The organism is Neobacillus sp. BF23-41, assembly GCF_041106275.1.
This window is the reverse complement of the sequence record NZ_JBGBPR010000006.1, coordinates 1-57671: the sequence shown is the minus strand read 5'-3', so window position 1 is coordinate 57671 and position 57671 is coordinate 1. Positions and strand designations below refer to the sequence as shown.

Genomic DNA, 57671 nt, shown 5'->3' with positions numbered 1-57671 from the left:
GATGCCTTTGGAGCCGGGATTGGTGCAGCGATGCTTGGTTTCTCTCCCTTTTATTTAGCATTTACTGTCGCGATTATGAGCTCGTTATTTGTTCTATTAGGGATAAAAAGTGGAACTTTTTTTCATAAGTTTGATTGGATCCAAAAGTTCACGTTTTTGCCAGGGATTTTATTAATCATAATTGGAATATGGAAGTTATGAATCTAGAAAGGAAAAGACCATGTCATTAGTTATCGGTTTAACAGGCGGAATCGCCAGTGGAAAAAGCACAGTCTCTAACTTTTTCAAAGAAATGGATATCACTGTAGTCGATGCAGATATAGAATCACGCCTAGCGGTAATGAAAGGTGAATCCGCTTATTTTAAGATTATTGAAGAGTTTGGCCGTGATATTTTATTGGAAGATGGTGAAATTGACAGGCAAAAGCTTGGCACAATTATTTTCCATCACGCTGAAAAACGGCAAATTTTAAACGAAATCGTCCACCCCGAGGTTAGAAAAAGAATGAGGGACCAAGTCGATCAGGCAATAAAAAACAGTGAAGAAGTGGTTGTTCTTGATATTCCTTTATTATTTGAAAGTAAACTTACGTATATGGTGGATAAAACGTTACTTGTTTATGTTGACGATGAAACACAATTAAAAAGATTAATCGAGAGAAATAATCTATCAGTTGAGGATGCCGAAGCAAGGATTCGTTCTCAGATGCCCCTGTCTGAAAAAATAAGGCTCGCGGATGCTGTAATTGATAACAATGGTTCGATCGCAGATACAAAAAAACAACTTCTTGAAATTTTAGTCCAGTTTGGCATCGATATAAATAATCTTAAGTAATGGGAGAGAAGGGCAACCTTCTCTTTTTTTCTGTTTCTAAGTTGCCTGAATTATAAAACATTTTAAAAATCCGCAGTTTATTCATCACAATTAAACCTAAATATGTTATACTAATTACAACAATACAAGTATTAAGTATGACATTAATACGAAAAGGGGATGTAAAATGAAGACGAGAGTTGCAATAAACGGTTTTGGGAGAATTGGCAGGATGGTTTTTAGAAAAGCGATCCTTGAAAATAAGCTTGAGGTTGTTGCCATAAATGCAAGCTATCCAGCGGAGACATTAGCACATTTACTTAAATACGATACAAATCATGGACCATTTCAGGGAGAAGTTATCCCTTTAGATGATGAGTTAATCGTCAATGGCAAAAGAATTAAACTATTAAGCAGTCGTAATCCAGAGGAGCTTCCCTGGAGAGAGTTTGGTATTGATATTGTTATAGAGGCGACAGGAAAGTTTAATGCTCGTGAAGCGGCGGCACTGCACTTAGAAGCAGGAGCCAGGAAAGTGATCTTAACTGCACCAGGGAAAAATGAGGATGTAACAATTGTAATGGGTGTTAATGAAGAAATGCTTGATATCAAGCATCATGACATTATCTCTAATGCATCATGTACCACCAACTGCCTTGCACCTGTTGCAAAGGTGTTAGATGAAAAGTTTGGCATTGAATGCGGATTAATGACAACGATTCATGCCTATACAAATGATCAAAAAAATATCGATAACCCTCACAAAGATTTACGAAGGGCTCGTGCATGTGGACAATCTATCATTCCAACAACAACAGGAGCGGCCAAGGCGATTTCACTTGTGTTACCACACTTAAAAGGTAAATTACATGGGATGTCACTTCGTGTGCCAACACCAAACGTGTCACTTGTTGACTTAGTAGTTGATCTTAATCAAGATGTGACCCTTGATGATGTCAATAACGCATTTATTGAAGCGGCAAATGGCCCATTAAAAGGCATTTTGGATTTGACGATGGAACCATTAGTATCCGTTGACTTTAATACCAATGAACATTCTGCCATCATTGATGGTCTTTCTACAATGGTGATGGGAACAAGAAAAGTAAAGGTTTTAGCATGGTATGATAATGAGTGGGGGTATTCTTCACGTGTCGTGGATCTCACCATGTATGTTGCAGAGGAAATAGCAAAATCATCACAAATAAAGGTCGGATAAAATGCTGTCGATAGACAGCATTTTTTTTGCCTTGCTTGAGCCATCTGGGTGTTTTTTGCATAAAATAGCTTTGATTTAGTGTGTTTTTATCGAATGAAAAATGGAACATGCCCATTAACCTTGTTACAAAATAAACATATAAAGTTTTTTATATTGATAGGTTGCAAAAAAAATATAAACAAAGTATACTAGTCATCGTGAACTTCTTGAAATCAGGTAGCTATTAATTACTTAAAGGGTTAGGACCTCTCTGGACTAACTTTCCCCCGTGGTAGTTACTCGGATACCGTCAATAACAGGATTTCAAGGAAGAACATAAAAGGTTAGAGGGGGAAAAATGAATATGGAAACAATGGGACGTCACGTAATCTCTGAGCTTTGGGGATGCGACTTTGAAAAATTAAATGATATGAATTTTATTGAAACAACTTTTGTTGAAGCAGCTCTTAGATCAGGTGCGGAAATCCGTGAAGTAGCATTTCATAAATTTGCCCCACAAGGTGTAAGTGGTGTGGTTATTATCTCTGAATCACATCTTACCATTCACAGCTTCCCTGAACATGGATATGCCAGCATAGATGTATACACTTGCGGCGATTTGAATCCTAATGTTGCGGCCGATTATATTGCTGAGGCATTAAATGCACAAACACGTGAAAATATTGAAATTCCGCGTGGCATGGGTCCAGTTCATGTAAAACAGGCAAAAGTTTTATAGTCACTATAAAAACAATTAACGTAGAGGTGTATTTATACATACACCTCTTTTTATATTTTCTATACTAATGTTGTACAATAAGAACAAAGCTACATCATGGGAGGAATAGTATGGCTATGTTAGGTAACCTATTTATTCGTTTTAAAAAGCAAATTGAGACTTCAGATCAGATTAAGGATGATTCCTTAAAAACGCATTATTATAAGGCGATGTTTAATCAATTATTTGCATCTGTTGAAAAGTTATTCCATGAAGATGCTGATTGCCGGGTCACCACGGTTTCTAAAGAACATGGAGAAATTGCTGTTGAAATCAGTAAACCAATCCCCTGCTTTCTAATTGTTACAATTGTGGGAGTAAAGCCAATGGAAACAGCGGTAGACTTTAATATTTCATCTGAAAAATTTTCCTTACTCGGCACCTATCCCGATTTAAAAAAGCGGATTAATTATTATTACGAGCGAATTAATCAATTACATACCTTTATAGGAATAAAAAACTCCTAGTACTACTACTTGTATAAAGATAGTCTTTTTTATAAGATGAAAGTAAGCGTTTTTGTTCGGGAGTAAAGTGTAGATTTGGAGTTGATTACAATGAAATGCCCATCTTGTCAAAATTATGGTACACGCGTCCTCGACTCTCGCCCAGTTGATGAAGGTCGAGCAACACGGAGGAGACGCGAATGTGAAGAATGTGGGTATCGTTTTACTACGTTTGAGAAGATTGAAGAGATCCCGCTGATTGTAGTCAAGAAAGAAGGTACCCGAGAAGAGTTTAGCCGTGATAAAATATTACGTGGCTTGATTAAGGCATGTGAGAAGCGGCCGGTGGCCTTAAAGGAATTAGAAGATATAACGCATGGTGTTGAAAAGGATCTGAGGAGTCAGGGTATTTCTGAAATAAAAAGTGAAGCAATCGGTGAAATGGTCATGGACAGGCTGGCACATGTGGACGAAGTCGCCTATGTACGGTTTGCATCCGTTTACCGTCAGTTTAAAGATATTAATGTTTTTATTGAAGAATTAAAAGAATTAATCAAAAAAGAAAAATCTTAAGAGCTAAAGAGTTTTTGGTCTTTGGCTCTTTTTGCTTAGAAAAGCGGAAGCTAGACAGTTTTTAATGGTAACAAGAAAGGTTGGAGTGATATGGCGCAGCATTGGCAGGAAATTCTCCCTATCGACCGTTATATAGTTGCGGCTGATGGGCTGTTGCATGAGTATGACCGTAAAGTGCTGACGTTTTTATATCAGCCCTTGATTGGGTCAACTTGCTTTAGTTTGTATATGACGCTCTGGGCGGAGTTAGAGGAAAATCGGCTCTGGTCTGAGTCTTCCACTCATCATTTATTGATGAATCTCTTAGAGATGAACTTAAAGGATATTTACGAAGCCAGATTGAAGCTTGAAGGCATTGGTTTATTAAAGACGCGTGTCAAAACAGATGAAGGGGGACGGTCCTTCATCTATGAACTGCATCCACCTTTAAGTCCTGAGCAATTCTTTTTAGATGGGATGTTAAATATTTATCTTTATCGAAAAATTGGAAAAAACCATTTCTCTCGTCTGAAGCGCTTTTTTAGTGATCAACAAAAGCCAAGGGAAGACGAGTATGTAGATGTTACAAGAGCCTTTCAGGACGTGTTTGCATCAGGAGCCCCTGGCAGTATGCAATATATTCAAGCCCTTTCCGAAGAATTACAAGAGGAAGAAAATCAACAGTTTATTGGTCGAAATGAGCCGAGTCCGATCCAAATTGGTGTGGACACGTTTGATTTTGATTTGTTAACAGCAGGGCTGAATGAATCACTTGTTCCCAAAAAATCGCTAACACCAAAAGTAAAAACTGTAATTAGTAATCTTGCATTTCTGTACCAAATTGATGCAATCGAAATGAAAAATTTCATCTTGGGTGCTATTAACGAGCATGAAGAAATTGATATTGAGGACTTGAGAAAGGGGGCTCGTGATTGGTATCAATTTGTCAATTACGATCAACTTCCGAGTCTTATTAACCGAACACAACCAATCGTTCATCAAACTCAAATAACCGAACCTAAAACACAGGAAGAAAAATTAATTCGCTCTTATGAGACGACCCCGCCACTCATCGTTTTTAAAGAAATCTCGGGCGGTGTTGAACCTTCGAATGCCAATTTGAAAACCTTAGAAGAGATCATGATTAAATATAAACTTCCCCCAGGTGTGGTAAATGTCCTAATTGAAGTGGTTATGAGAAAAACGGACATGAAATTTACAAAGGGTTTTGTCGAGTCAATCGCTAGTCATTGGGCAAGGAAACAAGTGAAAACGGTGAAAGAAGCGATGGAGCTCGCGAAGAATGAGGAACATAAGGTAACAGAAAGCAAAAAAACTACAAGATCGTCTAATAAAAAACCAATTCGGACAGAGTTAATTCCTGACTGGTTTGATGAAAGTACGAAAGATGCAGACAAAGATCCCGCGCAAGGAAACAACAGTGAAGTTGAAGCGAAAAAGCGTGCGATTGAAGAAAAGTTAAAAGCGTTTCGCAAATAGGGGGTGACCAAAATTGGAAAAAATCAATCGAACATTGAAAAGATTAGCTTCTAATGAAAGCTTTCAAAAACGATATGAACAACAACGCAGGCAAGTTCTTGAAAATCCGGATATTCAAGCCTTTTTAGCACAACATCAAAATGAGATTGATCAATCCATGATTGATAAAAGCATGAGTAAACTGTACGAGTATACGAACCAAAGCAAGGAATGCCACAAATGTGAAAGTCTGGATAGCTGCATCAATTTCATGAAGGGATATCACCCAGAATTGGTATTATCTCGAAACTCCATTGATGTTGTTTATAAACGCTGTCCTCGAAAAATCATGGCAGATGAAAAAAAGAAAAATGAAAAACTAATCAAAAGTCTATATGTGCCAAGAGACATACTTGAGGCCACCTTTGAAGACTTTGAAGGAGACTCAGGCAGGCTGGATGCCGGAGATAAGGCTGCAACCTTTTTAATGAATTATGAGGCAGGTAAAAAACCAAAGGGCCTCTTTCTTTACGGGAAATTCGGTGTCGGGAAGTCCTATCTATTAGGGGCAATCGCCAATGAATTGGCAAAAAAACAGATTTCTTCGATGATTGTCTATGTCCCTGAACTATTAAGGGAAATGAAAAGTTCGATTGCAGATTCAACTTTGAATGAGAAAATTGAAGCATTAAAAAGAGAACCGATTCTAATGCTTGATGATATTGGTGCAGAAGCTGTCTCGAGTTGGACAAGAGATGAAGTTTTAGGGCCAATTTTACAGTTCCGTATGCTTGAAAGTCTGCCGACATTTTTCACCTCAAACTTTAATTTTGGGGAGCTGGAGCATCATCTAACCTACAGCCAGCGGGGCGAAGAAGAGAAAATGAAAGCCCGACGAATCATGGAGAGAATCCGCTCCCTGAGTGTGCCAGTGATGGTCGATGGTCCAAATAGACGGGAATAAAACGTGTTTTCCGGATTGCTGAAACAGGTCAGCAGTCTTTTTTTTGTATTTTTTTCTGTAAATAACAAAAGCAACTGTCAGCTAACTTCTATTTTAGCCAAGTCCCCCATATATATTAACAAAGATTGGCTTAAAGGGGGGATTTGGTTGGCGGAAATCATCTTCCAAAGCAAGCTGGATGCTCAAAAGTTTTATTACCACTTGCTGGAGTACTTACCAAATAATTATGATAAAGAAACTATTCTTCTAATAGAAGATCAACATATAGTAAAATTTTTAGGTAGCTTCTTATCCATTGAAATTTCTACTATGGTTAAAAATGCATTTTACGAATTTATTACGAACATAAAACGTGACGATTGGTTCAGGGAAATATTAAAAAACCGTTATTTTTATGAGGATCTAGAAGTACAACAACAAATAATGGAAATTATCTATTCCATTATTGAAGGTCAAAGAGAAGATCTGATTGTCTTTTTGAAGGATTCAAATGAAGAGCCTAATATTAAAGCTGCCATCGAGTATATCTTTCAGGATGATATTTCTTTTTCGTTTGACTCCTTTCATAAATTTCGTTTGCGGCCATACCTCCAGTTACTGGAAGGTTATGTTGAGATTGCCATTGATGAATATAAAATGGAGCAGGAGTATCAAATGTTTGTGCAAATGCTCAGGGACTTTTTACTGAACAGGGAACCAAAAATGGACGTTCTTCATTTATTGTTTGACGAGGAAATTACTTTTTATAACGACCAGTTTGTAGAGATGAAAAGAGCTGAATTAATTAGATTGATTGACCGAAAGTTACTTGTTAATCATCCCGTTTATGTCGATTCTGCTTCCATTGCACCACTTTTATCGCTTGCGCCTACAACTATTTTTCTGTACACAAAAGACCCAGAAGAACCCTTGGTTCGAACAATCAAAAACATCTTTGAAGAAAGAGTAACTGTGAAATCGTTTGCGTCCATCCGTGAAGTTAAAAAATGGGCGGCAGATAATAATTCTTCGGAACACCATGCTTGAGGTACAGGAATTTTTGTAATAATTTGTTTTTGTAGGTTGATGTCCCTTGATTTTTAGGGAATTAGTCATTATAATAACGTACATAGAATATTCATAGCAAAAGTAATGATAAGGATAACAGTATTTTTTACGGTTTCTAGAGAGGGAGGACAGGGCTGAAAGCCTCCTAACACGAAAATAATACTTACCACCTTTAAACTTCAGCAGTGAACACTTCATGTTTCCGTGAAGTCAGTAATTGTTGACGGCCACAGCCGTTAACTGACCAAAGTCATTTTCAATGTGTGTCATTCGAAAATGAAAAATTGGGTGGAACCACGTGTTTATCAAAACTCGTCCCTATTCCAGGGACGGGTTTTTTTATTTTTCAATAAAACTAGGGAAAATGTCTAGCTGCAGCGCCTAGGGGCTCTATGGTCTACTGCCAATCCGTCGAGAAGGTTAAAGAACAACCTTCCCGCCGGCTTGTCATATGCTTGGCTACAGAAAGCTACCGCTTTCTGTACGCATTAAGGGAGACTAAGTCGCTGGCGGCACTTCGCTTGCCAGTGACAAATCTCCCTATATCGCCCCTGACCAAGGCGCTTCCGCTTTTCTAATTACAAAGGAGGAATTACCATGTCAGACGTTGTTAAGATTTCGTTTCCAGATGGGGCAGTAAAGGAGTTCCCACGTGGAACAACAACGGAAGATATCGCCGCTTCCATCAGCCCCGGCCTAAAGAAAAAAGCGATTGCCGGTAAATGGAACGGTCAACTATATGATCTTCGCCGTCCAATTAATGAAGACGGTTCAATAGAAATCGTCGTCCCTGATTCCGTAGACGCATTAGAGATTTTACGGCACAGTACAGCACACTTAATGGCACAGGCTGTTAAAAGGCTTTATCCTGGGGTGAATTTAGGAGTAGGTCCTGTTATTGAAGGTGGTTTTTATTATGATATGGACCTTGAGGAATCATTAACTCCAGAAGATCTGCCAAGGATTGAAAAGGAAATGGCGAAAATCGTCAATGAAAATATTGAAATTGTTCGCAAGGAAGTAAGTCGTGCGGATGCTGTTCAGCTATTTAAAGAAGCGGGTGACCCTTACAAGCTGGAACTAATCGAGGCGATTCCTGATGAGGAAACAGTGACAATCTATGAGCAAGGTGACTTTTTTGACCTTTGCCGCGGTGTCCATGTTCCATCGACAGGAAAAATCAAAGAATTTAAATTGTTAAGCATTGCGGGTGCCTATTGGCGCGGTGACAGCAAAAATAAAATGTTACAGCGTATTTACGGAACTGCCTTCTTTAAGAAAGAGGATTTAGCTGAGCATCTTCGTTTGCTTGAAGAAGCGAAAGAACGTGACCACCGTAAAATTGGTAAAGAGTTAAACCTTTTCACTAGTAACCAATTGGTAGGACAGGGATTACCGTTATGGCTTCCGAAAGGCGCAACAATTCGTCGTGTGGTTGAACGTTATATTGTTGATAAAGAACAGCGTCTGGGTTATGACCATGTGTACACTCCGGTCATGGGCAGTGTTGATTTATATAAGACTTCAGGTCACTGGGATCATTACCAGGAAGATATGTTCCCAATCATGGAAATGGACAATGAACAATTGGTTCTTCGTCCAATGAACTGTCCACATCATATGATGGTGTACAAGAACAGCATTCACAGCTATCGTGAACTTCCAATCCGAATTGCCGAACTTGGAACAATGCATCGCTATGAAATGTCTGGTGCCCTTTCAGGACTACAGCGGGTTCGTGGAATGACTTTAAATGATGCACATATTTTTGTTCGTCCTGACCAAATTAAAGATGAATTCAAACGGGTTGTTAACCTAATCTTAGCGGTCTATAAAGACTTTGATATTAATGACTATTCCTTCCGTTTATCTTACCGTGACCCGCAAGATACTGAAAAGTATTTTGACGATGACGCGATGTGGGAAAAAGCACAATCGATGCTGAAGGATGCCATGGATGATCTTGGTCTTAACTACTATGAGGCAGAAGGAGAAGCTGCATTCTACGGTCCTAAGCTTGACGTTCAAGTTAAGACAGCTCTAGGGAAAGAAGAAACACTTTCCACTGTTCAATTAGACTTCTTATTACCGGAACGTTTTGATTTAACATATGTTGGCGAGGACGGCAAGCAGCATCGTCCAGTCGTTATCCACCGTGGAGTTGTGTCAACAATGGAACGATTTGTTGCCTTCTTAATTGAAGAATACAAAGGCGCTTTCCCTACTTGGCTGGCTCCAGTACAGGTACAGGTTATTCCAGTATCTCCTGGTGCGCATTATGATTATGCTAAGCAAGTACAGGAGCAACTTCAAAATGAAGGCTTACGTGTCGAATTGGATGGCCGTGATGAAAAAATCGGCTATAAAATTCGCGAAGCTCAAATGCAAAAAATACCATATATGCTGGTTGTTGGTGATAAAGAAGTCGAAGACCAAGCTGTCAATGTCCGTAAATATGGTGAACAAAACTCAGAAACAAAGCCATTTTCAGAGTTTTTAGCAGCAATCGTTGCTGAAGTGAAAAGAGGATAATTTTTATTCGGAAGAGGGAGCAATCTCTCTTTCTTTTTTTAAAATAAAAAAATATATTGAATAATTTTCAGTTTCTTGCTAAAATAAATTTCGTTGTCAAAGGAAATAGTTTGTTTGACATTACGTCTTTGCTTATGTTATATTAACTAAGGTGAAAAATTGAATACTTGTTTTTGGGAAAAGAAGAAGCACCCGCTTCTCACCTGATTGACGCAATTGGCAGTTGGCAGGTTTTACGTGAACTTTTTAGTTTTATTACTTATGTTCTGTAAAGTGTGGGTGCATTCATCCGCACTTTTTTGTTTGTTCACTTTATAGCACTGCTAAAAAGCTTTAATACCTGTTGATTCAATAGGGTGTCAGACGTTTAGGTTGAAAAGGGTTCCTTGTGATTTTCTTGACCAAAACGTTGTATTCGTGATAAAACCTTGGAGGTGGCTAATTATTAGCAAAGACATGTTGTTAAATGAGGGCATTCGCGCTCGCGAAATCCGCCTAATTGATCAAAATGGCGAACAGTTAGGGATTAAAACCAAAACTGAAGCCTTAGAGATTGCCGGAAGAGTGAATCTTGATTTGGTACTAGTAGCACCAAATGCAAAGCCTCCAGTCGGCAGAATTATGGACTATGGCAAGTTTAAATTCGAGCAGCAAAAGAAAGAAAAAGAAGCTCGGAAGAATCAAAAAATCATTACTACTAAAGAAGTTCGTCTCAGCCCAACGATTGATGAGCATGACTTTAATACAAAGTTACGTAATGCGATTAAGTTCTTGGAAAAAGGCGACAAGGTAAAAGCTTCAATCCGTTTCAAGGGCCGGGCGATTACACATAAAGAAATTGGTCAACGTGTGTTAGACCGTTTTTCAGAAGCGTGCAAGGAAGTTGCAACGATCGAATCCCATCCTAAAATGGATGGCCGGAGCATGTTCCTGGTTTTAGCACCTAAAATCGACAAGTAATAAGGAGGATATCCCAAATGCCAAAAATGAAAACTCACCGTGGCGCTGCAAAGCGTTTCAAGAAAACTGGTTCAGGTCAACTTAAACGTGACCACGCTTATACAAGCCACTTATTTGCTAACAAATCTACAAAAGCAAAGCGTAAGCTTCGCAAAGCATCCCTTGTTTCTAAAGGTGATTTCAAACGCATTCGTCAAATGTTAACTTACATGAAGTAAAAATTTAGTGATCGATTTATATATTGGAGGGAAATTACATGCCACGTGTAAAAGGCGGTACAGTTACGCGCAAGCGTCGTAAAAAAGTTCTTAAATTAGCAAAAGGTTATTACGGTTCAAAACATACATTATACAAAGTTGCTAACCAACAGGTTATGAAATCATTAATGTATGCTTTCCGCGATCGTCGTCAGAAAAAACGCGACTTCCGCAAATTATGGATTACTCGTATCAATGCAGCAGCTCGTATCAACGGTCTTTCTTACAGCCGTTTAATGCATGGCTTAAAGCTTGCTGGTATCGAAGTAAACCGCAAGATGCTTGCTGAATTAGCAGTAAGCGATGCAAACGCATTTGCTGAATTAGCAAACGTTGCAAAACAAAACATTAACAAGTAATTAGAAAAGCTAAAAGCGCCCTTAGGCGCTGGAGCTAGACATATGTAAAGGCCATTCTCTTTGATGAGGATGGCTTTTTCTATAAGGGGGTATTGGATATGAAAATATGGTTATTGGCCTATCTAATCATGAATATCGCAGGACTCGTGATTATGTGGGAGGATAAGAAGCGGGCAAAAAAACATGAGTACCGAATCCGAGAGAGGACCTTGTGGCTAGTGGCATTATTTGGTGGTGCTGTCGGTACGACGGCAGGGATGCAGCTTTACCGCCATAAAACGAAGCATCCATCGTTTAAAATTGGTTTTCCTGTCCTAGCAGTAATCGAACTCGTTCTTCTCATAAAGTTTCTGCTATAAAAAGAGCATGAATGGCGGCTAATCCTGCAAAAATTCCTTCACCGGACTTTTCCAATGGATTTCAGCATTCGGATAACACTCAAGGATTTTTTTATCCATATAAAAAAAGTCATCCTTAACTAGCCCTTTTAGCGAGACTGCATTTTCAGGCCAGATGATGATCGAGACGACATCAAAGGTGTTGTCGGCAGGACCCATGTATTTCTCACCAGCAAATATAGCACCTTTATAAGTAAGTAAGAAATTCTTTCTGACATCCTGATCATCAATTAATAAAAAACGTTTATGTTTACGAGCAGCTTCTAGTTTTCGTTTCGATGTAAAAAGGGATTTTAACACATAGCTAAATAAGAAAAATAGGAAAAACAACAATACGAAGCGCAGCAACCATATCATGGCTAAGCCTCCTGTATCTTTTTCCTAATTATACGAAACAGCCCGAAAAAAGTTTCAATCATTTCTCAGTTTGATATAATTTTTCCATAAGGAGTGATGGAACTATGCAACTAGAAAAATTGTTTCACATGCAAAAAGCATTAGATACTCATATTGAAGAAAAGCACAACTTGCAGGACCAAGATTTATTTGATAGAAAGGTACTGGCCTTACTTGTTGAAATTGGTGAGTTGGCAAATGAAACACGCAGCTTTAAGTTTTGGAGTGTTAAGCCGTCTTCAGCAAAAGAAGTCATTTTAGAGGAATTTGTTGATGGGGTTCATTTTATTTTATCGCTCGGTATTGAATGTGGCTTTGATGCGGTGAAAATTGATTTGAATGTTCAGGAGTCATCTGTGAATGTGACAGAACAATTTTTAAGCGTCTATGACAGGATTAGTATTTTTCAAAGCAGCAAATGTTTGGATGATTACATAAAGTTATTTAAATCTTACTTGCAATTAGCTTTGCTGCTTGGATTTACGAATCAAGATATTGAAAGAGCATATTTCCAAAAAAACGAAGTAAATTATCAAAGACAGCAAAATAACTATTAGCAGAAAAATTGCGGGTTTATTGTTATTTTCTGTATAATAAAGGTCGAACAAACATAAAAGGGGGCTAATAAATGGTAAAACTAGATGAAACCTTGACGATGTTAAAAGAGTTAACCGATGCCAAAGGGATTCCCGGCAATGAGCGTGAAGTTCGCGAAGTTATGGAAAAATACATAGCTCCATTCGCTGATGAAATCACAACCGATGGACTTGGCAGTTTGATTGCACAAAAGGTAGGTAAAGAGGGCGGCCCGAAAATCATGGTGGCGGGTCACTTGGATGAAGTTGGGTTTATGATTACTCAAATTGATGACAAAGGTTTCCTTCGTTTTCAAACGGTTGGCGGCTGGTGGGGGCAGGTAATGCTTGCACAGCGCGTGACGATTGTTACGCGAAAAGGAGATGTAACCGGAATTATCGGTTCTAAGCCTCCGCATATTTTATCAGCGGAAGCTCGCAAAAAACCGGTTGAAATTAAAGATATGTTTATTGATATTGGTGCATCTAGCCGCGAGGAAGCCGCTGAATGGGGCGTTCGTCCAGGCGATATGGTTGTACCATATTTTGAATTTACAGTGATGAACAATGAAAAAATGCTATTAGCCAAGGCTTGGGATAACCGGATTGGCTGTGCAATTGCCATTGATGTCCTGAAACAATTAAAGGGTGTAGATCATCCGAACGTTGTTTATGGGGTAGGTAATGTTCAAGAAGAGGTAGGTTTGCGTGGTGCCAAGACAGCCACTGCAAAAATCAAACCGGATATCGGCTTTGCTGTTGATGTCGGTATTGCTGGGGATACACCTGGGATTTCGGAAAGAGAAGCAATGAGTAAGATGGGGAAGGGACCACAAGTTGTTATCTATGATGCCTCACTAGTAGCGCATAAAGGTTTACGTGATTTAGTGACCGATACAGCCGATGAATTGAACATCCCCTATCAATTCGAGTCCATTCCTGGCGGTGGTACGGATGCAGGGTCAATCCACTTGACACATCATGGAGTGCCGGCACTTCCGATTACGATTGCGACGCGCTATATTCATTCACATGCGGCTATGCTCCATCGTGATGATTACGAAAACGCAGTGAAGTTGATTGTCGAAGTTATTAAGCGCTTAGACCGAGAGACTGTTGATAAAATTACGTTTGAATAACTTTTTGTGGGGTCCCCGGTTGAACTTTGCCGGGGATTTTTTTAAATAAAAAACTGCCGATGGGTAATCGGCAGCTTCAACAAATGATTACTTTAACCCACTCTCAAGGGTTGTAAGCATTTCTTTTTTCTCATCTTCGGATGAATTTTTCCAAATGATTTCAAATAAAACACCAAGACCTGGGAGCATTTTTTCTTCCCCATTTTGAATGGCATCAACAATGGTATCTTCTAATTGATCTTGTGTATTTCCCGAAACATTGTGAACAATGGCATTACGTAAATTTAAATTCATGTATATGCACTCCTTTTTATCCTGTATTTCTTAAATAGTTTTTCTACTTTTGGTTTTATTATGTATTTTTGTTAGGCTATAATTAAAAAATCATCGTTATTGTAAAAGGAGAGCGGGTTTTGAAATATATTGAATCGATAAATAACCCTAAAGTAAAACAGTGGAAAAAGCTTTTAACCAAAAAAGAACGGGATAAGTCAGGAACATTTTTAGTTGAAGGCTTTCATTTAGTGGAGGAAGCGCTAAAACAAGGTGAGCAAATTGTAGAAATCATTGTTTCTGAAAAAGTAGATTTACCTTCCCGCTTCGATACTGGTTCGACGACAGTAATACAAGTCACCGAAGAGATATCGAATGCATTAACAGATACAGAGGCACCACAAGGAGTTTATGGTGTTTGCCAAATAGCAAATGCTGAAGTGGTAGATGCCAAAACCTTCCTATTTATCGATGCCGTTCAGGACCCAGGAAATCTCGGAACAATGATCCGCACAGCAGATGCAGCAGGGATCGACACCGTTGTGGTAGGACGGGGAAGTGTGGATATTTACAACTCAAAGGTCCTTAGGTCGGCACAAGGAAGCCATTTTCACCTTCCGATAATAACAGGCGACCTTCATGAATGGATGGACAAACTTCAGGAAAAAAATATTCCTGTATACGGTACAGCACTTGAAGGGGCATCTGCATATACTGACATTTCCACGGGAGATTCTTTTGCTCTGATTGTCGGAAACGAAGGGAACGGCGTCGGGAAAGACATACTATCAAGCACCACAGCCAACCTGTATATCCCGATTTACGGCAAAAGTGAATCGTTAAATGTTGCTGTAGCAACAGGGATTCTGCTTTATTATTTGAAAAAATAGGCGGAAACTAGTTTGACCTTTACAGGGAAATTATTATATAATAATGAACAATATTGAATATTAAAGAACGATGACGGAGAAAAGTACCTTATTTAGTGACCATTTAGGGAGAAAGTGCCGCGACTGAAAGCACTTTTATGGGAGAGATAAGTGAAGTTCACCTCCTGAGTTGGCATCGGGACCATTTTCGCGAACGAAAGTGTAAAGATGCACCGGCAGATGCCGTTATCCGAATGAAGCGAACACAATGTTTTTTTACATAACGTGTTTACAAGGGTGGTACCGCGAACTATAAACCTCGTCCCTTTCCAGGGATGGGGTTTTTTTGTTTTTTCATTGGTGCCTGACACCGATTAACCGATTAATATTAAGGAGGAATTGACATGCAAGAACGTTTAAAGGAATTGCAGGAAGAGGCTATTCAAAAAATTGAACAGTCGGTAAGCTTAAAAGAATTAAATGACATTCGTGTTGCCTACCTAGGAAAAAAGGGGCCAATTACGGAAGTACTACGCGGAATGGGAAAGCTTTCTGCTGAGGAGCGCCCAGTTATGGGAGCATTAGCGAACGAAGTCCGTGAAGCGATTGCTGTAAAAATTGAAGCCAAACAAACGGGGTTAGAAGAGGCGGCTGTTTTAGAAAAATTAGCTTCTGAAAGCATCGATGTTACCCTTCCGGGACGACCAGTTAAGGTTGGAAACCACCATCCACTGACAGGAATCATCGAAGAAATTGAAGATTTATTCATTGGCATGGGGTATCAGGTAGCTGAAGGTCCTGAAGTAGAGCAGGATTATTATAACTTCGAAGCGCTTAATTTACCGAAGGGGCACCCGGCCCGCGACATGCAGGACTCTTTCTATATCACAGAAGATATCCTGCTTCGTACCCATACCTCACCAGTTCAAGCGCGGACGATGGAAAAGCACCATGGTAAGGGCCCAATCAAAATTATCTGCCCAGGAAAGGTGTACCGTCGTGATAATGATGATGCGACACACTCCCATCAATTTATGCAAATCGAAGGCCTTGTGGTCGGTGAGAACATCCGCATGAGTGACCTGAAAGGAACATTAGAAGTTTTTGCGAAAAGAATGTTCGGCGAAGATCGTGAAATCCGCCTGCGTCCAAGCTTTTTCCCATTTACTGAACCTTCAGTAGAAATGGATATTTCTTGTAAAATTTGCGGCGGTCATGGCTGCAGTGTTTGTAAGAGAACAGGCTGGATCGAAATTCTCGGTGCCGGTATGGTCCATCCTAACGTTCTTGAAATGGCTGGATATGACTCTAAAAAATACACTGGCTTTGCTTTCGGTATGGGACCAGAGCGGATTGCGATGTTAAAGTACGGTGTGGATGATATCAGACATTTCTATACAAATGATGTTCGTTTCTTAAAACAATTTTCAAAACACGAGTGAAACTGAATGCTTCAACCCGATGAAGCTGGATTATAAAAGGAGGATGACGACATGTTCGTTTCATATAAATGGCTCCAGGATTATATTGATTTAACTGGAGTAACTGCAACTGAATTAGCAGAAAAAATTACAAAAAGCGGTATTGAGGTCGAAGGAGTAGAAATCCTTAACGACGGCATCCAAGGCGTAGTCGTTGGTCATGTCCTTGAACGCGAGCAGCACCCAAATGCTGATAAGTTAAGTAAGTGTCTTGTTGATGTCGGCGGGGAACAACCGGTCCAAATTATTTGCGGTGCTCCGAATGTGGCCCAAGGTCAAAAGGTTGCAGTAGCCACAGTTGGCGCAGTTCTTCCAGGTAATTTTAAAATTAAACGGGCGAAACTACGCGGCGAAGAATCGAACGGAATGATTTGTTCGCTTACTGAGTTAGGGATGGAAGGAAAAGTTGTACCGAAAGAATATTCTGAGGGAATCTTTGTTTTTCCAGCGGATGCTGAAGTGGGCGTTGATGCACTTGCGGTGTTAAATCGTGACGATGAGATCCTTGAGCTGAGCTTGACTCCAAACCGCGCTGATTGCTTAAGCATGCTAGGAGTTGCCTATGAAGTGGCGGCGATCCTTGGGAGAGAGGTTAAACTTCCGGGAACGAACCTTCATTCTGCAACTGAAAAAGCATCTGATTATGTAAAAATTGTCGTTGAGGCAAAAGAAGATAACCCATTATATGTGGCAAAAATCATTAAAAATGTAAAAATTGGTCCATCACCGCTATGGATGCAAACGCGCTTAATGTCAGCTGGAATTCGTCCACACAATAATGTGGTTGATATTACTAACTATATTCTTCTTGAATACGGTCAGCCGCTTCATGCGTTTGATTATGACCGCTTAGGTTCAAAAGAAATCCTTGTCCGCCGTGCAGCAGATGGGGAGAAATTTGTCACGCTCGATGATGCAGAACGCACACTTACAGCTGATCATTTAGTCATTACAAATGGAACTGAACCTGTTGCCCTTGCAGGTGTTATGGGGGGAGCAAATTCAGAAGTAATTTCAGACACAACGACTGTTTTACTTGAATCAGCTTACTTTAACGGGGCTACGATCAGAAAAGCTTCGAAAGATCATGGTTTAAGAAGTGAAGCGAGCGCTCGATTTGAGAAAGGTGTCGACCCGAATCGTGTTCGTGCTGCTGGAGAGCGTGCCGCCTATCTAATGGCAAAATACGCAGGCGGTGAAGTATTAGATGGTGCTGCTGAAGCTGACACATTAACAGTTGAGCCGGCAATTGTTTCGATTACTTTAGAAAAAATTAATCGTGTTCTTGGCACAGACCTTGTGATGAAGGACGTGAAGGAAATCTTTAATCGTCTTCAATTCGGTGTAAGTATCGAAGAAGATACCATCACCGTAACGGCACCAACACGCCGCGGCGATATTAAAATAGAAGAAGATTTACTGGAAGAAGTAGCTCGCCTTTTTGGTTATGATAATATTCCAAAAACGTTGCCGATTGGATCAACTACACCAGGTGGTTTGTCTGAGTATCAGAAAAAACGCCGTGTGGTTCGTCAATATCTTGAGGGTGCCGGCTTGTACCAAGCTGTAACTTATTCCCTAACTAGCGAGGAGAAAGCAGCACAATTTGCGCTTGAAAAGCGGGATACGATTCGTCTTTCGATGCCAATGAGTGAAGAGCGCAGCATTCTTCGTTTGAGCATCATGCCACAGCTATTGGAAGTATTAAAATATAACAGTGCTCGCCAAAACGATAGTTTGGGTGTATATGAAACAGGTGCGGTGTTCTTAGCAAATGGCACAGACACGCTTCCAACAGAAAAAGAACATTTAGCAGCAGCGGTTACTGGGCTTTGGTCCAGCCATTCTTGGCAAGGGGAGAAGAAGGCTGTTGACTTCTTCGTTGTTAAAGGCGTTTTAGAAGGGTTGTTTGCTAAACTTGGTCTACTTGAACAGGTTCAATTTGTTCAAGCACAGATAGATGGTATGCACCCTGGACGTACAGCGGAAATTCACCTAAACGGTGAGAAAATCGGCTTTATCGGCCAAGTCCACCCAACGGTTCAAAAAGACCTGGATTTGAAAGATACCTATGTATTTGAACTTTCACTAAAAGCAGTACTTGAAGCTGATACTCCGGCATTACAATACGAAGCCATCCCGCGCTTCCCGTCAATCACAAGAGACATTGCCCTTGTGGTAAACAAAGAAACGGTGTCAGGCACCCTAAAGGAAATTATTTTAACAACTGGTGCACCGCTTCTGAAAGAGGTTAACGTGTTTGATTTATATGAGGGAGACAAGATGGAAGAGGGCATGAAATCGATCGCGTTCTCTTTGAAATATGTTGATCCAGTGCGTACGTTGACTGATGAAGAGGTAACAAAGGTTCATGAGAAAGTGCTTAATGCCTTGAAAGAAAAGGCAGGAGCTGTTTTAAGAGGCTAAATCAAAAGAAGCCAGCCCGAATGTGTAGATTTTCGGGCTGGCTTTTTTTGAATGTTTGAGGCGGTAATTTCGTTTCGCTGATAAAATAGCATTTATCGCTGATATATTAAATTTATCGCTGATAAATGGTGCGTTATCGCTGATATATTGGCTAGCTTCGCTGATATAATTAAAAATTCCTATTATGGTAGTAAATTTGTGCTTTTTAAAAGGAGTAAATATCATCTTTTTAAGAAAAAATCGCTAAAAATCACAAAAAGAGGTTGCACCAAATGGCAACCTCCTTCAAATTCCGCATTAAATTATATTTTCTCATAAATGGAGTCATAGTTTTTCGCTAAGACCATGTCCAAATCGGTCAATCCTCCTGCGTTCCATGAGGTTAGTCTTAGTGTCACTAATTTATAATCGATCGCAATGAATGGGTGATGATTTTTTTCTTCCGAGAGCTGGGCAATGACATTCACGAACGCCACGCCTTGTAAAAACTCACGGAAGCGGTACTTTTTCACGATGAATTTTCCGTCCAGTTTCCAGCCTGATAATCCCGCAACAGCGGTAGTAATCTCCGCTTCACTTAGTCGATTTGCCACCACTATCCCTCCAAACACCGTTTCTATTATATCGATTTGCCACCCTAAAACCCTCCAAAAACCGTTTCTATAATATCTATTCTATTCGCAACAACACCAAAAAACATGTCAATTTCGTTTTTTATTAACAAGTGCCATCGCTTTGTCAGTATTAGCGAAGTGGAGCTTAACAAAAGATGGGAGGATGTCACGGCCTTTGCTCATTATCAGCTTTGCTGCTGCTACATCCACCTGTGCCCCGGCACCTTTTGGAATCTTAAAGCCGGCCGCCTCGCTAAGTTTATCGATATATTGGATAAAGGCATAGCGGGCGAGAATACTTGCAGCAGCGACAGCCAAATGAATCCCTTCAGCCTTCGTACTAAAATAAACATTCTCTTTGGCAATCGCTTTTTGGCTTTTTAAATGCTGAAAATAGGTACTGCCTTGAACAAATTGGTCGATGAGAATCGCTTCAGGTTTTTCAGGTGAAATTTTGTCTAACACATTTAAGATCGCTTGATTATGTAAAATCGCCTTCATCTTCCCTTGCGACATGCCTGACTGCTGGACTTGATTATATTTCTCGTTTTTTAACGTCATCAAACTAAATGGAATAATATCTTTAATGACCTTTGCGATCGCAATAATTTTTTCATCGTTTAAATCCTTGGAGTCGCGCACGCCTAATTCTTTTAATAAAGGGATATTTTCCTTTTTCACGTAAGTTGCCACGACAGTTATCGGCCCGAAGAAGTCTCCCGTACCGACTTCATCTGAACCAATAGCGGACATTTGCCCGATGCCGGTTGGAAGGTCACCTTTCGCAACAGATTTCGAATGGGAAGAGCTCGGCTTCTTCGAGGACGCGCTTGCACTGCCCCATCTACCTGCCTCTTTTTCACTATCATTTCCCTGAAATAAAACTTTACCTGATTTATAGGCTGTGATCATACAAGCAGACGTTTTCGCAGCAAACACACTTCCAGGGATGTTTTTATCTAATAAATTTTTTCCGTAAAAGTTTCTCATTTCCATTATCTTATTCATTTCTAAATTCAATACAACATTACCCATACTACAAACACCACATTTCTAAATAATATAAAATATGCTTTAACTTTTCCACAGATAACGGTTCATGTTATGATATAGAGTAGGATTCTCTGAATGGAGGCAGGACGTTGTCGAATAATCAAAAAAATAGAACAACCGTAGATATACACGGTCAAGCTTACGTTATTATGGGCACGGAAAGTCCAAGCCACATTAGGCATGTGGCTTCATTAGTTGACAATAAAATGCGCGAAATCAGTTCTAAGAATCCAAATTTAGACGCAAGTAAACTCGCCGTTTTAACAGCCGTAAATGCAGTCAATGATTATCTCAAAATGAAAGACCAATTAGATCGGCTTCAATCAGAACTACTAAAAGAAAAGGACTAAAAAATATGTTGGATTTAGCAATTATCATCTTTTTAATTATTGGATTCTTTGTAGGCCTAAAAAGAGGCTTAATTCTGCAGCTTGTTCATTTAATAGGTTTTATTATTGCATATGTAGTAGCAAATTCATACTACGAACAGTTAGCACCCAAGTTAACATTATGGATACCTTATCCAAACTTTGGAAATATTGCTACATTAAAACTTCTAACTGATAGCAGTAATATGGAGGCAGCTTTTTACCGAGCGATCGCCTTTGTTATTATCTTTATTGCTGTAAAAGTGTTATTGCAAATTATTGGTTCAATGCTTGACTTTATTGCCCATTTGCCTGTACTTAGGCAGTTAAATGTTTGGGCAGGAGGCCTTTTTGGTTTCATTGAAGTATATTTAGTTATTTTTATTTTATTATATATTTCAGCCCTGGTACCAATTGAATTTTTACAAAATGCTTTGGATCATTCGATTATGGCAAAAGCAATTGTGAATCACACTCCTATCCTTTCACAGCAAATAAAGAGCATGTGGATTGAATATACAGCTGCTTTAACTTCTCTGTAGCAGAGAAGTTTTTCTATTCATGCCTTAAAGTAGGATAAAATGAAAATGCTAAATAGTAGGTAGGTGGATAATTAAATGGAAGTTAATAAAAAAGAAATCATTCGTTTGCTAGAAACGATAGCGGTCTATATGGAGTTAAAGGGGGAAAACCCTTTCAAGGTTTCAGCCTTTCGGAAAGCGGCTAACGCATTGGAAACCGACGAACGCGACGTAACAGAGATTGAAGACTTTACCGCCATATCTGGAATCGGTAAAGGCACGGCCGCTGTCATTGATGAATACATAAAGGATGGTACTTCTTCGGTATTAAAGGAGTTGAAGGAGGAAGTCCCAACAGGACTAATCCCGTTATTGCAGCTTCCGGGGCTTGGCGGAAAGAAAATTGCTAAACTATACAAAGAATTAAAGGTCGTTGATGTTTCCAGTTTAAAAGAAGCTTGTGAAGCAGGGCAAGTACAAGCGCTCGCTGGTTTTGGTAAAAAAACAGAAGAAAAAATCCTAAGTGCGATTGCTAATGTCGGCTCTAGACCGGATCGATTGCCATTAGCATACATGCTTCCGATTGCGGAGCAAATTGAAGCAACCTTAACCGAATTACCAGATATTCATCGGTTTTCACGTGCCGGAAGTTTGCGCCGGATGAGAGAGACGATCAAAGACCTTGATTTTATTATCGCCACTAATGAACCAGAACGAGTGCGCGGGCATCTATTGGAATTGCCAAATATAAAAGAAGTGATTGGTGCGGGCGATACCAAGGTTTCGGTGGTTTTTGGATATGATTATGATATTTCCGTTGATTTCCGTCTGGTTAAGCCGGAAGAATTTACAACCACCTTGCACCATTTTACCGGATCAAAAGAACATAATGTCCGGATGCGACAATTGGCGAAAGAACGCGGTGAAAAAATCAGTGAGTATGGCGTGGAAAACGTGGAGACGGGAGAAATTCGTAAGTTCTCATCTGAAGAAGAATTTTTCAAACATTTTGATCTTCCGTTCATTCCTCCGGAAATTAGAGAGGACGGTAGGGAAGTAGAAACGTTCTCTGCTACTGAGGAATTAATTGAGCTCGAAGATATTAAGGGTGATCTTCATATGCATTCCACCTGGAGTGACGGTGCCCATTCAATCGAACAAATGGCTCAAGTCTGCCGGGCTAGAGGTTATCAATATATGGCGATTACTGACCATTCACAGTATTTAAAGGTGGCTAATGGTCTAACTCGTGAAAGACTTTTAAAACAAAGAGAAGAAATTAAAAAATTAAATGAAAAGTACGACGATTTTCTTATTCTAGCCGGTGTGGAGATGGATATTCTTCCAGATGGAACGCTCGACTATGACGATGAATTCCTAGCTGAAATGGATTTCGTTATTGCCTCCATACATTCTGCTTTTACCCAATCAAAGGAAAAAATTATGGAGCGGCTTAAAAACGCGTTGACAAATGCTGATGTGGATTTAATTGCCCATCCAACCGGGAGAAAAATCGGCCGCCGCGAAGGGTACGATGTCGATATTGATTTACTTATCCAACTCGCCAAAGAAACCAATACGGCGCTAGAATTAAACGCCAATCCTAACCGTCTTGACCTTGCGGCTGAATATTTACGGAGAGCACAGGATGCAGGTGTGAAAATCCTCATCAATACCGATGCTCATAAAATGGATACATTAAAGCATATGGAAATCGGTGTTTCTGCAGCCAAAAAGGGCTGGATCAAAAAATCATCCGTAATAAATGCACTAGATAAAAATGACCTGCTAGAATTTTTGCATAATCGAGGATAAGGAGGTTATCTCCATGCAAGAAAAAGCTTTAAAGGTATTAGAATTTACTAAAGTAAAAGAGCAGCTTTTAGAACATGCTGCTTCGTCACTTGGTAGAAAAAAAATAAAGGACTTAGTCCCATCCACTGATTTTGATGAAGTGGTCAAACTTCAAGCAGAAACAGATGAGGCGGCAACCGTGTTTCGTGTAAAAGGAAATGTTCCACTCTCAGGTGTCCATGATATTCTTGCACACATCAAACGTTCCGTAATTGGCGGTGTGTTAAGTCCGCATGAACTGGTCCAAATTGCTAGCACCATCCATGCCAGTCGGCAAATGAAACGATTTATTGAGGATTTCGCTGACGAAAGAACAGAAATTCCGATTTTGTCTGAACAAGCAGAGCGGATTATTCCGCTCACCAATCTCGAGCAATCGATCAAACAAGCGATTGATGAAAGCGGCGAGGTGTTAGACAGCGCAAGTGACCTGCTGCGTTCATTAAGGCATCAACTTAGGTCCAACGAGTCACGTGTTCGAGAAAAACTTGAAAGTATGATTCGGTCATCAAATGCCAGCAAAATGCTTTCCGATGCCATAGTCACCATTCGTAATGACCGCTTTGTTATTCCTGTTAAACAGGAGTATCGCGGTCACTACGGCGGTATTATTCATGACCAAAGTGCATCCGGACAAACACTGTTTATCGAGCCTCAGGTCATTGTCCAGTTAAATAATCAACTGCAGGATATTCGTGTCAAGGAACAGCTGGAAATCGATCGAATTCTAACAGCACTATCTGCTGAAGCAGCCGAGCATGAGAGCGAACTCAAAGTGATCGTGGAAGTCCTGGCTAATTTGGACTTTATTTTTGCAAAAGCAAGATATGGGAAACGAATAAAAGCATCGATGCCGATTATGAATAATGAGGGGAGAATTGCTTTATATAAGGCAAGACACCCGCTCATTCCGATCGATGAAGTGGTTGCTAACGATATTATGCTTGGGAAAGACTTTACAACTATTGTGATTACTGGCCCGAATACGGGCGGAAAAACAGTTACCTTAAAAACACTGGGATTATGTACTTTAATGGCTCAGGCAGGATTGCAGGTTCCGGCCTATGACGGATCTGAACTTGCCGTCTTTGATGCTGTGTATGCTGATATTGGCGATGAACAGTCGATAGAACAAAGTTTAAGTACGTTTTCCTCCCATATGGTCAATATCGTAGAAATCTTAAATAGGGTTGATTTTAATAGCCTTGTATTATTTGACGAGCTAGGTGCAGGAACGGATCCACAGGAAGGCGCTGCCTTAGCTATTTCGATTTTAGATGAGGTCCATAACCGCGGGGCAAGGGTGATTGCTACGACCCACTATCCGGAGTTAAAGGCATATGGTTATAATCGTGAGGGTGTGTTGAATGCGAGTGTCGAGTTTAATGTTGAGACATTAAGCCCAACATATAAACTACTGCTAGGAGTACCAGGGCGGAGTAATGCCTTTGAAATCTCGAAACGGCTGGGCTTAAATGACCGGGTCATTCTGGCTGCCCGTTCCCATGTGAGTGAAGATACGAACCAAATTGATAAGATGATAGCATCATTGGAAGACAGTAAACGGCTGGCAGAAAAAGAGCAGGAGGAAGCCCGCGATTATTTAAAATCTGCTGAAAAGCTTCATCAAGACCTGCAAAACCAACTGATGGAGTTTTACGAGAAAAAAGACTCTATGCTCGAAAAGGCAGCAGAAAAAGCTGGGGAAATCGTGGAAGAGGCGAAAAGTGAGGCCGACAAGGTAATCCGCGACCTGCGTAAAATGAGAACAGAAAAGCACGCAGAAATTAAGGAGCATGAATTAATTGATGCAAAGCGGCGTCTAGAAGGAGCAGCACCGGAAGTACCAAAATCAGCCAAGCTCGCAAATAAGAAAGTGAAAAAGCATACGTATATGCCTGGTGACGAGGTGAAAGTGCTTACCTTTGGTCAAAAAGGCACGCTGGTTGACAGAGTTTCTTCAAATGAATGGCAGGTTCAAATCGGAATTCTCAAAATGAAAGTAAAAGAAAAAGACATCGAATATATGAGTACCCCGAAACAAGTAGAAACCAAGCCGATGGCGATTGTAAAAGGTCGGGATTCATTTGTTAAACTGGAGTTAGATCTACGCGGGGAAAGGTATGAAGATGCTCTCCTTAAGGTGGAAAAATATATTGATGATGCTCTGCTATCCAGTTATCCGCGTGTATCGATTATCCACGGGAAAGGGACTGGTGCATTAAGACAGGGAGTTCAGGAATACTTAAGAAACCATCGTCAAGTTAAAAAAATTCGGTTTGGGGAAGCCGGCGAAGGCGGATCAGGCGTAACCATCGTTGAGTTTAAATAATGTCCGGGGAGTTTTGGCAATGGACCAGTTTTGGGAGAATGAATATATCCAAATAGCTGCTTATTATAGCGTCGTGATATTATGCTTGGTTGTCTTTTTAGCTATTTTTGAAATGGTAACCAAATATAAAAATTGGGAAGAAATCAAAAAAGGTAATGTGGCTGTGGCGATGGCAACCGGAGGGAAAATTTTGGGCGTTGCCAATATCTTTCGCTATACGATTGAGCAGAATAATTCGCTGCTTTCAATGGTTGGTTGGGGGATCTATGGCTTTATACTATTAGTAGTCGGTTATTTTATCTTTGAATTTTTAACGCCAAAATTCAAAATTGACGAAGAAATCCAAAAGGATAACCGCGCAGTTGGTTTTATTTCGATGGTTATTTCAATTGGCTTATCGATTGTAATCGGTGCAGGAATTACATAAGGGGAGAATAAAAAAAGTGGAGACCTTAGCTAAAGTACTTCTTGGATTATGCGGCTTGTTTTTGCTAATCGGCTTGATCTATATGTTGTTTTTTGCTTAACTCAAAATCATCGCTGAGACATATCAGCGGTGATTTTTTTATTCTTACACCGCGAAACGGACGCCTCCGCTTTTCTTACAACTTCAATTGTTAATTGTAATATACTGTACTATAATAAAAGAGAAGTGTGAATTTTTATAATTATCCATATAGAAAAGGGGGATATTATGTATGAATCAAAACCGTGGCTGGCCCTGTACCCAAAAGAAATTCCCGCCACACTGGAATACACCTCAGAGCCAGTACAGCAATACTTAGTGAATTCTGCTCGAAAATTTCCAGAAAAAGTGGCCATTCATTTTATGGGAAAAGAAATTACCTACATGAAGCTTTATGAAGAAGTAATGATTTTTGCTGGCTATCTGCAGGGTAACCTAGGAATTTCCAAAGGGGACCGGGTTGCTATTATGCTTCCAAACACTCCTCAGGCTGTAATTAGTTATTTTGCGATATTAATGGCAGGCGGAATTGTCGTTCAAACAAACCCATTATATACGGAACGTGAACTTGAATACCAGATGAAAGATTCTGGCGCAAAGGCCATTATCACACTCGACATCCTCTACCCACGCGTATCTAAAGTGATGCCGCAAACAGAATTACAGCATGTAATTGTAACCGCCATCAAGAGCTACTTACCATTCCCTAAAAACCTAATTTATCCCTACATCCAGAAAAAACAATATGGAATTGTCGTTAATGTTCAACACAAAGGAAGTACGCATTTACTTTCGGAAATATTAAAAATGAAGCCTCAAAAAGTGAGGAATTATGATTTCAACCCTGAGGAAGATGTAGCACTCCTTCAATATACAGGAGGGACGACAGGATTTCCAAAAGGAGTTATGTTAACACATAAAAATTTAATTGCCAATACAAAGATGTGCCAGGCATGGCTTTACAAATCCAAGCCAGGTGAGGAATCAGTTCTCGGGATCATCCCGTTTTTCCACGTCTATGGAATGACAACTGTTCTTATTTTTTCAGTGATGCAGGCAAATAAAATGATATTATTACCTAAATTCGATGTAGAGACCACATTAAAAACCATTCAAAAACAGCGCCCGACTCTGTTTCCAGGTGCACCGACGATTTATATTGGAATATTGAATTACCCTGATCTAAGAAAATATGATTTATCATCAATTCATTCTTGTATAAGTGGTTCAGCTGCGTTGCCAATTGAAGTACAAGAGCAGTTTGAGGCCGTAACAGGAGGGAAACTTGTTGAAGGTTATGGTTTAACGGAAGCATCTCCTGTAACACATGCGAACTTTTTATGGGATGTACCAAGGATGAAGGGAAGTATTGGTGTGCCTTGGCCTGATACTGAGGTAAAGATCGTATCGATCGAAACCGGTGAACCTGTCCCAGTAAAGGAAATAGGCGAATTTGCCATAAAAGGTCCGCAAATCATGAAAGGGTATTGGAATCGTCCAGAAGATACTAAGGAAGTCTTGCATGATGGTTGGCTTTATACAGGTGACCTTGGTTATATGGATGAACAAGGATACTTTTATGTGGTGGACCGCAAAAAGGACATGATTATTGCAGGAGGTTACAATATATATCCTAGAGAGATAGAGGAAGTATTATATGAACATCCAGATGTTCTTGAAGCAGTGGTAGCAGGTATTCCTGACCAGTACCGCGGAGAAACGGTAAAAGCATATATTGTCTTAAAAGAAGGTTCATCGGTTACCGCAGATGAAATGAACCAATTTTCAAGAAAATATCTTGCTGCATATAAAGCCCCGAGATTATATGAATTTAGAAAAGAATTGCCTAAAACAGCTGTAGGGAAAATATTAAGAAGGATGCTTGTGGAAGAAGAAAAACAAAAAATAGAAGAAGAAACCCAAAAACATGCATAATTGCTTCCTCTTTTTTTTGACAGTTTAAGCCTGTCCCTATGTTGGGAATATGAAAAAGGTATATAGTATATCTTGACAGATATACGAATAATAACTATTATGAAAATATGAATGATTATTCATTCATATTTTCTTTTATTTAGTTAAGATTAACATTATAAACTGTGACAGAATTTTCTTCAAAGGAGGGATATAGTTGAAAAAAAATAAACCAAAATACATGCAGATTATTGATGCTGCTGTGATTGTGATTGCAGAAAATGGCTATCACCAAGCCCAGGTTTCAAAAATTGCCAAACAGGCAGGAGTGGCTGATGGAACCATTTATCTTTATTTTAAAAACAAGGAAGACATCCTTATCTCTCTCTTTGAAGAAAAAATGGGAAGTTTTATTGAAAAAATAGATACAATGATAGCAGGAAAAGGGACGGCGGCGGAGAAATTATTAATGATGATAGAAGCTCACTTTAGTATGCTTTCTGACGACCATCACATGGCGATCGTAACGCAATTGGAGTTACGGCAATCCAATAAGGAATTGCGACTCCGAATTAATGATGTTCTAAAAGGTTATCTAAAGGTAATCGAAAAGATTGTTATTGAAGGTAAAGAAACAGGAGAGTTTTCAATCGACCTCGATATTCGTCTGGCCCGGCAAATGATATTCGGTACAATTGATGAAACCGTTACATCGTGGGTGATGAATGAGGAAAAGTATGATTTGCTTGCACTAGCGTCTCCAGTCCATCGCCTCTTGATCAATGGCTGCGGAAGCCGGTAGAATTAAAAAATAGGGGGAGTTAGTTTGGAATACTTAAAATGGTCTTATCAAGACAGTATTGCCACGATCACGATTGCGCGTCCACCGGCAAATGCCCTTTCTTCAGGTCTGTTAAGGGAATTGTCGACAGTGCTAGATGAAATCGAACCAAACCGTGAAATTAGAGTCCTTGTCATTCACGGGGAAGGGCGGTTCTTCTCGGCTGGGGCCGATATTAAAGAATTTACAACGGTTTCTTCATCTGAAGGTTTTTCAAATCTTGGTAAGTTTGGACAGGATTTATTTGACCGGATGGAGAAATTTCCGAAACCGATTATTGCGGCAATCCATGGTGCGGCGCTTGGCGGTGGTCTCGAACTTGCCATGGCTTGTCACATTCGCCTTGTCAGTGAAACCTCAAAACTAGGTCTTCCGGAGCTGCAACTCGGCTTAATTCCTGGATTTGCCGGTTCGCAGCGTCTGCCGAAATATGTAGGTGTGGCAAGAGCTGCTGAAATGCTGTTCACATCCGAGCCCATTACAGGTATTGAGGCCGTAAAATATGGCTTAGCGAATCATGCCTATGTAGAGGCAGAAGTATTAGAGCAGGCGTATAAGCTCGCTGGAAAAATTGCTAAGAAAAGTCCAGGCTCTATTAAAGCAGCCATCGAATTATTAAATTATGCAAAAACAGAAGAGTTCTATGAAGGTTCGAAAAGAGAATCTGAGTTATTTGGTCAAGTTTTTGTCTCTAGCGATGGTAAAGAAGGCATTCAAGCTTTTATTGAAAAAAGGGAACCACAATTTAAGGGTGAATAAACTTATCTTTGTAGTATAATTGAAAAGGAAGCCCTTTTTTTTCTAGGAAATTTTCTTAATCTTTCAAACTGAGCGAATGCTCGAAATTATATTAGGAGGGAAACCATGAATATTTATGTATTACTGAAAAGAACCTTTGATACTGAAGAAAAAATTACGATTAGCGGCGGAAAAATCAATGAGGACGGTGCTGAATTTATTATCAATCCTTATGACGAATATGCGATTGAAGAAGCCATCCAAGTTCGCGATGCTAAGGGCGGAGAAGTAACTGTCATTACTGTTGGAACGGAAGAGTCTGAAAAGCAATTACGTACAGCACTTGCGATGGGCGCTGACAAAGCGGTCCTTATTAATACAGAAGATGATGTGGAAAATGGAGATCAATTTACTACAGCAAAAATCCTTGCTGAATATTTAAAGGATAAAGATGCTGATTTAATCATTGGCGGAAATGTGGCGATTGACGGTGGTACAGGTCAGGTCGGACCACGTGTCGCGGAACTACTTAACATCCCTTACGTAACAACGATCACAAAGTTAGAAATCGACGGTACAAATGTAACCGTTACCAGAGATGTTGAAGGCGATTCCGAAGTTATAGAAACGAGCCTTCCTCTATTAGTAACTGCACAACAAGGACTAAATGAGCCGCGCTATCCTTCATTACCTGGAATCATGAAGGCAAAGAAGAAGCCGCTTGAAGAATTAGAATTAGACGACCTTGATCTTGAAGAAGACGATGTGGAAGCAAAAACAAAAACAATCGAAATTTATTTGCCGCCTAAAAAAGAAGCAGGCAGAGTTTTAGCCGGAGATTTGAATGATCAAGTAATAGAACTTGTTCAGCTACTTCATACCGAAGCAAAAGTAATTTAATCGATTTTTTACAAATATGTTTTCAGGAGGTATATGGAATGTCAAGAAAAGTTTTAGTATTAGGAGAAGTTCGTGACGGTTCATTACGTAATGTTTCTTTCGAAGCGATTGCAGCAGCAAAAACGGTTGCTGAGGGCGGAGAAGTGGTTGGTGTTTTAGTAGGTACTTCTGTAAGCGCTCTAGGTGTAGAATTGATCCACAACGGAGCCGACCGCGTAGTAGTTGTTGAAGATGAAAAATTAAGTCTATATACTTCAGATGGATACGCTCAGGCGCTTTTAGCAGTGCTTGACCAAGAAAAACCAGAAGGGTTAGTGTTAGGTCATACCTCACTTGGCAAAGACCTATCTCCAAGAATTGCTGGAAAATTAGCATCAGGTTTAATATCAGATGCGACTGCTGTTGAGGTTGCAGGTGGAAATGTCGTGTTCACAAGACCCATCTATTCTGGGAAAGCATTTGAAAAGAAAATTGTTATGGATGGCTTAATTTTTGCAACGGTCCGTCCAAATAATATTGCGCCATTGGAAAAAGATGAAAGCAGAAGCGGCGAGGTTTCTACCCTTTCTGTAGACATCAAAGACTTACGTGCCATTATTAAAGAAGTCGTTAGAAAAGCAAGCGAAGGTGTGGACCTAAGTGAAGCAAAAGTGGTTATCTCAGGAGGACGCGGGGTTAAGAGTGCGGATGGTTTTGAACCGCTTAAAGAACTTGCGAATGTCCTTGGCGGAGCGGTAGGCGCTTCACGTGGTGCCTGTGATGCCGACTATTGCGATTACTCTTTACAAATTGGTCAAACTGGCAAGGTAGTGACACCAGACCTTTACATTGCCTGCGGTATTTCTGGCGCAATTCAGCACTTAGCCGGCATGTCTAACTCAAAAGTAATTGTGGCCATTAACAAAGATCCAGAGGCTAATATCTTCAAAGTAGCTGATTACGGAATCGTAGGCGACTTGTTTGAAGTGGTTCCATTACTAACTGAAGAGTTTAAAAAATTAAAGGTACACTCATAATAAGAAAAGCGGAAGCGCCTTGTCCAGGGGCGACAGGCATAAGACGAGCCGGCGAGAAGGTTGCACTTTAACCTTCTTGACGGATTGGCTTATGACCCCGAGCCCCTAGGCGCTGTAGCTAGACAATATTAAGGCGAGCGGAAGTGGTTCCGCTCGCTTTTTTTAAGGATAATTTGAAGTGAATCAGGGGAAAATGATCGATGAAGCAATTTATTAGCTTGATTTTCCAAACGATGTTATACTTTCGGTAAGTAATTCAGTAATCATTAGGAGGGCAATATAAATGGCAATTTCACACTTAACAGATCAAAACTTTTCTGCTGAAACAGGTTCAGGCCTTGTTCTCGTAGATTTTTGGGCACCATGGTGCGGACCTTGTAAAATGATAGCTCCAGTTCTTGAAGAACTTGACTTAGAAATGGGCGAAAAAGTTAAAATCACTAAACTTGATGTGGATGATAACCCGCAAACTGCAGCAAATTTCGGTGTTATGAGCATTCCAACATTATTAGTAATGAAAAATGGCGAAGTGGTAGACAAAGTAGTCGGCTTCCAACCAAAAGATGCATTAGCAAGTGTTTTAGAAAAACACGTGTAAGTATAGAAAGACAAAACCTTAGCCGGAGCCAATCCAGCTAAGGTTTTTCTTTTTTGCAAATGACTACCACTTTCATTTATGAGCCTTTTCCTTTAAAATTTTAACAGACACTATATATATAGACGAGAGTGGAGTGGCCGGAATGAATGAAATAATCAAGCAAAAACTGACGCTGTTGCCGGATCAACCGGGCTGCTACTTAATGAAAGACCGTCAGGGTACGATTATTTATGTGGGGAAGGCAAAAGTATTAAAGAATCGTGTACGTTCTTATTTCACTGGGTCACACGATGGAAAGACGCTTAGACTAGTCAATGAGATTGAGGACTTTGAATATATTGTAACCTCTTCAAATATTGAAGCACTTCTACTTGAACTCAACCTAATTAAAAAATACGATCCGAAATACAATATCATGCTGAAGGATGATAAAACCTATCCATTCATTAAGCTGACAGCTGAAAAGCATCCGAAACTCATCATTACAAGAAAAGTAAAAAAGGACAAAGGTAAATACTTTGGTCCGTACCCAAATGCGACGGCTGCCAATGAAACCAAAAAGCTTCTTGACCGAATATATCCTCTGCGAAAATGCTCAACCCTGCCTGACCGGGTCTGCTTGTACTACCATTTAGGGCAGTGCCTGGCACCATGTGTCAATGAAATTCAGGAACAACAGTATAAACAAATGACGGATGAAATTACCCGCTTTTTGAATGGGGGTTATAAGGAAATAAAAAAAGAGCTTCAGGCAAAAATGTCAGCTGCTGCTGAAGAGTTGGACTTCGAACGAGCGAAAGAGTTCCGTGATAAAATCATTCATATCGAAACCATCATGGAAAAACAGAAAATTACCATGAACGATTTTACGGACCGTGATGTATTTGGTTATGCCGTCGATAAAGGCTGGATGTGTGTGCAAGTCTTTTTTGTCCGCCAAGGGAAACTAATTGAGCGGGACGTCTCCATGTTCCCCTTCTATAATGAGCCCGAGGAAGAAATACTAACTTTCCTCGGACAATTTTATTCGAAAGCTAATCACTTCAAGCCGAAGGAAATTCTGATTCAAGATGAAGTCGATTTGAGTCTGGCGGAACAACTACTTGAAGTAAAAGTGCTCCAGCCACAACGGGGGCAGAAAAAGGATATTGTCCAATTGGCGATCAAAAATGCAAAAATAGCCTTAAATGAAAAGTTTTCTTTGATCGAGAAGGATGAAGACCGCACCATTAAGGCTGTCGAGAACTTGGGAGAATTACTGGGAATTTATACGCCGCACCGAATCGAAGCATTCGATAACTCCAACATCCAAGGAACAGACCCAGTTTCAGCCATGGTCGTTTTCATTGATGGAAAGGCAAATCATCGGGAATACCGGAAATATAAGATCAAAACCGTTCAAGGACCTGATGATTATGAATCCATGCGAGAAGTAACAAGAAGAAGGTATTCACGCGCCTTAAAAGAGGAACTTCCCCTCCCTGATTTAATCATCATCGATGGTGGTAAAGGACATGTTGAAGCCGTAAGAGATGTATTGGAAAATGAGTTAGGACTGGATATTCCTCTATCGGGACTCGTCAAAGATGATAAACACAAAACTTCCCAATTGCTATACGGCAATCCTTTGGGAATAGTTCCCTTAGGCAGAAACAGCCAGGAGTTTTATTTACTGCAAAGAATTCAAGATGAGGTCCATCGCTTTGCCATTACGTTTCATCGTCAGCTTCGTGGAAAAAGTGCCTTTCAATCCTTGCTCGACGATATTCCAGGAATCGGTGAGAAACGGAAAAGGCTATTGCTTAAACAATTTGGCTCCGTGAAAAAAATGAAAGAGGCTAGTATGGAGGAATTTACAAATATCGGAATTCCTATGAATGTAGCCGAAGAATTAATTAAAAAACTTCAATCCTAGTGATTGTAAGAAAAAATAGAACATGCTATAATAAGTGAAAATTTAATTTACTATCACTTTTACGTATTAAAGTGAAGGTAGAGGTGCGAGCTTCAAGAGTAATGGTTCTGAGAAGGATGAGCTTCTAAGACGGATCATGAAAGGGAATGTTCGCCGAAGTAAAGAAAGTCTCATTTCTTTCTTTGCTGGTCCTGTATTGAATAAATGCCGGATTGTCAGGACGAATGTCTTGGAGAGCTATCTTACATTGTAGGTGCGAGAATATTTTTTCGTGTTCTAAAGCAATGAGAGGCCCTTCTCATTGCTTTTTTATTTGGAAAAATTTACACGTATTTACTAGAAAGAAGGAGAAAACAATCATGGGGATTATTGTACAAAAATTCGGGGGAACCTCCGTTGCTAATGTAGAAAGAATACTAAATGTAGCATCCTGTGTAAAAGAAGAGACAGACCGTGGCAACAATGTAGTCGTTGTTGTTTCTGCGATGGGAAAATCAACGGATACACTTGTCGGATTAGCAAAAGAAATTTCCGCACAGCCAAATAAGCGGGAAATGGACATGCTGTTATCAACAGGAGAACAGGTAACCATTGCGTTATTGTCAATGGCCTTAAATCAGCAAGGGCTTGATGCCGTTTCTTATACAGGCTGGCAGGCAGGAATCATCACAGAACCTGTCCATGGAAATGCCCGCATTTCGAATATTAAAACGTCTGCAATTGAAACGGAGCTCGCAACGGGTAAGGTTGTCATTGTGGCAGGATTCCAAGGAATCACGGAAGAAGGCGCAATTACGACGCTCGGTCGTGGTGGTTCTGATACGACAGCTGTGGCATTAGCGGCAGCCTTAAAGGCAGATAAATGTGATATTTATACCGATGTTACTGGGGTTTTCACCACGGATCCAAGATATATCAAGAATGCTCGCAAATTATTATCTGTATCGTACGATGAAATGCTAGAGTTAGCTAATTTAGGTGCTGGCGTGCTCCATCCAAGAGCAGTAGAATTTGCTAAAAACTATCAGGTTCGGCTTGAGGTTCGCTCGAGCATGGAGAGAGTAGAAGGAACAGTTATTGAGGAGGAAGCAGCAATGGAACAAAATTTAGTAGTCCGCGGTGTCGCATTTGAAGACGAAATAACAAAAGTAACAGTATTAGGATTGGCGAATTCATTAACAAGTCTATCTACTATCTTTTCAACACTAGCGGAAAATCACCTGAATGTTGACATTATTATTCAAAGTACTACAGAGGGCGATACGGCTAATTTGTCTTTCTCTATCCATACTAATGATTTATTAGAAACATTAAAGGTATTAGAAGACAATAAAGCGGTGCTTGCATATGAGCAGATTGATGCGGAAAATAAATTAGCGAAGGTGTCAATTGTTGGCTCAGGGATGATTTCTAATCCTGGCGTAGCAGCAAAAATGTTTGAGGTACTCGCTGCAAACAACATCCAAATTAAAATGGTCAGCACATCCGAAATCAAAGTATCAGCAGTAGTAGAAGAAAAAAATATGTTAAAAGCAGTAGAAGCCTTACACGAAGCCTTCGAACTGGCAAACAAATAAAAAAAAGGGTGTCAGGCACCGAAGCGGTGCCTGACACCCTATTCCCACGTTTAGTTCTTTTCCCATTTAACAGTGAAAAGGACTTTATTTGATTTCTTTACAGGATGTTCAAAGGTTTCTGCATTGGCTTCTTTTTGTAGTTCAATTTGTTGGGCAAGGAAGCCGGCTTCGAGTTGGAAAAAGTGCTCAGCTTTTGATTTCACACGCGGGACAATAACTGGACTCATTAGTTCAAATTGGATCTCAGTTTTATTTTCTTTTATTATTTCAAGTTGGCCCCAAGAGGCTTTGGCGAAAAACTCCATAATCTGAGTAATATCAGTTAGTGGAAATTTACGTGCGAGACGTTTTCCGGCCCAATATAAAATTTCAGGTGTATCTTTTCCTAAAATCTCAGGTAAAAGAATTTCTCTGATTAATTCATACCCGAAAAGAGATATGGTTTTTAGTTCATCGGTATCTATAGTCTCAACAACAACTGTACTATCGTTCACAAGCTTCCCCTCTTTCTATCATTCTATTATATACGCTTTTTGTTAGGTGTCAGTACAGTTTTTCTAGATAAAACGAATCAATTTACAGTAGTTTTTTTGTTATTTTGCAATATCTTGCCTTGTTTTCCATGATAATTATAATTCCCGATATGGTAAAAATAACAACCGTTATATCTTGGTAATTAATTGTAATTCTCTGTTTATTTTTAATATAAATCCAAATTATTGATGAAAATAACTAATCTATTATAATTTCAATATATTTTAAAAATTTTATTATTTATGATAGAATTGTGTATCCGTTTTCTTGACGCTCTAACATGATGGGAGTAAAATGGACTTGTCACATTATTGTCACACTGATGCTAGGTTTCATATAAGGGAATTTAAATGCTAGAAACTGAACATCATTTTTTTAAACATTATAGGGGGGTAAATTTATGGCAGGTAATCGAGAGTTTGTTTATCGGAGATTGCATTCGTTGCTTGGGGTTATTCCAATAGGGATCTTTGTCATCCAGCATCTGATTGTGAACCACTATGCGACAGTTGGGGTAGAATCCTTCAACAAAGCTGCGAATTTTATGGGAAATCTTCCTTTTCGCTATGTGTTAGAAACTGTAATTATTTATTTACCAATTTTATTCCATGCAATCTACGGGCTGTATATTGCTTTTACAGCCAAAAACAATGCAAGCCAATATGGATTTTTCAGAAACTGGATGTTTATGCTCCAACGTGTTTCTGGTGTGATTACACTTATTTTTATCACATGGCATGTATGGGAAACACGGGTAGCAGCGGCGTTTGGAAATGAAGTTAACTTTCAAATGATGCAAGATATTCTTTCATCACCGTTCATGTTTGCGTTTTATGTCATTGGGATTATTTCAGCAATTTTCCACTTTGCCAACGGATTGTGGTCATTCTTTGTTAGCTGGGGCATCACAGTATCTCCACGTTCTCAAGTTATTTCTACATACGTGACAATCGTTATTTTCTTAGCTCTATCCTATGTTGGAGTAACGACTTTATTAGCTTTTGTATAACAAATTAATGATTGATCGGAAAAATATTGGATTTTGGATTAAGGGAGTGAGTCACGAATGAGTAAAGGTAAGGTAATTATTGTCGGCGGCGGTTTAGCTGGCTTAATGGCAACGATTAAGGTTGCAGAAACAGGAACGCCTGTAGAGTTGTTTTCTCTTGTTCCAGTTAAACGCTCTCACTCGGTTTGTGCCCAGGGTGGTATTAATGGAGCAGTAAATACCAAAGGTGAAGGCGATTCGACATGGATTCACTTTGATGACACCGTTTATGGCGGGGACTTCTTGGCTAACCAGCCGCCAGTAAAAGCGATGTGTGATGCAGCACCAGGTATTATTCACTTAATGGACCGTATGGGCGTTATGTTTAACCGTACACCAGAAGGACTATTGGACTTCCGCCGTTTCGGGGGAACACAATTTCACCGGACAGCATTTGCAGGCGCTACGACTGGTCAACAGTTGCTTTATGCTTTAGACGAACAAGTTCGCCGCGAAGAAGTAGCTGGTTTGGTAACGAAATACGAAGGCTGGGAATTCCTAGGTTCTGTCGTTGATGACGATGGTGTGTGCCGTGGAATTGTGGCTCAAAATTTAAAAACAATGGAAATTAAGTCTTTCTCAGGAGATGCCGTCATCATGGCAACCGGCGGCCCTGGTATTATCTTTGGAAAATCTACAAACTCAGTTATTAATACAGGTTCAGCAGCATCGATTGTGTATCAGCAAGGTGCTTATTACGCTAACGGTGAAATGATCCAAATCCATCCAACAGCCATTCCTGGTGACGATAAGCTTCGCCTCATGAGTGAATCTGCTCGTGGTGAGGGTGGCCGTATCTGGACATATAAAGATGGGAAACCATGGTATTTCTTAGAGGAGAAATATCCAGCTTACGGAAACCTGGTACCACGTGATATCGCCACTCGCGAAATTTTTGACGTTTGTGTTAATCAAAAACTCGGAGTCAATGGCGAAAACATGGTATACCTCGATCTTTCTCATAAGGATCCACATGAATTAGATATTAAACTTGGCGGGATTATTGAAATTTATGAAAAATTCATGGGTGATGATCCCCGTAAAGTTCCAATGAAAATCTTCCCTGCTGTTCACTATTCAATGGGTGGACTTTGGGTTGATTATGACCAAATGACAAGCATCCCTGGTCTATTTGCAGCGGGTGAATGTGATTATTCTCAGCATGGTGCGAACCGTTTAGGTGCCAATTCCTTGCTTTCAGCCATTTATGGCGGAATGGTTGTAGGACCAAACGTAGTTAAATATATCAAAGGCTTGGAGAAGAGTTCCGATGCAGTTTCTTCTAGCGTATTTGACCGACATGTTAAAGAACAAGAAGATAAGTGGAATTCAATTATGTCCCTAAATGGAAATGAAAATGCTTATGTTCTTCATAAAGAGCTTGGAGAATGGATGACAGATAATGTGACGGTTGTTCGTCATAACGACAGGCTATTAAAGACAGATGAGAAAATTCAGGAACTTCTAGAACGTTACCAAAACATCAATATTAATGATACATCCAAATGGAGCAACCAAGGGGCAGCCTTTACTCGTCAACTTCAAAACATGCTGCAATTGGCTCGTGTTATTACAATTGGTGCATACAACCGGAATGAGAGCCGTGGTGCTCATTATAAGCCTGACTTCCCTAAACGTAATGATGAGGAATTCTTAAAAACGACAATGGCAAAATTTGTTGACAGTTCATCAGCACCGGCTTTCCATTATGAAGATGTTGATGTTTCATTGATCAAGCCACGCGAACGCAATTACGCAAAAAGTTAAGGGGGAGTAGGAAGAATGTCTGAAGCTAAAAAGGTTAAATTTATTATTTCACGTCAGGATAACGAAAATACTGCTCCTTACGAGGAGGAATTTGAGGTTCCTTATCGTCCGAATATGAATGTCATCTCGGCGTTAATGGAAATTCGTAAAAACCCTGTAAACACAAAAGGACAAGATTCGACCCCAGTTACTTGGGATATGAACTGTCTTGAAGAAGTTTGCGGTGCATGTTCAATGGTCATCAACGGGAAGCCTCGTCAATCCTGTTCAGCACTTGTAGACCAATTGGAGCAGCCGATTCGATTAGCTCCGATGAAAACTTTCCCAGTGGTACGTGACTTGCAGGTTGACCGGAGCAGAATGTTTGATGCCTTAAAGAAAGTGAAAGCATGGATCCCGATTGATGGTACCTATGATTTGGGCCCAGGTCCACGTATGCCTGAGACAAAACGTCAATGGGCTTATGAGCTTTCAAAATGTATGACATGTGGTGTTTGCCTTGAGGCATGCCCGAACGTAAACAGCAAATCAAACTTTATTGGGGCACAGCCGCTTTCTCAAGTTCGTCTTTTCAATGCCCATCCAACTGGTGCAATGAATAAGGCAGAAAGACTTGAAGCGATTATGGGCGACGGCGGACTTGCAAACTGTGGTAACTCACAGAACTGTGTTCAATCTTGTCCGAAAGGTATTCCGTTGACTACCTCAATTGCTGCATTAAATCGTGATACAACCATTCAAGCCTTCAGAAGCTTCTTTGGAAGCGACCACGCATAGAATTGCGGAAGACTTTTCGTTTTATTAAAATGTGATTCAAAAAACCTTCTTTTCTATCATCGAAAAGAAGGTTTTTTGTCGTATAAGGGTAATAATTGCAATGGTTCTTTCAGTAGTGATTTGTTATACTCTTATTAATAACGTTAGTTCGTTGAAAAAGGAAGGTACATACTGGTGAAATCTAAATTTCCGCTGTTAATTATTCTTACTGGATTAATTTTAGTAGGTATCGGACTCTGGCAATTTATTGATGTGAAAACGCAAACACATGCTTCACTCAAGCAGGCTAAGGAACTAATTGCAGACCAGCCTGAGAATGCCCCTAAAAAGAGGGATGTAAACAGCAAGCGGCCAGAAATGGGGGAGACAGTCGGTCTTTTAGCCATTCCAAAGATCAAAGCAGAGTTAGCAATCATCGAAGGAACCGACCCCGATGATCTCGAAAAAGGTGTCGGCCATTATAAAGGAGCCTATTACCCTGGTGATCAAGGACAAATTGTTCTTTCCGGACATCGAGACACCGTGTTTCGTAAATTAGGGGAACTTGAGATTGGCGATTCACTGAAGATGGAAATGCCGTATGGATCCTATACTTATGAAATAATTGATACCAAAATTGTTAAGTCTGATGATACGAGCATTATTACGCTCCAGAATAATAAAGAGGAACTAATCTTAACAACCTGTTACCCGTTTAGTTATATAGGAAATGCCCCAAAACGATACATTATTTATGCAAAGCCCAAAAACTCCTAATCGCTAGGAGTTTTTTTTATAAAAACGAATCATCTGTTTGTAAATATAGTCACTACATTAGAACTGTTCACATAAGATATGTTGACTAAATATATACCCACCCCGTGTTCATACTGGCGAAGGCAAGGAGGGTTACAGTACTTGAAGGAGAATGTTTATAATCACAAGCCGTTACTCACCAAACGAGAAAGAGAAGTATTCGAGTTATTAGTACAAGACAAAACAACGAAAGAAATCGCTGGTGAATTATTTATAAGCGAAAAAACGGTTCGGAATCACATTTCAAATGCCATGCAAAAGCTTGGTGTAAAGGGGCGTTCTCAAGCAGTTGTAGAGCTCCTTCGAATGGGAGAGCTAGAACTTTAATTATGACCGGCATCCTCTTGGGGAGGCCGGTTTAATTTTGAATAGATAGCCATAAAAAAGGTAAGCAAACGAAATGCTTACCCTTTTGTCTACAATGCAGATCAGTGATACTTGAAAAATACTTTTATGCTTACTTGAAAGCAGGTATTCTAAACCACCATTTTAGCCGAGAAGTAGTATGACTAAATAAGAATACTGCTCTAATCCCCATAATAATCACAGTTGAGAATAAGCTAAAGAGAATATTCAAAGTATATCCCTCCACATTGAAGATTCGTGTTAAAAAGTAACACTAAGATTATTGTTAATCTAGGAAATAATTTTATTCGGATTGTGTGTGATAACAAATCACGAATTCGGTGCGAAATTGTCAATGAAAAGTAAATTTGTTACAAAAATTGCGAATAAATCTTCATAAATAAATTGATAATCTAGTTATAGACATTTAAAATAAACCTAGGATAAAAGAAATAATGCTTTTATCTCATAAAAGGATGTTTTTCTTGGAATACAAACAAGTGCAAACAGAACTGGCGGGTTATATTGGGAGAACACTCCGTGAAAACTTCGGGAAAGGTCCCGAATCTGTTTATGTTTCCTATAATCACACGATACTGATTTGTGGATTTGGATTTTTATCGCGATAAAAGTGTAATCGTACTAATATTATCACCAACTGCATAAAGGCGGAAGTGAACTAGACAATTTCAATTGAGCTAGACATAAGCCAAGATGGGATGACTCCTATCTTGGCTTTTATTTTATGGTGGAAGGAATAGATAAATAGAGATGGGCAGTTCAATAAAAGCAGCTAATAATGGATCAATTAAAACGAATATAGAAGAGGAATTAGAAAAACGTGAAGAGTCCTATCGGGATTTAGTTGACAATTCACCTGACGCCGTAATCATTGCCTATGAAGATGACATTCTTTTTATAAATGAAACGGGTGCAAGGTTATTTGGAGCATCAAACAAAGAAGAAATTCAACAAAAGAAAATAGTCGATCTCATTCATCCTGATTATCATAGGCGTATTAAAGAACGGGTGGAAATAGTTACGCGTGGGGATGCAACAGACTTTTTTGAATATAAATTGATCAGGTTAGATGGCACTGTGTTTGAGGCGGAAGTAAAAGGAATTCCCACGATATTTCAAAATAAACCAGCAAGGCATGTTATTATCAGGGATATAACTGATCGAAAAAAAACACTAGAACTATTACTAAATGCTGAGAAATTAAATGTAGCTGGCCAACTGGCAGCAGGGATTGCCCATGAAGTACGAAATCCACTCACTGCGATTAAAGGGTTTCTTCAATTAATGGAAACTAAGCTAAATGGCCATAAATCATACTTTGATATTATTCAATCGGAAATTGATAGAATAGAACTCATTCTCAGTGAGTTATTGATACTCGCAAAACCACAAGATCTAAAGTTTGAGCCTGTGCTTTTACAAACATTGATTGAAGAAGTGAAAACGCTGATTGATACCCAGGCAATTATGAATAATGTGCAGATTGAATTTGTTAATGATTGTGGAAAATTAAACATCAACGGCGATAAAAATCAACTAAAACAAGTGCTTATAAATTTTTTAAAAAATGCGATTGAAGCGATGCCGAATGGCGGGATGATCACTATTGAGCTGAAGAAGCACGGTTATAATCAAGTAAAGATGCTAATTAAAGATACAGGAAGTGGAATGCCGCAACATGTATTAAAACGAGTCGGGGAACCATTTTTTACAACAAAAGAGAGCGGCACTGGATTAGGAATTATGAATTCCAAACAAATTGTTGAAAATCACCATGGGACCGTTCATTTTTGGAGCGATGAAAAAGGAACGCTAATCGAAGTGATACTGCCGATTAATGGAGATAAGATTGAAAGGTCAAAACAGAGGGGGAGGGGTTTTTCGAAAAAATGGTAAATAAAATAGGCAGGAGTTTTAATAAAGACTAAAATAGGAGGGCTGAGAACAACCTTCCTATTTTTGTTGAGTATTCTATTATTCCGGTGACTTGGTATAACTATATTCTAATTCATCTGTTTTTTCGTTGTAATTGACCTGTAAATCATGTCCATTAAAAAACCACAAGTCCCTTTCTTCAACATAAAACCACATGCCCTCTGATTCGAATTTAGTTATTATATCGATTGGCTCGTTATCTACTGTGAAACCGAGCGAGAAACCTTCTTGCACAGGGCTGTTTCCATAAACCTTTGGATAAAACTTCACCTTATCACCTGTTTTTAACTCTACTTCGTCTTTAAACCACTTTAGTGCTGTCTTGCTGATTACAATTTCCATTCTTTTCTCACCTTTGGTTGATTATTCTAATTTCTATTTTATTATACTCTAAAGTGTCTCAAACTAATATTTCTAATAGTTTCAACTTGAATTTTTAGCGAAAAAAGTAGAAAATAAGGTAAGTATTTAGATATTTAATTTTTGAACAATATGTTTAAATAGATATGGTCTTGAGGAGAAGAGAAGCTTTTTATAGGAGTGTTATGAGATGAAACACGAAAATTCACTAGAAGCAAATGGTGACATTGTTGCCAATATTGAGAAGGATTTACGCTACATCTCTGGAATCATCAAGCAAAAAGGAAGAGAAATGCTTAGTAATTATACGATTACTCCACCGCAATTCATTGCATTGCAGTGGCTCTTTGAAGATGGTGATATGACAATCGGGGAGCTCTCTAATAAGATGTATTTGGCATGCAGTACGACGACAGATCTTGTTGATCGAATGGAGAAAAATTTACTTGTAGAGCGGGTAAAAAATCCAAACGATCGTCGGGTTGTCAGAATTCATCTACTTGAAGAGGGCAAGCGAATCATTGATGAAGTGATTAAAAAGCGTAAAGTCTATTTAGAAGAAGTGTTGGTCGATTTCTCATCTGAAGAAATTCAACTTCTTCAAAAAAGCTTAACGAAATTGCATCAGGAAATGCGTTAAAAGAGGCGATAAGTTTGAAACAAGCAATTGGTGTTATTGATTCCGGCGTTGGCGGATTAACTGTTGCCAAAGAGGTAATCAGACAGCTTCCAAATGAGAAAATCATCTATTTGGGGGATACCGCACGTTGCCCATATGGTCCGAGAACAACAAAGGAAGTAAAGAGGTTCACTTGGGAAATGACCTCTTTTTTATTAGAAAAGAAGATTAAGATGCTCGTTATTGCCTGTAATACGGCAACAGCTGCGGCACTAGACGAGATTCGTAAGGAATTGTCCATCCCAGTCTTAGGGGTAATTAATCCTGGAGCACGGGCGGCAATCAAAAAGACAAAAAACTACCGTGTCGGAATTATCGGCACAGAAGGTACAGTAAAAAGTGGTGCTTATGAAAGAGCCTTGAAATCATTAAATAGCCGGCTTTTTGTCAAAGCACATGCTTGTCCAAAATTTGTCCCTCTTGTAGAGAGTGATGAATTTGGTGGGCCGATTGCGGAAAGAATTGTCGACGATGCCTTAAGGCCTATGCAGAATCAGAACCTGGATACCCTTATTTTAGGCTGCACCCATTACCCATTGCTTGAGCCCGTCATAAAAAATGTCATGGGTGAGTCTGTAAGCGTAATTAGCTCTGGTGATGAGACCGCTCGAGAAATAAGTGCAATCCTCCAATATAATGGGTTACTTGATTCGTGTGAAGAAGAACCAGATCATGAATTTTACACAACCGGTTCAAGGCGGATATTTTCAAAAATCGCCTCACAATGGCTGGGGAATCCAATTAACAATGTGCAAAAGATCAAGCTATAAGTCGAGCCTTCTTTAAATAAGAGGCTCGTTTTTTTTTTTTTTTTTTGCTGAATAAACGATGGTGTCCACCAGCCGGGGACATTTGTGCACGCGTGGTGCCTGACACCATTTTTACAATTTATGTTATTTTTTAAAATATTGTTCTATTTTTCTTGTGTAAGTCGGTCTAATTTCTCTCTAGGCTCGTATACATGTTAGTACAAACTGTCTTAGGGGGAAATAGTTATGTCTAAAAATAAAGCAAAGATCCTTATGTCGACTGTGCTTACTTCAACAGTTCTACTGTCAGGTTGTGGATTATTAGGGTCGGAAACACAAAAGAAAATTGATCCACCAAAGAGTACGACGATTGCAGAAAAAACAACCAGTAAGGAACCGACGGCTAAAGAAACGGCTAAGCAAGAAAACACAGTCAAAACGGAGCTCTATCTGGTTGATAAAGATGGCTATGTTGTACCGCAAACATTGGACCTACCGAAAACAACATCAGTTGCTAAACAGGCCCTTGAATATTTAGTGGCGAATGGACCTGTTACAGATCAATTACCAAATGATTTTCGAGCAGTCCTCCCAGAGGACACAGATCTGTCTGTGAATATTGATAAAGATGGCGTCGCCACGGTTAATTTTTCAAAAGAGTTTAAGAATTACCAAGCTGAAGATGAGATGAAGATCCTCCAATCGGTCACTTGGACGCTGACTCAGTTTGATAATGTTAAAACCGTTAAGCTAAAAATGAACGGTCATGATTTAACGGAAATGCCTGTTAATGGAACACCAATAAGTGAAAACCTCTCAAGAGCCACCGGTATCAACTATGATACAGCGGATGTTACTGATATCACCAATACCAAACCAGTAACTGTCTATTATATTGGTGGTGAGGAAGGCTCCTACTATTATGTACCTGTGACGCGCCGGGTTAGCAACACTGAGAAAGATCCCTATGTAGCTGTCGTCAATGAATTAATAAAAGGACCTAGTGAGAAATCACCACTCGTATCTGAATTTATGTCAGATGTTAAACTCCTAGAGGCGCCAAAGTACGAGGACGGACAAGTAACCTTGAACTTTAATGAGAATATTTTTGGCAGCTTTGAAGAAAAGGAAATATCACAAAATTTACTAGATGCACTCGTGCTTTCCTTAACGGAACAAGAGGGTGTTGAAAAAGTGGCTGTTCAAGTAAATGGCAAGGCAGACATCAAAAATGACAGTGGCAAAAAATTAACTGAACCAGTAACTCGACCAGAAAAAGTCAATACAGGTAGTTTTTAAAAAAAAATTATTTGTTATACTATATAGTGACCAAGAAAGAGGTTGGCTTTAAGCCCGCCTCTTCTTTATTTGGTATAAGTAAAATTCATGTACCAATTTTAAAATGCTTTACAAAGTTGAAGGAGGTAGTATTTGTGCGTGTTGATGGAAGAGAGCCGCTCCAACTAAGGCCCATACATATTGAACCAAATTATTTAATGCACCCTGAAGGTTCTGTCCTTATTTCTGTTGGTAATACGAAAGTAATTTGTGCTGCAAGTATTGAAGAGAGAGTTCCTCATTTTATGAGAGGGGAAGGCAAAGGCTGGATTACTGCCGAGTATTCGATGCTGCCAAGGGCGACAGAAACAAGAAACATTCGCGAATCATCAAAAGGGAAGGTCTCTGGCCGGACAATGGAAATTCAACGATTAATCGGGCGTGCCCTTAGAGCAGTTGTCGATTTAGGGGCGTTAGGTGAAAAAACCGTTTGGATCGATTGTGACGTGATCCAAGCGGATGGCGGGACACGAACAGCCTCGATCACCGGTGCATTTGTGGCGATGACCCTCGCTTTAAATTCTTTAGCAGAGAAAAAGTCGTTTGCAAGGTTTCCGATTACGGATTATTTAGCGGCAACAAGTGTGGGGATTTTACAAAATAACCAAACTGTTCTTGACTTAAATTATGCCGAAGATTCTAAGGCACAGGTCGATATGAATGTGGTCATGACTGGAAATGGCGAATTTGTTGAACTGCAGGGAACGGGTGAGGAATCAACATTCTCCTACGAGCAACTTCAAGGTCTGCTTAGCGCTGCTCAAACTGGGCTTACGGACCTATTTGAACGACAAAAAGAGGTTCTAGGTGAAGAGATTACCCGAAAAATAGAATCACGAAGACAAAAATAAGGGGCGATTGTGAGTGAAAGAAGTAATTATTGCGACGAAAAATCCTGGAAAGGCGAGGGAATTTGAGCATATCTTTGCATCAAGAGGGATCGAAGTCCGAACCTTGCTTGATTTTCCTGAAATCCCGGACGTAGACGAAACGGGCTCAACCTTTGAAGAAAATGCGATCTTGAAGGCGGAAGCTGTCTCCCAAGCACTTGGTAAAATGGTGATTGGCGACGATTCTGGCTTAATGGTGGACGCGCTTGAAGGAAGACCAGGAATCTATTCAGCACGCTATGCTGGGGAACAAAAAAATGACCAGAACAATACAGATAAAGTCATGTCAGAATTAAAAGGACTTCCAGAGGAAAAGCGATCCGCACGATTCTACTGTGCTTTAGCTGTCGCTGTTCCAGGTCAAGAAACCATAACGGTGTCAGGCACCTGTGAAGGTCGTATTCTTGAAGAACAAAGAGGTACCAATGGATTTGGCTATGATCCTGTTTTTTATGTGCCTGAGAAAGGTCTAGCCATGGCTGAATTATCATCAGATGAAAAAAATAAAATCAGCCACCGTGCGAATGCTTTGAAGAAGCTCGATGTGGTCTTGGATTCTATTTTAGAAAGAGCGGAGAAGTAATGAGTAAGGTTTTAGTGGTTAGTGATAGCCATGGGTTGACGAAAGAACTCAATGTTTTAAGAGAAAGGCATTCTGAAGATGTTGATTTAATGATTCATTGTGGCGATTCGGAATTGATGCCTGATGATCAGGCGATATCTGGTTATATAACGGTAAGGGGAAATTGTGATTTCGGCAGCGGATATCCGTTGGAGACAATGGCTGAGGCGGCGGGGAAGAAATTCTTCGTTACTCATGGGCATCTTTATTCAGTAAAATCTTCTTTGATGAATATTAAATATAAAGCACAGGAAGTAAACGCCGATATCGTATGTTTTGGCCACTCGCATGTCCTTGGTGCGGAAGTGATAGATGGTACCTTATTTTTAAATCCAGGCAGCATTCGATTGCCAAGGGAACGCGTAGAAAAAACCTATGTTATTCTTGATTTACAGGATGAGAAAGTTAAAATGTCAGTGTTTGAAGCGGATGGACGGGAAATTTCAGAGCTTGCCAGTGAATTTGTCCTTCGATAAATGAGAGGGAGATTTCCTCTCCCTTTTATTTTTTTAAAAAAATAATAGAAAGTCTGTTGACTTTTTGATATTACGGTAATATAATAAATCTTGTCTTAAACAACTTATATGTCCCAGTAGCTCAGCTGGATAGAGCAACGCCCTTCTAAGGCGTGGGTCGGGAGTTCGAATCTCTCCTGGGACGCTATACTACATAGTAGAAAAAAACTCACTTTTATAAGTGAGTTTTTTTCTGTTTATTAGTTGTTAAAACAAAATTTATAGTTCTATATGACCGTAAAGGTGATGGGACTTAGATTTCGGTCACATAAAGGGGCTCTATGTAAACTTAAGGGTGATGAGACCAAGTTTAAGGTCACGTATATTCAAATTCAACGAATAGAAATCAGTCACCATTGCTGGTGAGTTTTTTTTGCCTTCTATTTATGCTAAACTATTTTCCAAGACTATCATAAGGACGGATTTTATGAAAAAACGGGAACCTGTGAAAAGAATAGATAATGTGATCTTTTTTCCCGGACTTGAAAAAAGATTAACTGACAAAGGTCTGGAAAACCTTGAAAAGAAAAAATTCAACGAAGCGATAAACCTTTTGGAAGAAGCCAGAGAACATGATCCTGACAATGACGAAATATTGATTGGTTTGGTTCTGGCTTATTTTGAAGCATCTTCTTTTCAAAAAGCAAAAGCACTTGCCAAAGAAATGCTTCATAAAGGAATTGGGGACTATTTGCAAATGGTCGATCTCTATTTGACGGTCCTGATCCAGCTTCATGAATACCAGGAAATTGTAGCAACAATAGAAGTCTTATTAGAAGAAAAAGAGATTCCGCCTGAAAAACATGACCACTTTTTAACCATCCTGCAATTCAGCCGGAGAATGGCAGAAAACCGTCAACCAGACCCAGACCCAGACACAGACACAGAATCAAATACATATGACATCACCCCAGAGAAAACAAACGTTCATGAACTAAACCTTTTTTCGATTGATAATCTAAACGAACAAATGCTCCTCGTTTCGAGCTTGGCTGAGAAAAACATTCGCCCCTACCTCCCTGAGATTGCCGAATATTTAGCAGCAGAAGCAGGTCATCCATTCCTTAAAACAATCCTGTTATCTCTTTTAAAAGAACAGGAAATTGATAGAGAATTATCTGTCATGAAATTTGAGATGGAGAAAAAAGTTATTCCAACACATCTTCCAGAAGTTAGGGAAGAACCAAGATTGAAAGAGGTAAAGGCTTTATTAGAGGCTCGATTGGAAAGTGAAAATCCCGTTCTTTTTGAAAACAGCTTCAGAATGGCAGAGCGAAATTTTTTTATAAGCTATCCTATCGAATTGCAGCCGAAAAGCACTGCTGCTTGGGCTGCAGCTTTTCACCACTTGGCCGAATATTACCTTGGCATGGACACAGAGCTACATTACTTGTCCGGAGAATATGAAGTTCAAGTGGAGGAAATAGAAGAAGCTATCGCGATGATTGAGGTAATTGAGAAAATTTCTTATCCTAATATATAGGCTTCGCTGTTGAAAGAAAACAAACCTATGTTATAATGTAGTGGTTGCATTGTGTAAAAAACACATTTAAAAGAAGGATAATAGCTTGATGGACAAGTTATTTCCAAACTCAAATTCGTTACGAATGATATGAGAATAGATTGTTGGAGGGAAAATGTATGTCAACAAAATGGGAAAAACTAGAAGGTAACCGTGGCGTTCTTACGGTTGAAGTAAGTGCGGAAAAAGTAAATGAAGGACTAACTGCGGCTTTTAACAAAGTTGTTAAGCAAGTAAATGTTCCAGGCTTCCGTAAAGGAAAAATGCCTCGTCAAATGTTTGAAAAGCGTTTTGGTGTAGAATCACTTTATCAAGATGCATTAGATATTCTTCTTCCAGAAGCATACGGAAGTGCAATTGACGAAACAGGCATCGAGCCAATCGACCGTCCAGATATCGACATCGAACAAATGGAAAAAGGCAAAGAACTTATCTTCAAAGCTACTGTTCAAGTAAAGCCTGAAGTAACATTAGGCGAATACAAAGGATTAGAAGTAGAAGCACTCGATACAAACGTTACTGACGAAGACGTTGCTAACGAACTAAAAACTCTTCAAGAGCGTCAAGCTGAGCTTGTAGTTAAAGAAGAAGGCACAATTGAAAATGGTGATACTGTAGTTCTAGATTTCGAAGGATTCGTTGATGGCGAAGCGTTCGAAGGTGGAAAAGCTGAAAACCATTCACTTGAAATTGGTTCAGGATCTTTCATCCCTGGCTTTGAAGAGCAATTAGTAGGTTTGGCTACTGGCGAATCTAAAGACGTGGAAGTAACATTCCCTGAAGAATATCATGCAGCTGAGCTTGCTGGTAAACCTGCAGTATTCAAAGTAACGATTCATGAGATTAAAGGTAAAGAACTTCCTGCATTAGATGACGAGTTTGCTAAAGATGTGGATGATGAAGTTGAAACATTAGACGCACTTAAAGAGAAAATCAAAACTCGTTTAGAAAACAGCAAAAAGCACGAAGCTGAGCATCAGTTACGTGATACAGTTGTTGAAAAAGCTGCTGCAAATGCAGAAGTGGAAATTCCAGATGTAATGGTCAACAGCGAAGTAAACCGTATGCTTCAAGAATTCGAACAACGCTTACAAATGCAAGGTATGAACCTTGAACTTTACTTCCAATTCTCAGGTCAAGACGAAAATGCCTTACGTGAGCAAATGAAGGAAGAAGCTGTAATTCGCGTTCGTACGAACTTAACATTAGAAGCGATTGCTAAGGCTGAAAACCTTGAAGTAACTGACGAAGAAGTTGATGCAGAACTTGAGAATATGGCTGGAATGTACAACATGACCGTTGATAGCATTAAACAAGCATTAGGCGGACTTGAAGGTATCAAATCAGACCTTAAACTTAAAAAAGCAGTTGACTTTATTGTTGAAAACAAGAAGTAATGTTTAAAATATTGCAAGGCACGATTTGAATCGTGCCTTGTTTTATACATTTTTTCAATTACATATTATAATAAGAAGTGGGAACATTTTTAACAATGGGCAGGAAAACAAGTTAGACATAGCGAATAAACAATAAATAATTTCCAGACAGGTTTGAGATTTATTTTCCTCATATTGGTTAAGATTAATGAGTACATAAGTTTTTAAAATGAATCACACTTTACAAAATGAGAGTTCTGAAAAACATATTTACCCTAAGCTTTTTATTTCCAGTCCATTGGCTTTATGTGTTACAATGCTTCATACATACTATTCAATTATTAGAAAAAGACTCGAATTTTGGTTGTGTGATTCGCAAGAACCACTAGGATTTTAACACGTTTTAAGGGGTGAAAGGATTGTTTAAATTTAATGATGAAAAAGGACAATTAAAGTGTTCCTTCTGTGGTAAAACGCAGGACCAAGTTCGTAAACTGGTTGCCGGGCCAGGAGTTTACATATGTGACGAATGTATTGAACTTTGCACCGAAATCGTTGAGGAAGAACTTGGAACAGAAGAAGAAGTAGAATTTAAAGATGTACCAAAGCCAAAAGAAATTTGTGAAATTCTTGACGAATATGTTATTGGTCAAGATCAAGCAAAGAAGTCTCTTTCTGTTGCGGTTTACAATCACTATAAGCGCATCAATTCTAATAGCAAAATAGATGATGTTGAGCTTGCAAAGAGTAATATTTGTATGATTGGACCAACAGGAAGCGGTAAAACTTTACTAGCCCAAACACTGGCACGTATTCTGAATGTACCTTTTGCGATTGCGGATGCAACTTCCCTTACCGAAGCTGGATATGTTGGGGAAGATGTTGAAAACATTTTATTAAAATTAATTCAATCTGCTGATTATGATGTTGAAAAGGCAGAAAAAGGAATTATTTATATTGATGAAATTGATAAAATCGCACGTAAATCCGAAAATCCTTCGATTACAAGGGATGTTTCTGGTGAAGGTGTTCAACAAGCATTATTAAAAATTCTTGAAGGTACGGTTGCAAGTGTTCCACCACAAGGGGGAAGAAAACACCCGCATCAAGAATTTATCCAAATCGATACAACGAATATTCTATTTATCTGCGGCGGAGCATTTGACGGGATTGAACCGATTATTAAGCGTCGTTTAGGCCAAAAAGTTATCGGTTTTGGTTCAGATATTAAGCAGCAGGAAGTGGGACAAAAAGAACTTCTTTCAAAAGTATTACCTGAAGACCTATTACGATTTGGATTAATTCCTGAATTTATTGGGCGTCTTCCTGTAATCGCTAGTCTTGAGCAATTAGACGAAGCAGCATTAATTGAAATTTTAACTAAGCCAAAAAATGCGCTTGTTAAACAATATCAAAAAATGCTTGAAATCGACGAGGTTGAACTTCAATTTGAAGAAGGCGCATTGACTGAAATTGCCAAAAAGGCAATTGAACGCAAAACCGGCGCCCGTGGTTTACGTTCGATTATTGAAGGAATTATGCTCGATGTTATGTTTGACCTACCTTCACGTGATGACATTACTAAGTGTGTCATTACTAAAGAAACGGTCATTAACAACAGTGTTCCAAAACTTCTTTTGGAAGATGGAACCGTGGTCGCTGAAGAAAAATCTGCATAATAATTGACGAAGACTCGGCTTAAGCCGGGTCTTTTCTAGTTGTATCGTCTCTCCGAACAGTTTCTTACAATTTGTGGTTTATTCCACCCGCCTGCAGGAAATACTTATTAATATATATTTAGTAATAAGTTGAAATGCAGGAGGGAAATGTATGAGTTGGACGGGGATTGCCTTATTTATACAGCTATTTTTCGGAATCATCATTGGGCTGTATTTTTGGAATTTGCTGAGGAATCAGCGGACACAAAAAGTATCCATTGATCGGGAATCCCGGAAGGAAATGGAACAGCTTCGCAAAATGAGATCCATTTCACTTACAGAACCATTAGCTGAAAAAGTTCGGCCTACAAGCTTTCAAGACATTGTCGGCCAAGAAGATGGAATCAAATCATTAAAAGCAGCACTATGTGGACCAAACCCGCAGCATGTGATCATTTATGGACCGCCAGGAATTGGAAAAACAGCAGCTGCACGCCTCGTATTAGAAGAAGCGAAAAAAAATCGTAAATCACCATTTAAACCTGAATCTGTGTTTATCGAACTAGACGCAACAACGGCACGATTTGATGAAAGAGGTATAGCCGACCCCTTAATTGGTTCCGTTCATGACCCAATCTATCAAGGTGCCGGAGCGATGGGACAAGCAGGAATTCCACAGCCGAAACAAGGGGCAGTTACCAACGCCCATGGCGGTGTCTTGTTTATCGATGAAATCGGAGAATTACATCCGATTCAAATGAATAAGCTGTTAAAAGTATTAGAGGATCGCAAGGTCTTCCTGGAAAGTGCGTATTACCACGAGGAAAATAACCAAATCCCAACGCATATCCATGATATTTTTAAAAATGGACTTCCTGCTGATTTTCGTTTAATCGGCGCGACAACAAGAACGCCGAGTGAAATCCCGCCTGCGATTCGATCGCGCTGTATGGAGGTATTCTTTAGGGACTTAAATCAGGAAGAAATTGTGGAAATTGCCAATAATGCCGCGAAGAAAGTTAACCTTCAAATAAGCGAACTTGGTGTGAATACCATCGCAAACTATGCAAGAAATGGCCGTGAAACAGTCAATTTGATTCAAATCGCGGCAGGATTAGCGATTACGGAAGACCGTAATTTTATCAAGGATGAAGATATTGAGTGGGTCATTCATGCTAGTCAAATGTCACCAAGAATGGAAAGAAAGATTAATGATATTTCTCATGTCGGACTTATCAATGGACTGGCAGTCTATGGTCCGAATTCAGGCGCATTACTAGAAATAGAAGTGACTGTGATCCCAGCAAAAGATAAAGGATCGATCAATATTACTGGAATTGTAGATGAAGAAAGTATTGGCGGACAAGGGAAATCGATTCGTCGGAAGAGTATGGCGCGCGGTTCGATTGAAAACGTTATTACTGTTTTACGATCAATGGGTGTACCAGCAAATGACTATGATATCCATGTGAATTTCCCAGGTGGTGTTCCCATTGACGGTCCATCCGCCGGAATCGCAATGGCTACGGGGATTTATTCCGCTATTTATAAAATTCCAATAGATAACACTGTGGCGATGACAGGAGAAATAAGCATCCATGGAAATGTAAAGCCGATTGGCGGTGTCTATCCAAAGGTGAAGGCAGCGAAAAAAGCTGGAGTAAAAACGGTGATCATCCCAGAAGAAAACATGCAGACAATCCTTAAAGAAATTGACGGGATCAATATTATTCCCGTTACCCATCTGCATGAAGTATTTGAGATTGCCCTAGTAAATGACTATCAGAAAATGGATGCGATCCCTGCATCGATTGAACTATCAAAAAAAGAAAGTATCTAACGAAAAACTTCGGTTTGTGGTTCAATAGGCAAACCGAAGTTTTTTATTGCATATTATTTCATGTGAGAATTCTAACAGGAACAGAGAAAGAATTCTTTATGTTTGGGGAAAATAAAGTCATGCTGAAAATGAGGTTTCATACACCTTCTCTAAAAATAGACACTTAAAAATAAATAGGATAGAATTGTACAAAGACCATTCTGATTTTACAGTAAAAAAATGATTTGCATGTGGAGGTGCAGTATTTTGACGAAAAAGAACGAATTGATCGTCCCCCTCCTGCCGCTTCGAGGATTGCTCGTCTATCCGACTATGGTCCTTCATTTAGATGTAGGACGTGAACGATCAGTACAAGCACTTGAAAAAGCAATGGTAGATGACCATTTAATATTCTTAACCACTCAAAAGGAAGTTTCGATTGATGACCCTTCTGAGGAGGATTTATACACGATTGGAACGTTAACGAAAGTTAAACAAATGCTTAAACTGCCAAACGGTACGATAAGAGTATTGGTTGAAGGATTAAATCGCGGGGAAATCGTTTCATTTCACGATGAAGAAGACCACTATGCTGTTACGATTATTACCCACGAAGACCCGGATACGAAAGATGTCGAAGACCAAGCCTTAATGAGAACGATGCTTGATTATTTCGAGCAATACATAAAATTATCGAAAAAGATCTCTGCAGAAACTTATGCTTCCGTTGCAGATATTGAAGAACCTGGCAGAATGGCGGATATCATCTCCTCCCATTTACCAATCAAGCTGAAGGAAAAGCAAGAAATCCTTGAAACGACAGATATTAAAGAACGAGTAAACAAAGTAATTGACACCATTCATAACGAAAAAGAAGTCCTGAATTTAGAAAAAAAGATTGGTCAGCGTGTCAAGCGTTCCATGGAAAGGACGCAAAAGGAGTATTATTTGCGTGAGCAAATGAAGGCGATCCAAAAGGAATTAGGCGATAAGGAAGGCAAAACTGGCGAAATTGCCGAACTGACCAAAAAAGTGGAGCAAGCAGGTATGCCCGAACATGTCCTTAAAGCCGCACAGAAGGAACTTGAACGTTATGAAAAGGTGCCGGCCAGTTCAGCAGAAAGTGCCGTTATTCGCAACTATATCGATTGGCTTATTTCCATCCCATGGTCGAATAAAACAGAGGATGACATTGATATTCTCCGGGCTGAAAAGATTTTAAATCAGGACCATTACGGACTTGAAAAAGTGAAGGAACGCGTCCTCGAATATTTAGCTGTTCAGAAGCTGACGAATTCGTTAAAAGGGCCAATCCTTTGTCTTGCAGGACCTCCTGGGGTTGGGAAAACAAGCCTTGCACGTTCGATTGCGACATCGCTCAATCGAAATTTTGTCCGCGTTTCACTTGGCGGCGTGCGCGATGAATCTGAAGTTCGTGGACATCGCAGAACCTATGTTGGGGCAATGCCAGGGCGAATCATCCAAGGAATGAAAAAAGCGGGTACAATTAACCCGGTCTTTTTACTCGATGAAATCGATAAAATGTCAAGTGATTTCCGTGGCGATCCATCAAGCGCCATGCTTGAAGTACTCGATCCTGAACAAAATAGTAACTTTAGCGACCATTATATAGAAGAAACCTATGATCTTTCCAAGGTTATGTTTATTGCGACTGCCAATAACCTATCCACGATTCCTGGTCCGCTTTTGGACCGAATGGAAATTATCACAATTGCGGGCTACACGGAGCTTGAAAAAGTCCATATTTGCCGGGATCATTTACTTCCAAAGCAGATTAAAGAAAATGGTCTTTCCAAAGGTATTCTTAAGGTCCGCGATGATGCGATTCTGAAAGTTGTTCGTTACTACACACGTGAAGCAGGGGTTCGAAGTTTAGAGCGTCAGATGGCAACACTTTGCCGGAAGACGGCAAAAATCATTGTTTCCGGTGAAAAGAAGCGTGTGATCATTACCGAAAAGAATATTGAAGAGTTTTTAGGAAAAACAAGATTCCACTATGGGATGGCCGAGGCCGAAGATCAGGTCGGAGTGGCAACTGGGTTAGCCTATACAACGGTGGGTGGAGACACTCTTCAGATTGAAGTTTCCTTAGCACCAGGTAAAGGGAAACTTGTGTTAACCGGAAAGCTTGGCGACGTAATGAAGGAATCAGCACAAGCGGCGTTTAGCTATATCCGATCCAAAGCCAAGGAACTAGGGATTGATGAGGATTTCCATGAAAAATATGATATCCACATTCACGTTCCAGAAGGTGCTGTTCCTAAGGATGGACCATCGGCCGGTATTACCATGGCAACGGCACTTGTATCAGCCTTGTCGGGCAGAGCCATTCGCCGAGAAGTAGGAATGACCGGAGAGATTACTTTAAGAGGCAGAGTTCTTCCAATTGGCGGCTTAAAAGAAAAAACACTTAGTGCCCATCGAGCGGGCTTAACAAAAATTATTCTTCCAAAGGATAATGAAAAAGATATTGATGATATTCCTGAAAGCGTTAGGAATGAACTGGATTTTGTCCTCGTTTCCCATGTGGACGAAGTCTTGAAGCATGCCCTGTTGGAAGGTGAAGTGAAATGAAGGTAGTCAGCTCAGAGATTGTCATCAGTGCAGTAAAGCCAGAACAATACCCGGAAACAGATTTACCTGAATTTGCGCTTGCAGGTCGTTCCAATGTCGGTAAGTCTTCTTTTATCAATAAAATGCTGAACCGAAAAGGTTTGGCGAGAATATCCTCCAAGCCAGGAAAAACACAAACGCTTAATTTCTATTTAATTAACGAAATGCTGCATTTTGTCGATGTTCCTGGTTATGGATACGCAAAGGTTTCAAAAACTGAACGGGCCGCATGGGGAAGAATGATTGAAACGTATTTTACATCGCGGGAGCAATTAAAAGCGGCGGTTCAAATTGTTGATCTTAGACATCCACCCTCAAAGGATGATGTCATGATGTATGATTTCTTAAAGCATCATGAAATTCCCTGTGTCATCATTGCTACCAAGGCAGATAAAATCCCCAAAGGGAAATGGCAAAAGCATTTAAAAATAGTAAGAGAAACCTTAGATCTTGATAAAAATGATCAAATGGTTCTATTCTCATCCGAAACTGGTTTAGGAAAAGATGAGGCTTGGTCTGTTCTACAGAGTTTTATGTAAAAAATAAACGCCTGGGCATAATAAAATGTACCCGATAGTGTAGACACTTATAAAAAAGTCTACCTATCGGGTACTTTTTTGTATAATTAAGAAAAAA

The 57671-nt window shown here is 39.7% G+C and carries 56 protein-coding genes, 1 tRNA gene, 1 riboswitch and 3 other annotated features (1 of these 61 running past the window's edge); of the genes, 51 read left to right on the top strand and 6 right to left on the bottom strand.

The window, feature by feature from the left end; all coding sequences use genetic code 11:
• The 14 genes from ytaF to AB7942_RS11715 form a co-directional block, all read left to right on the top strand.
• Positions 1-201, top strand: the final stretch of a protein-coding gene (gene ytaF / locus AB7942_RS11780) for a sporulation membrane protein YtaF (protein ID WP_215001023.1). 435 nt of this gene lie to the left of the window's left edge; the window shows 201 of its 636 coding nt (coding positions 436-636); the start codon falls outside the window, past its left edge; its stop codon occupies positions 199-201.
• 19 nt (positions 202-220) lie between these two features.
• Positions 221-835: a dephospho-CoA kinase gene (coaE, locus tag AB7942_RS11775; RefSeq protein WP_369446992.1), complete on the top strand. Its 615-nt coding sequence runs from the start codon at positions 221-223 to the stop codon at positions 833-835.
• A 166-nt stretch (positions 836-1001) separates the two neighbouring features.
• Positions 1002-2033, top strand: a complete 1032-nt coding sequence (locus AB7942_RS11770) for a glyceraldehyde-3-phosphate dehydrogenase (protein ID WP_369446991.1) — start codon at positions 1002-1004, stop codon at positions 2031-2033.
• A gap of 343 nt (positions 2034-2376) precedes the next feature.
• On the top strand, positions 2377-2751 hold the full coding sequence (speD, locus tag AB7942_RS11765; RefSeq protein ID WP_088089215.1) for an adenosylmethionine decarboxylase: 375 nt from the start codon (positions 2377-2379) through the stop codon (positions 2749-2751).
• A gap of 110 nt (positions 2752-2861) precedes the next feature.
• Positions 2862-3257, top strand: coding sequence for a hypothetical protein (locus AB7942_RS11760; protein ID WP_335712479.1), 396 nt, complete (start codon positions 2862-2864; stop codon positions 3255-3257).
• 90 nt (positions 3258-3347) lie between these two features.
• Positions 3348-3809: a transcriptional regulator NrdR gene (gene nrdR / locus AB7942_RS11755; protein WP_369446990.1), complete on the top strand. Its 462-nt coding sequence runs from the start codon at positions 3348-3350 to the stop codon at positions 3807-3809.
• A 90-nt stretch (positions 3810-3899) separates the two neighbouring features.
• On the top strand, positions 3900-5288 hold the full coding sequence (locus tag AB7942_RS11750; protein WP_369446989.1) for a replication initiation and membrane attachment family protein: 1389 nt from the start codon (positions 3900-3902) through the stop codon (positions 5286-5288).
• 13 nt (positions 5289-5301) lie between these two features.
• Positions 5302-6231 (top strand): primosomal protein DnaI, encoded by a 930-nt coding sequence (gene dnaI / locus AB7942_RS11745; protein WP_369446988.1) that lies wholly within the window; start codon positions 5302-5304, stop codon positions 6229-6231.
• Positions 6232-6378: 147 nt separating this feature from the next.
• Positions 6379-7257 (top strand): sporulation protein YtxC, encoded by an 879-nt coding sequence (gene ytxC, locus AB7942_RS11740; RefSeq protein WP_369446987.1) that lies wholly within the window; start codon positions 6379-6381, stop codon positions 7255-7257.
• 96 nt (positions 7258-7353) lie between these two features.
• Positions 7354-7601: a binding site (T-box leader), on the top strand.
• 274 nt (positions 7602-7875) lie between these two features.
• Complete coding sequence (gene thrS, locus AB7942_RS11735) at positions 7876-9810, top strand: threonine--tRNA ligase (RefSeq protein WP_369446986.1); 1935 nt, start codon at positions 7876-7878, stop codon at positions 9808-9810.
• Positions 9811-9984: 174 nt separating this feature from the next.
• Positions 9985-10117, top strand: a sequence feature (ribosomal protein L20 leader region).
• Positions 10118-10266: 149 nt separating this feature from the next.
• Entirely contained in the window at positions 10267-10770 is a 504-nt protein-coding gene (infC, locus tag AB7942_RS11730; protein WP_142292242.1) for a translation initiation factor IF-3, read from the top strand.
• 17 nt (positions 10771-10787) lie between these two features.
• On the top strand, positions 10788-10988 hold the full coding sequence (gene rpmI, locus AB7942_RS11725; RefSeq protein ID WP_066258063.1) for a 50S ribosomal protein L35: 201 nt from the start codon (positions 10788-10790) through the stop codon (positions 10986-10988).
• Between the two features lie 38 nt (positions 10989-11026).
• On the top strand, positions 11027-11386 hold the full coding sequence (gene rplT, locus AB7942_RS11720; protein WP_066258061.1) for a 50S ribosomal protein L20: 360 nt from the start codon (positions 11027-11029) through the stop codon (positions 11384-11386).
• 98 nt (positions 11387-11484) lie between these two features.
• A complete protein-coding gene (locus AB7942_RS11715; protein WP_098933375.1) occupies positions 11485-11745 on the top strand; it encodes a DUF1294 domain-containing protein in 261 nt (86 codons plus the stop codon).
• Between the two features lie 18 nt (positions 11746-11763).
• On the opposite strand, the gene AB7942_RS11710 is transcribed toward AB7942_RS11715, so the two are convergent.
• Positions 11764-12141, bottom strand: coding sequence for a sigma-w pathway protein ysdB (locus AB7942_RS11710; RefSeq protein WP_369446985.1), 378 nt, complete (start codon positions 12139-12141; stop codon positions 11764-11766).
• 104 nt (positions 12142-12245) lie between these two features.
• Between AB7942_RS11710 and AB7942_RS11705 the strand changes: the two genes are divergently transcribed.
• Positions 12246-12737 (top strand): dUTP diphosphatase, encoded by a 492-nt coding sequence (locus tag AB7942_RS11705; RefSeq protein ID WP_369446984.1) that lies wholly within the window; start codon positions 12246-12248, stop codon positions 12735-12737.
• Positions 12738-12808: 71 nt separating this feature from the next.
• The gene (locus AB7942_RS11700) at positions 12809-13894 is read left to right on the top strand and encodes a M42 family metallopeptidase (protein ID WP_215011090.1); all 1086 of its coding nucleotides are present in this window, start codon (positions 12809-12811) and stop codon (positions 13892-13894) included.
• An 87-nt stretch (positions 13895-13981) separates the two neighbouring features.
• Here AB7942_RS11700 and sspI read toward each other — a convergent pair whose 3' ends face one another.
• Positions 13982-14188: a small acid-soluble spore protein SspI gene (gene sspI, locus AB7942_RS11695; RefSeq protein WP_088089203.1), complete on the bottom strand. Its 207-nt coding sequence runs from the start codon at positions 14186-14188 to the stop codon at positions 13982-13984.
• Positions 14189-14307: 119 nt separating this feature from the next.
• Between sspI and AB7942_RS11690 the strand changes: the two genes are divergently transcribed.
• From AB7942_RS11690 to pheT, 3 genes are all read left to right on the top strand, one after another.
• Entirely contained in the window at positions 14308-15057 is a 750-nt protein-coding gene (locus tag AB7942_RS11690) for a TrmH family RNA methyltransferase (protein WP_369446983.1), read from the top strand.
• Between the two features lie 61 nt (positions 15058-15118).
• Positions 15119-15366: a binding site (T-box leader), on the top strand.
• Between the two features lie 74 nt (positions 15367-15440).
• Positions 15441-16478 carry a phenylalanine--tRNA ligase subunit alpha gene (gene pheS, locus AB7942_RS11685; protein WP_369446982.1) on the top strand — a complete coding sequence of 346 codons (1038 nt, stop codon included), beginning with the start codon at positions 15441-15443 and terminating at the stop codon, positions 16476-16478.
• A gap of 51 nt (positions 16479-16529) precedes the next feature.
• Positions 16530-18944, top strand: a complete 2415-nt coding sequence (gene pheT, locus AB7942_RS11680; protein WP_369446981.1) for a phenylalanine--tRNA ligase subunit beta — start codon at positions 16530-16532, stop codon at positions 18942-18944.
• 302 nt (positions 18945-19246) lie between these two features.
• On the opposite strand, the gene AB7942_RS11675 is transcribed toward pheT, so the two are convergent.
• Positions 19247-19537, bottom strand: a complete 291-nt coding sequence (locus tag AB7942_RS11675) for a 4a-hydroxytetrahydrobiopterin dehydratase (RefSeq protein WP_088089198.1) — start codon at positions 19535-19537, stop codon at positions 19247-19249.
• A gap of 108 nt (positions 19538-19645) precedes the next feature.
• Positions 19646-20593, bottom strand: coding sequence for a ribonuclease HIII (gene rnhC / locus AB7942_RS11670; protein ID WP_369446980.1), 948 nt, complete (start codon positions 20591-20593; stop codon positions 19646-19648).
• Between the two features lie 107 nt (positions 20594-20700).
• Here rnhC and zapA point away from each other — a divergent pair, with 107 nt between their 5' ends.
• The 13 genes from zapA to AB7942_RS11605 all read left to right on the top strand — a co-directional run bounded on the left by zapA (position 20701) and on the right by AB7942_RS11605 (position 35651).
• Positions 20701-20961: a cell division protein ZapA gene (zapA, locus tag AB7942_RS11665; RefSeq protein WP_088089196.1), complete on the top strand. Its 261-nt coding sequence runs from the start codon at positions 20701-20703 to the stop codon at positions 20959-20961.
• Positions 20962-20966: 5 nt separating this feature from the next.
• On the top strand, positions 20967-21521 hold the full coding sequence (locus AB7942_RS11660) for a CvpA family protein (protein ID WP_369446979.1): 555 nt from the start codon (positions 20967-20969) through the stop codon (positions 21519-21521).
• Positions 21522-21596: 75 nt separating this feature from the next.
• Positions 21597-23315, top strand: a complete 1719-nt coding sequence (gene polX / locus AB7942_RS11655; RefSeq protein WP_369446978.1) for a DNA polymerase/3'-5' exonuclease PolX — start codon at positions 21597-21599, stop codon at positions 23313-23315.
• A 13-nt stretch (positions 23316-23328) separates the two neighbouring features.
• Complete coding sequence (locus AB7942_RS11650) at positions 23329-25686, top strand: endonuclease MutS2 (protein ID WP_369446977.1); 2358 nt, start codon at positions 23329-23331, stop codon at positions 25684-25686.
• Between the two features lie 19 nt (positions 25687-25705).
• Positions 25706-26113: a DUF350 domain-containing protein gene (locus AB7942_RS11645; protein WP_088089192.1), complete on the top strand. Its 408-nt coding sequence runs from the start codon at positions 25706-25708 to the stop codon at positions 26111-26113.
• Positions 26114-26380: 267 nt separating this feature from the next.
• Positions 26381-28087 carry an AMP-binding protein gene (locus AB7942_RS11640; RefSeq protein WP_369446976.1) on the top strand — a complete coding sequence of 569 codons (1707 nt, stop codon included), beginning with the start codon at positions 26381-26383 and terminating at the stop codon, positions 28085-28087.
• A gap of 196 nt (positions 28088-28283) precedes the next feature.
• Positions 28284-28868: a fatty acid metabolism transcriptional regulator FadR gene (locus AB7942_RS11635; protein WP_214731846.1), complete on the top strand. Its 585-nt coding sequence runs from the start codon at positions 28284-28286 to the stop codon at positions 28866-28868.
• A gap of 24 nt (positions 28869-28892) precedes the next feature.
• Entirely contained in the window at positions 28893-29666 is a 774-nt protein-coding gene (locus tag AB7942_RS11630) for an enoyl-CoA hydratase (protein ID WP_369446975.1), read from the top strand.
• 105 nt (positions 29667-29771) lie between these two features.
• Positions 29772-30545, top strand: coding sequence for an electron transfer flavoprotein subunit beta/FixA family protein (locus AB7942_RS11625; RefSeq protein WP_369446974.1), 774 nt, complete (start codon positions 29772-29774; stop codon positions 30543-30545).
• A gap of 38 nt (positions 30546-30583) precedes the next feature.
• The gene (locus AB7942_RS11620; RefSeq protein WP_369446973.1) at positions 30584-31561 is read left to right on the top strand and encodes an electron transfer flavoprotein subunit alpha/FixB family protein; all 978 of its coding nucleotides are present in this window, start codon (positions 30584-30586) and stop codon (positions 31559-31561) included.
• Positions 31562-31844: 283 nt separating this feature from the next.
• Entirely contained in the window at positions 31845-32159 is a 315-nt protein-coding gene (trxA, locus tag AB7942_RS11615) for a thioredoxin (RefSeq protein ID WP_088089186.1), read from the top strand.
• Positions 32160-32301: 142 nt separating this feature from the next.
• On the top strand, positions 32302-34074 hold the full coding sequence (gene uvrC, locus AB7942_RS11610; RefSeq protein WP_369446972.1) for an excinuclease ABC subunit UvrC: 1773 nt from the start codon (positions 32302-32304) through the stop codon (positions 34072-34074).
• A gap of 70 nt (positions 34075-34144) precedes the next feature.
• A riboswitch (Lysine riboswitch) is annotated at positions 34145-34322 on the top strand.
• Positions 34323-34433: 111 nt separating this feature from the next.
• A complete protein-coding gene (locus AB7942_RS11605; RefSeq protein WP_369446971.1) occupies positions 34434-35651 on the top strand; it encodes an aspartate kinase in 1218 nt (405 codons plus the stop codon).
• 50 nt (positions 35652-35701) lie between these two features.
• On the opposite strand, the gene AB7942_RS11600 is transcribed toward AB7942_RS11605, so the two are convergent.
• Positions 35702-36145 carry a YslB family protein gene (locus AB7942_RS11600; RefSeq protein WP_369446970.1) on the bottom strand — a complete coding sequence of 148 codons (444 nt, stop codon included), beginning with the start codon at positions 36143-36145 and terminating at the stop codon, positions 35702-35704.
• 440 nt (positions 36146-36585) lie between these two features.
• Between AB7942_RS11600 and AB7942_RS11595 the strand changes: the two genes are divergently transcribed.
• The 6 genes from AB7942_RS11595 (at position 36586) to AB7942_RS11570 (ending at position 42834) form a co-directional block, all read left to right on the top strand.
• Positions 36586-37194 carry a succinate dehydrogenase cytochrome b558 subunit gene (locus tag AB7942_RS11595; protein ID WP_088089182.1) on the top strand — a complete coding sequence of 203 codons (609 nt, stop codon included), beginning with the start codon at positions 36586-36588 and terminating at the stop codon, positions 37192-37194.
• A 57-nt stretch (positions 37195-37251) separates the two neighbouring features.
• The gene (gene sdhA / locus AB7942_RS11590) at positions 37252-39000 is read left to right on the top strand and encodes a succinate dehydrogenase flavoprotein subunit (protein WP_098933389.1); all 1749 of its coding nucleotides are present in this window, start codon (positions 37252-37254) and stop codon (positions 38998-39000) included.
• Between the two features lie 15 nt (positions 39001-39015).
• Complete coding sequence (sdhB, locus tag AB7942_RS11585; RefSeq protein WP_369446969.1) at positions 39016-39777, top strand: succinate dehydrogenase iron-sulfur subunit; 762 nt, start codon at positions 39016-39018, stop codon at positions 39775-39777.
• 174 nt (positions 39778-39951) lie between these two features.
• Positions 39952-40533: a class D sortase gene (locus AB7942_RS11580; RefSeq protein WP_369446968.1), complete on the top strand. Its 582-nt coding sequence runs from the start codon at positions 39952-39954 to the stop codon at positions 40531-40533.
• A gap of 141 nt (positions 40534-40674) precedes the next feature.
• Positions 40675-40899, top strand: a complete 225-nt coding sequence (gene gerE, locus AB7942_RS11575; protein ID WP_026563391.1) for a spore germination transcription factor GerE — start codon at positions 40675-40677, stop codon at positions 40897-40899.
• 789 nt (positions 40900-41688) lie between these two features.
• The gene (locus AB7942_RS11570; protein WP_369446967.1) at positions 41689-42834 is read left to right on the top strand and encodes an ATP-binding protein; all 1146 of its coding nucleotides are present in this window, start codon (positions 41689-41691) and stop codon (positions 42832-42834) included.
• A gap of 78 nt (positions 42835-42912) precedes the next feature.
• Here the strand turns inward: AB7942_RS11570 and AB7942_RS11565 are convergent, their stop codons facing one another.
• Entirely contained in the window at positions 42913-43215 is a 303-nt protein-coding gene (locus tag AB7942_RS11565; protein WP_369446966.1) for a HesB/YadR/YfhF family protein, read from the bottom strand.
• A gap of 208 nt (positions 43216-43423) precedes the next feature.
• On the opposite strand from AB7942_RS11565, the gene AB7942_RS11560 reads away from it, so the two are divergent.
• From AB7942_RS11560 to yihA, 13 genes are all read left to right on the top strand, one after another.
• A complete protein-coding gene (locus AB7942_RS11560) occupies positions 43424-43873 on the top strand; it encodes a MarR family winged helix-turn-helix transcriptional regulator (RefSeq protein ID WP_369446965.1) in 450 nt (149 codons plus the stop codon).
• 14 nt (positions 43874-43887) lie between these two features.
• Entirely contained in the window at positions 43888-44682 is a 795-nt protein-coding gene (gene racE, locus AB7942_RS11555; RefSeq protein WP_369446964.1) for a glutamate racemase, read from the top strand.
• A gap of 225 nt (positions 44683-44907) precedes the next feature.
• Entirely contained in the window at positions 44908-45960 is a 1053-nt protein-coding gene (locus AB7942_RS11550; protein ID WP_335712471.1) for a GerMN domain-containing protein, read from the top strand.
• Between the two features lie 134 nt (positions 45961-46094).
• Positions 46095-46850 (top strand): ribonuclease PH, encoded by a 756-nt coding sequence (gene rph, locus AB7942_RS11545; RefSeq protein WP_369446963.1) that lies wholly within the window; start codon positions 46095-46097, stop codon positions 46848-46850.
• A gap of 13 nt (positions 46851-46863) precedes the next feature.
• Positions 46864-47472: an XTP/dITP diphosphatase gene (locus AB7942_RS11540; RefSeq protein ID WP_335712473.1), complete on the top strand. Its 609-nt coding sequence runs from the start codon at positions 46864-46866 to the stop codon at positions 47470-47472.
• Entirely contained in the window at positions 47472-47987 is a 516-nt protein-coding gene (locus tag AB7942_RS11535) for a metallophosphoesterase (protein WP_369446962.1), read from the top strand. Before AB7942_RS11540 ends, AB7942_RS11535 begins: the two co-directional genes overlap by 1 nt.
• A gap of 110 nt (positions 47988-48097) precedes the next feature.
• Positions 48098-48171: transfer RNA gene (locus AB7942_RS11530), tRNA-Arg, on the top strand.
• Positions 48172-48453: 282 nt separating this feature from the next.
• Positions 48454-49509 carry a tetratricopeptide repeat protein gene (locus AB7942_RS11525; protein ID WP_369446961.1) on the top strand — a complete coding sequence of 352 codons (1056 nt, stop codon included), beginning with the start codon at positions 48454-48456 and terminating at the stop codon, positions 49507-49509.
• A gap of 158 nt (positions 49510-49667) precedes the next feature.
• Positions 49668-50945, top strand: a complete 1278-nt coding sequence (gene tig / locus AB7942_RS11520; RefSeq protein ID WP_369446960.1) for a trigger factor — start codon at positions 49668-49670, stop codon at positions 50943-50945.
• Between the two features lie 398 nt (positions 50946-51343).
• On the top strand, positions 51344-52603 hold the full coding sequence (clpX, locus tag AB7942_RS11515) for an ATP-dependent protease ATP-binding subunit ClpX (protein ID WP_088089168.1): 1260 nt from the start codon (positions 51344-51346) through the stop codon (positions 52601-52603).
• Positions 52604-52754: 151 nt separating this feature from the next.
• On the top strand, positions 52755-54422 hold the full coding sequence (gene lonB / locus AB7942_RS11510; RefSeq protein ID WP_335439367.1) for an ATP-dependent protease LonB: 1668 nt from the start codon (positions 52755-52757) through the stop codon (positions 54420-54422).
• Between the two features lie 246 nt (positions 54423-54668).
• Entirely contained in the window at positions 54669-56996 is a 2328-nt protein-coding gene (gene lon / locus AB7942_RS11505; protein ID WP_098933397.1) for an endopeptidase La, read from the top strand.
• Positions 56993-57574 carry a ribosome biogenesis GTP-binding protein YihA/YsxC gene (gene yihA / locus AB7942_RS11500; protein WP_088089165.1) on the top strand — a complete coding sequence of 194 codons (582 nt, stop codon included), beginning with the start codon at positions 56993-56995 and terminating at the stop codon, positions 57572-57574. Before lon ends, yihA begins: the two co-directional genes overlap by 4 nt.
• Positions 57575-57671 lie beyond the last annotated feature (97 nt).

Bases quoted from the DNA above. Each gene is read 5' to 3' on its own strand.
- polX (WP_369446978.1), top strand. From the start codon at position 21,597: ATGGAAGTTAATAAAAAAGAAATCATTCGTTTGCTAGAAACGATAGCG.
- AB7942_RS11770 (WP_369446991.1), top strand. From the start codon at position 1,002: ATGAAGACGAGAGTTGCAATAAACGGTTTTGGGAGAATTGGCAGGATG.
- uvrC (WP_369446972.1), top strand. From the start codon at position 32,302: ATGAATGAAATAATCAAGCAAAAACTGACGCTGTTGCCGGATCAACCG.
- rnhC (WP_369446980.1), bottom strand. From the start codon at position 20,593: ATGGGTAATGTTGTATTGAATTTAGAAATGAATAAGATAATGGAAATG.
- AB7942_RS11640 (WP_369446976.1), top strand. From the start codon at position 26,381: ATGTATGAATCAAAACCGTGGCTGGCCCTGTACCCAAAAGAAATTCCC.
- AB7942_RS11650 (WP_369446977.1), top strand. From the start codon at position 23,329: ATGCAAGAAAAAGCTTTAAAGGTATTAGAATTTACTAAAGTAAAAGAG.
- speD (WP_088089215.1), top strand. From the start codon at position 2,377: ATGGAAACAATGGGACGTCACGTAATCTCTGAGCTTTGGGGATGCGAC.
- AB7942_RS11525 (WP_369446961.1), top strand. From the start codon at position 48,454: ATGAAAAAACGGGAACCTGTGAAAAGAATAGATAATGTGATCTTTTTT.
- AB7942_RS11605 (WP_369446971.1), top strand. From the start codon at position 34,434: ATGGGGATTATTGTACAAAAATTCGGGGGAACCTCCGTTGCTAATGTA.
- AB7942_RS11620 (WP_369446973.1), top strand. From the start codon at position 30,584: ATGTCAAGAAAAGTTTTAGTATTAGGAGAAGTTCGTGACGGTTCATTA.
- tig (WP_369446960.1), top strand. From the start codon at position 49,668: ATGTCAACAAAATGGGAAAAACTAGAAGGTAACCGTGGCGTTCTTACG.
- yihA (WP_088089165.1), top strand. From the start codon at position 56,993: ATGAAGGTAGTCAGCTCAGAGATTGTCATCAGTGCAGTAAAGCCAGAA.
- AB7942_RS11560 (WP_369446965.1), top strand. From the start codon at position 43,424: ATGAAACACGAAAATTCACTAGAAGCAAATGGTGACATTGTTGCCAAT.
- infC (WP_142292242.1), top strand. From the start codon at position 10,267: ATGTTGTTAAATGAGGGCATTCGCGCTCGCGAAATCCGCCTAATTGAT.
- AB7942_RS11700 (WP_215011090.1), top strand. From the start codon at position 12,809: ATGGTAAAACTAGATGAAACCTTGACGATGTTAAAAGAGTTAACCGAT.
- rplT (WP_066258061.1), top strand. From the start codon at position 11,027: ATGCCACGTGTAAAAGGCGGTACAGTTACGCGCAAGCGTCGTAAAAAA.
- thrS (WP_369446986.1), top strand. From the start codon at position 7,876: ATGTCAGACGTTGTTAAGATTTCGTTTCCAGATGGGGCAGTAAAGGAG.
- AB7942_RS11710 (WP_369446985.1), bottom strand. From the start codon at position 12,141: ATGATATGGTTGCTGCGCTTCGTATTGTTGTTTTTCCTATTTTTCTTA.
- rpmI (WP_066258063.1), top strand. From the start codon at position 10,788: ATGCCAAAAATGAAAACTCACCGTGGCGCTGCAAAGCGTTTCAAGAAA.
- lonB (WP_335439367.1), top strand. From the start codon at position 52,755: ATGAGTTGGACGGGGATTGCCTTATTTATACAGCTATTTTTCGGAATC.
- AB7942_RS11595 (WP_088089182.1), top strand. From the start codon at position 36,586: ATGGCAGGTAATCGAGAGTTTGTTTATCGGAGATTGCATTCGTTGCTT.
- AB7942_RS11550 (WP_335712471.1), top strand. From the start codon at position 44,908: ATGTCTAAAAATAAAGCAAAGATCCTTATGTCGACTGTGCTTACTTCA.
- AB7942_RS11565 (WP_369446966.1), bottom strand. From the start codon at position 43,215: ATGGAAATTGTAATCAGCAAGACAGCACTAAAGTGGTTTAAAGACGAA.
- nrdR (WP_369446990.1), top strand. From the start codon at position 3,348: ATGAAATGCCCATCTTGTCAAAATTATGGTACACGCGTCCTCGACTCT.
- AB7942_RS11535 (WP_369446962.1), top strand. From the start codon at position 47,472: ATGAGTAAGGTTTTAGTGGTTAGTGATAGCCATGGGTTGACGAAAGAA.
- AB7942_RS11715 (WP_098933375.1), top strand. From the start codon at position 11,485: ATGAAAATATGGTTATTGGCCTATCTAATCATGAATATCGCAGGACTC.
- AB7942_RS11750 (WP_369446989.1), top strand. From the start codon at position 3,900: ATGGCGCAGCATTGGCAGGAAATTCTCCCTATCGACCGTTATATAGTT.
- AB7942_RS11570 (WP_369446967.1), top strand. From the start codon at position 41,689: ATGGGCAGTTCAATAAAAGCAGCTAATAATGGATCAATTAAAACGAAT.
- trxA (WP_088089186.1), top strand. From the start codon at position 31,845: ATGGCAATTTCACACTTAACAGATCAAAACTTTTCTGCTGAAACAGGT.
- AB7942_RS11705 (WP_369446984.1), top strand. From the start codon at position 12,246: ATGCAACTAGAAAAATTGTTTCACATGCAAAAAGCATTAGATACTCAT.
- pheT (WP_369446981.1), top strand. From the start codon at position 16,530: ATGTTCGTTTCATATAAATGGCTCCAGGATTATATTGATTTAACTGGA.
- AB7942_RS11645 (WP_088089192.1), top strand. From the start codon at position 25,706: ATGGACCAGTTTTGGGAGAATGAATATATCCAAATAGCTGCTTATTAT.
- sdhB (WP_369446969.1), top strand. From the start codon at position 39,016: ATGTCTGAAGCTAAAAAGGTTAAATTTATTATTTCACGTCAGGATAAC.
- AB7942_RS11625 (WP_369446974.1), top strand. From the start codon at position 29,772: ATGAATATTTATGTATTACTGAAAAGAACCTTTGATACTGAAGAAAAA.
- sdhA (WP_098933389.1), top strand. From the start codon at position 37,252: ATGAGTAAAGGTAAGGTAATTATTGTCGGCGGCGGTTTAGCTGGCTTA.
- AB7942_RS11660 (WP_369446979.1), top strand. From the start codon at position 20,967: ATGTTGGATTTAGCAATTATCATCTTTTTAATTATTGGATTCTTTGTA.
- coaE (WP_369446992.1), top strand. From the start codon at position 221: ATGTCATTAGTTATCGGTTTAACAGGCGGAATCGCCAGTGGAAAAAGC.
- pheS (WP_369446982.1), top strand. From the start codon at position 15,441: ATGCAAGAACGTTTAAAGGAATTGCAGGAAGAGGCTATTCAAAAAATT.
- AB7942_RS11760 (WP_335712479.1), top strand. From the start codon at position 2,862: ATGGCTATGTTAGGTAACCTATTTATTCGTTTTAAAAAGCAAATTGAG.
- sspI (WP_088089203.1), bottom strand. From the start codon at position 14,188: ATGAATTTAAATTTACGTAATGCCATTGTTCACAATGTTTCGGGAAAT.